The sequence below is a fragment of the Streptomyces sp. NPDC045431 genome, assembly GCF_040646655.1.
Classification (GTDB): Bacteria; Actinomycetota; Actinomycetes; order Streptomycetales; family Streptomycetaceae; genus Streptomyces.
Window position 1 is genome coordinate 56,023 of the sequence record NZ_JBEZAQ010000010.1, and the last position, 57,671, is coordinate 113,693.

Consider the following 57,671-nt stretch of genomic DNA (forward strand, 5'->3'; position numbering starts at 1 on the left):
CCTCGGCTCGGCGTCCTCCGTGGTCACCTTCTTCCGTTCGCTCGGCGGTGCCGTCGGCGTCTCCGCGCTGGGCGCGGTCATGGCCAACCGGGTCACCCACTACGTCAAGGACGGCCTCGCCGACCTCGGCCCCCAGGGCGCGGCCCTCGGCCACGGCGGCACGGGCGGCGGCGGCATCCCCGACCTGGACGCGCTGCCCGCCCCCATCCGGACCGTCATGGAGAGCGCGTACGGGCACGGCGTCGCCGACGTCTTCCTCTACGCGGCGCCCTTCGCGCTCATCGCGTTCCTCGTCACCCTGTTCATCAAGGAGGTCGCCCTGAAGAGCAACGCGACGCCCACGCCCGAGCCCGCTGGCGAGCCCGCTGCCGCGACCGCTCCGGCCGCTCCGACCGCTGCGACCACTGCGACCGCTGCGGCCCCCGAGGCGGCCTCCCCGGTCGCCGCTCCGGCGGGCGGAACCCCCGGCAGCGGAACCCCCGTCACCGGCACCGTCCGCACCGCCGACGGCACGGCCGTCGCCCGCGCCGCGGTCACCCTCATCTCCCTCGGGGGCCGGCAGCTGGGCCGCTCGGTCGCCCACGCCGACGGCACGTACGCGCTCGAAGCGCCCGGCTCCGGCTCGTACGTCCTGATCGCCTCCGCCGACGGCTACCAGCCGCAGGCGTCCACGGTCGTCGTCGGCGCGGAGCCGCTGGGCCACGACATCCTGCTCTCCGGTACGAGCGGCCTCGCCGGCGCGGTCCGGGCCGCCGAGGGCGGGGAGCCCGTCGAGGGCGCGATGGTCATCGTCACCGACGTACGCGGCGACGTCCTCGCCTCCGGTACGTCGGCGCAGGACGGCACGTTCGCCTTCGGCGAGCTGGTACCCGGCGCCGTGACCGTCGCGGTGAACGCCGACGGCTACCGGCCGCTCGCCCTGCCGGCCGAGATCGGCGGCCAGGGCGTGACCCGGGTCGAGGCGCTGCTGGAGGCCGGAGCCCGGCTCCAGGGCACCGTACGGGCCGGGGCGGACCACCGCCCGCTGGCCGACGCACGCGTGACGCTCGTCGACGCGGCCGGCAACGTCGTCGCCACGGCGACGACCGGCGAGGACGGCGCGTACGGCTTCGCCGACCTGAACGCGGGCGAGTACACGCTCATCGCGACCGGCTACCCGCCGGTGGCCGGCGCGCTCACCGTGACCGGACACGGCCTCGACGGCCACGACATAGAACTCGCCCACCCCGGCGAGTGACCCACAGCTCGGGTGGATCGAGCGGAGACACCCGATGAGGGGGCGGCAGGCAGGGGACGGCCTGCCGCCCCTGCTTTCTTTCGTACGAGGAGAGAACCCGCATGGCACTGCACGCACACGTACGCACCCGCGACGGCTGGCCGGTCCAGCACGCGGTGGTGACCGTGACCGACATGACGGGCGCCCAGGTGGCGCGGACCGACGCCGACCCGGACGGAGCCGTCGTCGCGGAGGCGCCGCTCGCGCCGGGCCCGTACACCGTGGTCGTCACGGCGCTCGGTTACGCCCCGGCCGCGCGCACCGCGCTGGTCACCGGGCACGGCCGGGCGGAGCTCGGCACGGTGGTCCTGGCCCGCGCGGGCGGCGTCGAGCTGCCACCGCCCGGCGCCTGGACCCTGGACCCGGCGCACTCGTCGGTCGGCGCGGTGGCACAGCACCTGGGCATCTCCAGCGTGCACGGCCGCTTCACCGACTTCGGCGGCCGCATCGAGATCACGCCGGACCTCGCGGCGTCGCGCGTGGACGCGGTGATCGCGGCGGCCTCCATCGACACGGGCAACGGCCTGCGCGACAAGCACCTGAAGTCGCCGGACTTCCTGGACGTGGAGACGTACCCGGAGATCACCTACCGCAGCCACGGCCTGACCCCGGCGGGCCCGGACCGCTGGACGGTCCACGGCTCCCTCACCCTGCGCGGCATCGCGCGCGAGGTGGACCTGTCGCTGACGTACCTGGGCACGGGCCCGGACCCGTGGGGCGGCACGCGCGCGGCGTTCCACGCGACGGCGGAGCTGCGGCGCGAGGACTTCGCGATGAACTACAACCAGGTGGTGCAGGCGGGCATCGCGGCGATCGGCACGACGGTACGGGTGGAGCTCGACATCCAGGCCGTACGCGGCGAGCGGCTGCCCTAGTCGCTTGAGGCGGTCATCGCCTCGATGCCGGCGATCAGGAGCTTGAGCGCGAAGTCGAAGTCGCGCTCGCGCATCTCGTCGACGGTGTCGCCGCCGCGGGCCTCCATCAGCTCGGTGGCCCGGCGGAAGTCCTCCTCGAAGCCGGGCCGTTCGTGGATCGCGGCCAGCGCCTCGCGGTAGTACGCGTCCTGGCTCATGCCCGCGCTCGCGCATCGCTGCATGAACTGGCCCTCGACCGTGCCGAATCCGTACACGAACTGGAAGACCGCCTGGGTCGCGCCCGTCTGGGCGTACGTGGGCAGACCGGTGTTGCCGATGACCCGCTGGACGCAGAGCGCGAACGCCAGCGAGTTGGGGCCGATGTTGAGGAACCGGCCTACCAGCGGCGCCACCCAGGGGTGGCGGACCAGCAGGGCGCGGTAGCCGACGGCCAGCGCGCGGAGCTCGATCCGCCAGTCCGGGTCGCCGGTCGTGGCGTCGGGCAGGTCGAGCTCGCCGAAGACCGCGTCGATGGCGAGCTCCAGCAGGTCGTCCTTGGTGTCGACGTACCAGTAGACCGACATCGCCGTGACGTCGAGCTCCGCGGCGAGCCGCCGCATGGAGAACTTCTCCAGCCCTTCGGCGTCCAGCAGCCGGACCGCCGCGGCGGTGATGCGGTCCCGGTCGAGCCCGGAGGGCTGGTCGGCGGTGCGCTCCGCCCCGCGTTCGGCCGTGCGCTCCGCCCCGCGTCCAGCCTTGCGGCCCGCCGATCGCGCGGCTCTGCCGCCCTCCAGCCACACGCTCGCACGGGCCGGGTGCTTCGCGCGGTCGGCTGCCGACACCATGGGCTGTCCTCCTCGAATCCTGGCCCTGATGCTATGCCCGCCGCCTGCTGTGCCCGGCCCCGCTATGCCGCCCCGCTACGCCCGATCGCGCTCGGCGGCGTCCGGGTCGGCCCGGTCCGGTTCGGCCGGGCCCGGCTGGGCGCTTCCGCGCTCCACACCGCCCCGCTCGGCGCGGTGCAGCAGCACCGCCGCCAGCAGGCCGCCCGCCAGCACCGCGACCGCGCCGACCAGCTGGCTGGTCTCCAGACCGGCGGCGAACGCGTCCGCGACCCGCGCCCGGTCGGCCGGCCCGTCGGCCGCGGCGAGCGCCGCAGGGAGGGAGACGGCCGCCACCCCCGCCCCGGCGACCGCCGCCGTGAACCGCGCGTTGAGGACGGCTCCGAGAACGGCGACGCCGAGCCCGTTGCCGAACTCCCCGAGCGTGCCGTTGATCCCCGCGCCCACGCCCGCCTTCTCCGGCGGTATCGCGCTCATGATGGCGTTGCCCATCGCGGGCATGGCCAGCGCGACACCCGCGCCCATGACCACGAGCCCAAGCAGCATGCCGCCGTACCCGTGCGCCCCGCCCAGGACGGCGATGGCGGCGAGCCCGGCGGCGACCAGGGCCATGCCGAGCGCGATGGTCCGCGGCGTACCGAGCTTCGGCAGCAGCCGGGCGCCGACGCCCGTCAGGTTGAGGACGACGATGGTCAGCGCGAGCGGCGCCGTTCGCAGGCCCGCGTCGAGCGGCCCGTACCCGAGCACGAACTGCAGGTGCTGCGTCAGCAGGAAGAGCGAGCCCGTCATGCCGAACGCGACGAGGATCGCGCCCGCGACGGCGCCGACGAAGCGCTGGTTGCGGAAGAAGTGCATGTCCAGCATGGGGTGCGGGGTGCGCAGCTCCCAGACCGCGAAGACACCGAGGACGGCGGCACCGAGGACGGCGGCGACCACGACCCGGCCGGAGGCCCAGCCGTGCTCGGGCCCGGCGATGATCGCGTACACGACGGCGGTCATGCCGATGGTGGACAGCACGGCGCCGAGCACGTCGGGCCGGTCGCCCTGCTTGTGCTTCGACTCCGGTACGAGCGCGGCGACGGCGGCCAGCCCGAGGACCGCGACCGGGATGTTGACGAGGAAGATCGCGCCCCACCAGAAGTGGTCGAGCATGAACCCGCCGAGCAGCGGCCCGGCGGCGAAGCCGAGCGAACTGACCGTGGCCCACAGGCCGATGGCCTTGACCCGCTCGGCCTCGTCGAAGACCTGGACGACGACGGCGAGGGTCGTGGTCATCAGCAGCGCGCCGCCGATCCCCATACCCGCGCGGGCGGCGATCAGCTGCGCGGACGACTGCGCGAGCCCCGCGGCGAGCGAGCCGACCCCGAAGAGGGCGAGACCGAGGAGCAGCATCTTCCTGCGGCCGTAGCGGTCGGCGGCGTTGCCGGCGGTGAGGAGGAGGCCGGACTGGACGAGGGAGTACGCGTTGATCATCCACTGCACGTCGGAGGTCGAGGCGTGGAGCTCGTCGGTGAGGGAGGGGATCGCGACGTTGAGGACGGTGTTGTCGAGCAGCACGGTCAGCTGGGCGAGGCAGATGACGCCGAGGATCAGCCAGCGCTGCGGGTGCCCGCCGCTGCCGGTGGGCGGCGCGGCGGGATGGGGATCGGCGCTTGTCGCCGTCATGACGGGAGCTCCTTGTACGGTGTACGAGACTCAGGCCCGTACACCGTACAAGTGCCCCTTCTACGCCGTACAACGACTTATGCGCCGGGCTTGATGAGGTACCCAGCACCACGCCGGGTGTGGATCATCGGCGGCCGTCCGGCGTCGAGCTTCTTGCGGAGGTAGGAGATGTAGAGCTCGACGACGTTGGCGTGTCCGCCGAAGTCGTAGCTCCAGACCCGGTCGAGGATCTGGGCCTTGCTCAGCGCCCGCCGCGGGTTGCGCATGAGGTAGCGCAGCAGCTCGAACTCCGTGCCGGTCAGGTGGACGGCCTGCCCGCCGCGCGACACCTCGCGGCTGTCCTCGTCCAGGACCAGGTCGCCGACGACGAGCCGCGAGCGCCGCGCGGCGCCGGACCGCCGGGTCAGCCCGCGCAGCCGCGCGACGACGTCCTCGATGCCGAAGGGCTTGGTGACCTGGTCGCCCGCGCCGGCCGCGAACCCCGCGACCCGCACCGCCGCCCCGCTCGCGTCCCTCGGCGTCAGGAACAGCACGGGCACCCCGGGCAGTTCGCGCCGTATGCCGCCGACCACGGCGGGCCCGTCCATGTCCGGCAGCGTCACGTCCAGGACGACGGCGTCGGGCCGGAACTCCCGGGCGGCCCGCACCGCCCCGGCGCCGTCCCCGGCGCAGCGCACCTCCCACCCCTCGTACCGCAGGGCCGTGGACAGCAGTTCGGCGAGCGATGCCTCGTCGTCGACGACGAGGACGCGGAGTCCGGTCTCGGTAGGCATGGACTCACGATGGCGAAGGAGCCTGAGAGAAGCCTTGGCCGTCCCTGTGATTTCCCTGAGAAAGGCCAGAAAGGCCGTCGGATCCGTCGGGTCCGTCGGGTCCGTCGGGTCCGTCGGGTCCGTCGGGTCCGTCGGGTCCGTCGGGTCCGTCGGACGCCCCTCAGAAGAGCCCGGGCTGCTCCCCGCGCGGCACGTGGACGACCGGCACGGTGACAGCGGCGTCGGCATCACCCGGAACGAGGTCCCACCCACTGATCAGCCGGGTGTCGAGGACGATCCGGCGCCCGTCCCCGGCGAGGAGGTGCACGTCGGGCCCCGCGACGGCGACGACCGTCCCGCGCACGCTCCCTCCGGCGACGAGCTCGCCGACGACACCGTCCACGGCGTCGACCCGCTCCAGGCCGAAGACCTCGGCGAGATCGACGACCCGCGGCTCGGCCGCCCGTTCCAGGGTCTCTCCCCAGCCGGGCACCCCGGCGGCCCGCCGGTACAGCGCCTCCACCTCCGCCGCCCGCTCGCCCGCGTCGGGCAGCCGTACGCGCGCGGCGCGCTTGGCGGCGTACGGGATGCGGTCCGGCACCCCCAGCGCCGTACCGAGCACCTCCTCGGTCCGCCGCGCCGCCATCAACGGCCCGCGCCCGAGCCAGGTGTACGCCACCGCCCCCTGCTCCAGCAGCCGCGCGTCACCCCGCTCCTCCGCGGTGATGCCGACCTTGACCATGCCGGGGCCGAACCACGCGAGGTACACCCGGTACGTCCTCGGGTCGTCCGCCGCGGCGTCCGCCGCCACGGAGTGCGCCCGGTCCAGACGGGCGCACTCGGCGCACCGGCTCCCGGTACTGCGCCCGCCCACCACGGCCCCCACGACGCACGGCCGCCCGCGCGCCCCGGCGCACCGCCGCTCCCCGACGGCCCGGAACCCGATCTCGCGCCCGTACGACAGCGGGCTGACCCGCCCCCGCTCCCACACGAGCACGGGCCGGCGCTCCTGCCACCGCAGCCCGACGGCCCTGGTCATCCCCGGTACCTCAGCCCCGGTACCGCAGGCGCGGCGCGGACCCGGTGTCGTGCAGGTCCCGCAGCACGGGCCGCGCCTCCCGCGCCGCGCGCAGCACGGCCGGGTCGAGGTCCGCCACGACGACCTCCCGCTTGTCGGGCCCGGCCTCGACCACGAGCCGCCCGTCGGGTCCCCACACCCCGCTGCCGCCGCAGGTGTGCCAGCCGCCGGTCACGCCCACGTGGTTGGCGAGCACGGTGTACACGGTGTTGTCGAACGCCCTGGCCGGGAACCACATGCGCGACTCGTGGTACCCGTTCCCGACTCCGAACAGCGCCCCCACGACGTACGCGTGACACCCGTCGAGCGCGGCGGCCCGGGCGTGCTCGGGGAACCCGGAGTCGTAACAGACCCCGATGCCGAGCCGCCACCCGTCCACCTCCACCGTGCAGCCGGCCTCCCCCTGCCGGTACACCTCGCGCTCACCGGCGAACAGCGTCTGCTTGTCGTACCGCCCGGCGAGCCGCCCTTCGTCGTCGACGACGAGCGCCGACACGTACAGCTCCCCCGCCTCGTGCACGGCGGCCCCCACCACCCCGACGACCTCACCGTCCCGGCACGCCTCCCGCACCGGATCCAGCCGCCCGTCGTCGACCTGCACGGCGCACCGCTCCGGCTCGGCGGCGATCAGCCCGGGCTCGTATCCGGTCAGGAACTTCTCGGGGAACACCACCACCCGCGCCCCACTCGCGGCGGCCTCCCGCACCATGTCCGCGACGACGGCGGCATTCGCCTCGACGTCCCCGCCGACGGGACACGCCTGCGCGGCGGCGACGCGCAGGACCTGTGAGGGCAGTTGATCACTTCGCATGCCGGCCAACCTAGTGCCCGAAGGCGTCTTCATCGATCAGTCGGGCGCGGTGGCAGAGGTCTGGTAGTCCAGGTCCGGATCGGGCGGCCCACACTGCAGGATCGCGTCCACCGCGGGCCACACGGCGAGAGGCACGTCGTAGCCGTACAGCATCCAAGGGTCGTCCGCGTCGGGCTGGATCACCTCACGCAACTGCACTATCTGCTCCGGGCTGATGGGGCGTTGCGTGCGCAGGAACTCGTCTTCCTTGCTGTATCCGTCCAGCCACCAGACGACATCCGGCTGTTCCGTGTCCATCTCCATCGGTGGATCGTACGAGGAGGCGCCGAACGCCGATCGAGCGGTCCCGGCCCTCTCAGCGCATATCGAGCAGCATCACGTCATGGAGGTCCGCACCCTCGCCCCCCGGACGCGCCTCGCCGATCTTGCGGTATCCCCACGCCCGGTAAACGGCCGACGCCACCTGGTTCGCCGGGTGGACGTTCAACAGGACCCGTTCTGCTCCGAGGCCGTCGAGCAGCGTGTGGTGCAGACGCCGCGCGACACCCCGTCCGCGCCACGGTCCGCGTACGGCGAGTTCCATGAGCCCGAAGGTGCGCTGCCCGTCCTCGCGCCGCATGTCGTCGGTCACGGGCTCGATCAGCTCGTCCCACCACACGGCGTCGGGCCTGAGGGGGTGGCCGTAGGCCATGCCGATCGGCTCACCGTCCTCGGCACGGGCCAAGGCGGCGCGGAAGGCGCGGTTGCGGGCCTGCGCGGGGAAGCGGCGGAAGGCGGCGGCGACGTCGTCCGCGGTCTCGTTGTACGGGGGCTCGGCGAAGGCTTCGGCGTAGATCAGCTTGAACGCTCCCTCGGCCCGCACAGCGGCCGCCCCGTCCATGCGCTCTATCGCGATGGCTCCGTGCTGCGTCATGTGGTCCCTCCTGGGCGGTCTCACTCGACTCGCTGCTCTTCTTCGGCCCCGGAGGGCCGGGCGGCCGCGTACGCCTCGTGGGCGGCCGCCGCCTCGGCCGGTCCGGAGGGTGGGCGGCTCAGCGGATCACGCGTCGGGGTTCATGCCCAGGGCGGTCTTCTTCAGCCGGTCGATCTGGAGCTTCGCGAGGTCGTTGTAGTTCGGCTTCTGCACGAAGGTGCCGTCGCCGTTCACCACGGCGACGACGCTGCCGATCCGCATCATGATCATGGTCTCGCCGTCGGCGTCCTCGAAGGCCTCGGTCTCCTCGGCACCCGCGTCGACCTTCACCATCTTCGCGTTCTTCCCGTCCTGCCCCGCCTTGCGGCGCTCCTCGGTGACCAGGGCCTTGTACGTGGCCCTGGCGTCGTCCGGGCTCTGGAAGGCGAGGAGGCCGAAGACGACCTCACCGTCGTAGTCGGAGCTGTCGCCCCGGCCGTCGGCATCCGTATCGAAGTCGGTGCTGCCCATGCTGAGCAGCCCGCCGCAGTTGGACTCGGTCGAGTCGCTGCAGGCCTCGACGGCCTCGTCGCCGACCTCGACCTCGATGTCGTCACCCGTAAAGCCCTGAGGAGCGCTCGCCTTGCTGGGGAGGGCGGTGCGGACCATGTCCGGCGTCAGCGTGACCGGGGGCTTGTCGTCGTCCCCGCGGAAGGCGTCCAGACCGTCGTCCGAACCACCACACCCCGTCAGTACGGCCATCAGCACCACTCCGGCCGCGATCCCCCGTGCTGCCTTACTCAACGTCAACCCCTCGTAGCTCTTGATGATTTGACGTGGACACTCAAGCGCATGACCGCTGAGCACGCCAAATGCGTCTCACCCGAGGCCGGCCGAGGGCGGTGGAGGGCGGTGGAGGGCGGTGGAGGGCGACGCCGGCATCCGCGATGCACGAGCGGAGCCGTCCGAGGCGATGGGCGGGGCCGGCTGACACCCGGTTGCCGTACTCCGCTGCCGCACTCCGCTGCTGTACGTCCGGCAACGCCAGAGGCCCCGGACTTTCGTCCGGGGCCTCTGGCGTGTTGTGCACTCGGCAGGATTCGAACCTGCAACCTTCTGATCCGTAGTCAGATGCTCTATCCGTTAAGCTACGAGTGCTTGTGCTTCCCGGGTTTTTCTTCCCGGTCGGCGTTGCGGGAACAACATTACATGACCTGCGCCGTGACGCGAAATCCATTGTCCAAACCGCCTCCGACCTGGGCAAATACCCCCGCACGAAGATCCACGGGGCAGCAGATCGGGGACCGGGGCGCCCCGGATCACGGGCGAAGAGGGCCGCACAGCACCCATCGGGCCGGCAGGCGATCGGGTGAAGCGCCCCGCGTCCGGTGATCATGGCCGCGCCCGGCGGTGAAAGCTCCGCCCGGCGATCAAAGCGCCGCTCGGCGGCCAAAGCGCCGCTCGGCGGCCAAAGCCCCGCTCGGCGATCAGGGCCCGGGGGCGGTCGCGCCGGGCGGAGGGCCCGGGAACGGCCGAAGCCCCGGCCGTGGGGCCGGGGCTTCGGGTGGGGCTGGCGGAGGCGGAGGGATTTGAACCCTCGATGGGCTTTAAGGCCCAAACCGCATTAGCAGTGCGGCGCCATAGACCGGACTAGGCGACGCCTCCAAGCCTGCACACCCACGCGAGCGCGAGTGGTGCGTGCGTGCAGATGATGACACAGCCCAGGGGGGTGTCACCAATCGCTCCCCACGGTACTAGGCGCGCAGGGCGCAGAGCAAAGGGTTACGGGTTGCGCAACGCGCGGGGTGGTGGAGCGTTAGTGAGGTGAGGGATGCCAGGGCTTCCGGACCCCACGTCCGGCAGCCGGGGTGTCCCGACGGTTTCGTGGTTCCGTACCCCTGGAGTTCGTATGCTGCGCCGTCTCGTCCTCACCACCGCCGCGTCCCTCGCCGCCCTCGGCGCCGCCGCGCCCGCCGCGCTGGCCGGTACGACCGGGCCCCTCATCCCCGAGCTGCCGACGGTCCCGCTGCTCGCGGCGGCGACCGACAAGCTCACCGTCACCGTGGCCGGCTCCGGGAACGCCGCGCTGGACGGCACCTTCGAGCTGGAGTGCGGGACGCGTACCGCCAGCGGCACCCACCCCAAGGTGCAGGGCGCCTGCAACCGGCTGGAGGAGCTGTCACAGGAGGGCAAGGACCCGTTCGCGCCCGTCGGCAAGGACCAGCTGTGCACCATGCAGCACGGCGGCGACGCGACCGCGCACATCACCGGAACCTGGCGCGGAGAGCAGGTGGACGCCCACTTCCAGCGGACCGACGGCTGCGAGATCCAGCGGTGGGACGCCCTCGAGCCCGTACTGCCGAAGCCCGGCGCATAAGGGCGTTATAGGGGCGACAATCGTGCCGGTCCTGGCCGGAACCCGCACAGAACCTCCGCCGCGCCCGTCGCGCCTGCCTTTAGACTCCCTCCAGTGACAGGCCCCGGCCCGGGGGGTGGCAGTAGGTCAGTGGGAGGAAGCGTCGTCGTGAGCAGCAGGCCATCCCGAGGCGCTGCTCGCCTCGCAGCCATACTCGACGCGCTGCCGGACGGGCTTGTGCTCGTCAACGCGAACGGCACGGTCGTCAACGCCAACACCATCGCCCTGGAGATGTTCGAGACCCCGGGGACCGCCCTGGTGGGGCGCGGGTTGCTGGACCTGCTGCCGGCCTTCGACTCCCGGCTCATCCCCGGCTCCATGCGCCGCCCCGAGGCCGCCGACGCGCGCGGACGGACCAAGCCCGCCCGCATGATCGCGCGGCGTACGGACGGGAGCGAGTTCCCGGTCGAGGTCACCAGCGCCAGCCTCGAGGACGGGCGCGAGGCGTACGACTCGTACGGCGCGAACCCGCGGCCGTACACCGGCGACGAGCTGCTCATGCTCGTCGTCCGCGACCTGTCCGGGACCGTCGACACCGAGGCCGAGCTGGCCCGTTCGCAGCGCCAGACCGAGATGATCCTGCGCGCCGCGTCCGAGGGCGTCGTCGGCACGGACACCGACGGGCGGATCGTGCTCGTCAACCCGGCCGCCGCGCAGATCCTCGGCTGGCGCGCCAGCGACCTGGGCGGCAAGGAGTTGCACCCGCTGATGCTGCACTCGCGTGCGGACGGCGAGCCCTTCCCGTACGACGAGTCGCCCCTCGCCGACACGCTCCGCTCCGGGCGCAAGCACCGGGTGCGCGGCCAGGTGGTGTGGGCGAAGGACGGGTCGCCGGTGCCGGTGGACCTGACGACGGCGCCGGTACGGGACGGGGACCAGCTCGTCGGCGCGGTGATGACCTTCACCGACCGGCGGCCGTACGAGGAGCTCGTCGAGAAGCACACCGCCGAGGTCACCGAGCTGACCGAGAAGCACGCCACCGAGATGGCCAACCTCAGCGAGCGCCTCTCCGTCGAGGTCGAGCGGCGCGAGGAGCGGTACGCCGCGCTCGCCGCCCGGCACGCCCAGCTGGCCGCCGTGCTCGGCGAGTCGCTGCGCGGGCCGCTGGAGGAACTGCGGACCGAACTGGGCACGCTCGCCGCCGACCCGGCCGGGCAGCTGTGGCCCGAGGCCAACCAGATCCTGCACCACCTGGCCGCCGGGTACGCCCGGATGACGACCCTGGTCGACAACGTCCTGGGGTACCAGCGGCTGGACGTCGGCGACGAGGAGCTGCGCAAGGACAAGACGCTCCTCGACGCGATCGTCGCGGCCGGTGTCGAGGGCGCGGTGGAGCTCATCGGCCCCGGGCGCGTGCAGTTCGCCGTGCACGCGCCGCCCATCGAGGCCGAGGTCGACGGCGTACGGATCTCGACGGCGCTCGCGCACCTGATCGCGGACGTGGCCGGGGTCGACTCCACCGGCAAGGCCCGGGTCGCCCCGGGCGCGAGCGGCGGGTACGTCGACTCGACGATCGTCGTCGCCGCCGCTCAGCGGGGTGATGTCGTCCGCATCGAGGTGCGCGGACCGTACGCCGGGGGCGACCCGGTGCACGAGCCGATCGTGCGCGGGATCGTACGGGCGCACGGCGGCGTGCTGCAGCCGCACGACGTGCCGGGCATGAGCGGGCACGCGTACGTACTGGAGGTGCCGCTGGGAGCCGGGGCCGGGGCCGTGAAGCCCACCTCGTCGGCACTGGCCATCGCGGGGCCCGAACCGGCTGCGGGCGAGGCCCCGGAGGGCGGGACCGCGGACACCGAGGCCACGCAGACCGCGCAGACCGGGCAGACCGGGCAGACCGCGCTGAAGGCGGCTGCCGCTCCTCCCGTCACTCCCGTCCTGCCTGCTCAGCAGTCGGGCGACACCTCCGGTGGCGGTACGTCCGGCGGCGGTACGTCCGGCGGCGGGCGGCGGCGGGCGCGGCGCGCTTCGACGGACGCGTTCCTGGAGAGCCCGGTGCGCGCCGAGGACCCGGTGGCCGTGCCGCCGACCGGGCGCCGGCGCGGGAAGCCGAGCCCGGCGGAGGCCGAGGCTCCGGCCGAGGGCGCGGTCATGACGGCCGCCGAGAGCGCCCAGGGGCGCGCGGCGCGCGGGCAGACCGTGCCGCCGCAGGGTGTGCCCGTGGACGCGGCGTCGCCAGTACCGGCCGCGGGGCTCGCGGCCCTGCCCGCGCCCGCGCAGCACCCGCAGTCCCCGCAGCCCGCTCCGACCGGGCGCCGTGCCCGGCGGGCGCTCGGCACCGCGCAGGAGCGTCCGGCGTCGCCGCCCGAGGGCGCGCGCACGGCGTTCGCGCTGCCGCCCGCCCAGGCGGACCGCCGCGCCGACGACGAGGGCCGCCACGACGCGGTCCGCGATGCCGCAGCCGGCGCCGAGGCCGTACGCCCGGAGCCGGAGGCCGATCACACGCCGCCGCAGCCGCACCCGGTGCAGCCCCCGGCGCCCGCGCCGTCGGGCAGGCGCCGCGCGGTGCAGGACCCAACCGCGGGAGCCGGGTCCGGGGCCGGGACCGGGACCGGGTCCGGGACCGGGACCGGGACCGGTTCCGTACCGCTGCCGCCGGAGACGCCGGCCGGTGCCGCACCGGACGACACGGGCAGTTCGACGCAGGGCCGCGCGTTCAGCGTGCGCACGCTCGGGCAGGGCGTGCCGTTCGCGCAGCAGATCCAGCCGCCGGTCCCGCCCCAGGCCCAGCCGCCCGCACAGCCCGCCGCGGCCGCTCCCTCCGGACGCCGCCGCAAGCTGGCCACGCCGCCCGCGGAGGGCGAGCGCCCCGTACCCCCGCAGCCGCAGCCCCAGGCCCCGCCGCAGCCGCAGCCGCTGCTGTCCCCGCCCGCCGAGGGCCGCGCCTACGAGATAGGAGCGCCCGACGCGAACGCGGCCGAGGGCCCCGAGCCGCTCGACGGTCCCGGTGGCGCGGTGGAGGTGGCCAACCAGCCCGCCCCGCAGCCCGTCGACGACGAGCTGCCGCCCGAGCCGCTGGACAACCCGCGCCGGCTGCTGGTCTGGCCCGCGCCGGACGTCTCCACGCAGGAGGCGCTGAGCGAGCGCGGCTACCGGCCGGTGATCGTGCACTCGCGCGAGGAGGTCGACGCGCAGATCGCCGCGTTCCCGGCGGCGCTGTTCGTGGACCCGCTGACGGGGCCGATCACGCGCACGGCCCTCCAGTCCCTGCGCCAGGCGGCGGTGGCGGCCGAGGTGCCGGTGCTGCTCGCCGCGGGCCTCGGGCAGGCGACCCGCGAGGCGGCGTACGGCGCCGATCCGGCCGTACTCCTCAAGGCCCTGGCTCCGCGCGACAGTGAGCAGCACCCGTCCCGCGTGCTGCTGATCGAGCAACACGAGGAGATCGCGCTCGCGCTGACGGCGGCGCTGGAGCGGCGCGGGATGCAGGTCGCGCGGGCCGACGCCGACACCGACGCGGTCACGCTCGCCGCGCAGATGCGGCCGAACCTCGTGGTGATGGACCTGATGCAGGTACGTCGCCGGCGCGCCGGGATCATCGACTGGCTGCGCGCGAACGGGCAGCTCAACCGCACCCCGCTCGTCGTCTACACCTCGGCCGGCCTGGACGAGGCGGAGCTGCCGAAGCTGGCGTCCGGCGAGACGGTGCTGTTCCTCGCGGAGCGGTCGACGAGCCCCGAGGTGCAGTCGCGGATCGTGGACCTGCTGGCGAAGATCGGCACGAACTAGGGCGGACCCTGGCGTCGGGGCGCCCCCGCCACGCGGGAGCGCCCCGATTCAGGTCCTCAGAGCCGGGTGACGTCCAGCTCCCCGTCCGCGTACTGGCGGCGGATGACCTTCTTGTCGAACTTCCCGACGCTCGTCTTCGGGACCGCCGGGACCACCGCCCACCGCTCCGGCAGCTGCCACTTGGCGATCGCCATCTCGTCGGCGAGGAAGGCGCGCAGCGCCGCGTAGTCCGCGCTCGCGCCCTCCTTCAGGACCACCGTCGCCAGCGGGCGCTCGCCCCACTTCTCGTCCGGGACGGCGACGACGGCCGCCTCCGCGACCTCCGGATGGGCCATGAGGGCGTTCTCCAGCGCGACGGACGAGATCCACTCGCCGCCCGACTTGATGACGTCCTTGGCGCGGTCGGTGAGCGTGAGGAAGCCGTCCGGGCTGATGACCCCGACGTCGCCGGTCTTCAGCCAGCCGTCCGCGCTGAACTTGTCCTCCGGGCGCAGCGGTTCGCCGTTCGCGCCGCCGTAGTACGCACCCGCGATCCAGGGGCCGCGTACCTCCAGTTCACCCGCCGACTCGCCGTCCCACGGCAGGTGGTCGCCGCCGGGGCCGACGAGCCGGGCCTCGACGCCGGCCGGGAAGCGGCCCTGGGTGATGCGGTACGGCCACTCCTCCTCGGCGGAGAGGCCGGCCGGCGGGTTCGCCATGGTGCCGAGGGGCGAGGTCTCGGTCATGCCCCAGGCGTGACAGAGGCGTACGCCCAGCTTGTCGTACGCCTCCATGAGCGCGGGCGGGCAGGCGGCGCCGCCGATGGTGACGCGGGCCATGGAGGAGAGGTCGCGGGGGCGGGCGGTGACCTCGGCGAGCAGGCCCTGCCAGATGGTGGGGACGGCAGCGGCGTGCGTGGGCCTCTCGCTCTCGATCATCTCGGCGAGCGGGGCGGGCTGCAGGAAGCGGTCGGGCATCAGCATGTTGACGCCGGTCATGAAGGTGGCATGCGGCAGGCCCCAGGCGTTCACATGGAACTGGGGCACGACGACCAAGGTCGTGTCCTTGTCGGTGAGCCCCATGGACTCGGCCATGTTGACCTGCATGGAGTGCAGGTAGATGGAGCGGTGGGAGTACACCACGCCCTTGGGGTCGCCGGTGGTGCCGGAGGTGTAGCACATGGCGGCGGCGGCCCGCTCGTCCAGCTCGGGCCAGTCGAAGGTGTCGGGGCGGTCCGCGATCAGCTCCTCGTAGTCGTGGACCCGGGGCGCGGCGCCGTCGAGGAGGGAGCGGTCGCCGGGGCCGGAGACGACGACGTGCTCGACGGTGGGGAGGTGCGGCAGCAGCGGGGCGAGGAGCGGGAGGAGGCTGCCGTTGACGATGACGACGCGGTCTTCGGCGTGGTTGACGATCCAGATCAGCTGCTCGGCGGGCAGGCGCAGGTTGAGGGTGTGGAGGACGGCACCCATGGACGGGATCGCCAGGTATGCCTCGATGTGCTCGGAGTTGTTCCACATGAGGGTGGCAACCCGCTCGTCGCCCGTGACGCCGAGCTCGTCCCGCAGGGCGCCCGCGAGCCGGGCGGCGCGCGCCCCGGCCTCCGCGAAGCTGCGGCGGTGCGGCGCGGTTGGGTCGCCGGTCCAGGTGGTGATCTGCGACGTCCCGTGGATCGTCATCCCGTGGTGCAGGATGCGGGTCACCGTCAGCGGTACGTCCTGCATGGTGCTCAGCACGGCGTCCTCCCGTTGGGCGCAACGTGGCGTTAAGGGTGTGCAGATTCTGCGCACATACCACGCGGTATGTCACTACCCGGGAGTAGACGGGCCGACGGAAGTCGCGGGGTCACCTTACGGGCGACAGCTCCGGGTCCTCGCGGAGCTTGCCCAGCGCCCGCGAGACGGCGCTCTTGACGGTGCCCACCGACACCCCGAGCACCTCCGCCGTCTGCGCCTCGCTGAGGTCCTCGTAGTACCGGAGCACCACCATCGCCCGCTGGCGGTCGGGCAGCTTCACCACCGCGCGCCACATCGCGTCGCGCAGCGCCTGCTGCTCGGCCGGGTCGGGCTCGGGCAGCCCGTGCGGCTCCGGCAGCTCGTCGCAGACGAACTCCTCGACGCGGCGCTTGCGCCACTGCGAGGTACGGGTGTTGATGAGGGCGCGGCGCACGTACCCGTCGAGGGCGCGGTGGTCCTCGATGCGCTCCCACGCGACGTACGTCTTGGTGAGCGCGGTCTGCAGCAGGTCCTCGGCGTCGTTCGGGTTGGCGGTCAGCGACCGCGCGGTGCGCAGCAGCACGGGGCCCCGGGCCCGTACGTACGAGGAGAACGACGGGTATCCGGTGGCGGCGGTGGAGGCTCCGGTACAGACGGTGCCGGCGGTCGCGGTCATGGGTCCACGCTAGGTTCGGCCACTACCCCACAGGATCGCCCGCAGGTCCCGACCCGGGCTCCGCCTCAAGTTGTAGGGCCGCGCCGGAACCCACCTCCTGTGGGTGGAGGCCGGCAGGCCGATGGTCAGGGTGTCTTCCCGGCCACCCTGGCGGAACGCGTCCGTCGTGGCTCTCCATCGGAGATCATCTCCGGAAGAGGTCGGCACCTATGTCGGAAGGCACCAGTTCGCGGACCGGAGCGCTACCGGGCCCCGGCAATCGCATGCCCGGGACGGGAATCCGCTGTACGCGGTGCAGCAGAACCACTCCGTCCCGGCGAAGGACTTCCCCGTAGCCGTGATTCAGCAGCAGGGCGACGCGTTGCCGCTGCTCCGAGATCGTGGCGAAGGGGAAGGTCCGGTCGTCCACGCGCAGCAGTACCCAGTCGGCGCCGCGCGGAGCCGCGTCGACGATGACGACCTCCGTGCGCGCGGTGAGGCGGGGGGCGACGGTGTTGTCCGCTTCCACGGTCACGCCGTCCGGGATGAGTTCGGCGGCCGCGGCGAGAGCGCGCTTGTCCGAGGTGGGGCGCCAGGATGCCGGGTCCAGGAGGAGGCGCAGCCCCAGAGTGAGGGCGGCCGTCGAGCTCAGGAGGACAGCCGCGACCGCCGACCACCGTAACGCGGGGCGTTGCGGGCCCTTCCGGTGCCGACGGGCGACGGTTTCCAGGGCGGCCGTAACGAGGATCGGCCACAGGAAGGCGTCATAGTGGTTGATCACCGGCCAGTGGTTCGGATTATCGGACAGCATCCGCTCCGCCAGCAGGGGCAGGGCGAGCAGGAACGTGGGCGAACCGAGCGGCAGCAGGGCCAGGGTTCCCAGGATCCAAGCCAGCATGGCGATCTTGATGGTGGGCGTGACGGCGACCTGGAGGAGCACCCACGGCTGGGTCAGGACATGGGCCAGAGCGGCGCCCGGATCCGGTCCGAGGCGGCCGTAGGACCAGTAATAGCCGGGCGGACCGCCCATGGCGGGCAGGAACCAGACGATGACGACGGCGGAGACCAAGGGCCCGGCCACCGCCAGCGCCGCCCCCACGGCCCGGCCCGTACGGTCGCCCGAGCGGTGGGCTCGTACCGCCAGGACAAGGCCGAACGCTCCGGCGACCAGCCCCATGTCCTCCTTCGTCGTACACAGCAGGACCGCCCAGAAGGCCGCGGCGCCGTACCTGCGGGCCACACCCCGCTCCAGCATCAGGAGGGTGAACGGCACCGCGAACGCCACCTCGTGGAACCCGGTGTACGAGGAGTTCAGCAGCGGCCATCCCAGCGCGTACACCAGCCCACCGAGATCGGCCGCCCTCCGCACCACCCGCGGTGCGGCCTCCGCGAAGCAGTGCCGGGCGATCCGGCGGACCACGGGCACACCGGCGGCGAAGAGCCCGGCCTGGGCGAGGATGAGCACACGCGGGTCGTCCCACACCCAGTACAGGGGCGCCAACAAGGCCAGGGCCGGGGTGAAGTGATCACCCAGGAGCGAGAAGTCGGGCGGGAACTCATGGTGCACGCTCTTGATCGGGGACCTGGGCATGTCGAAGTGCGCGTACGCGCGCACCGCCTGGTCGAAGATGCCGAGGTCGAACCCGGTCACCCGCAGCGCCGCCCAGGACTGCAGCCCCAGACCGCAGCACGCGAGGAAACACAGCAGCACCAGCAGGGCGCCTCGCGCCGAACCCGGCCGCCTCGGGGCAACGGAAACATCGCGGGCTTCTCGAGGTGCACCGACCGTGGGAGCCGCCGTCTCCAGCGCGCCTCGCGGGCGGGGCACTTGGACGTCCCTCTGTCCTTGTAACTGGAGCGACCGAGATCCCATACCGGAGACACTACGGCTCCGCGCGATCATGCCAAGGACGGATAAACGCCGGGGAACTGGCCGAACACGCGTGGTTGCGGCACCCGCGCAAGAGGCTCCATGCGACCGAAACATCACTTCCGGCCGGAGCGCGCGCCTTTTGTGGCCGACATGGTCGGCTCCCAGGGCTGGGGAAGTCCGGCCGCCGCGACGGCCGGAACGAGAAGCGGAACCGGCCGGATTCGAACCGGCGTCCTCGCGGTTTTGGAGACCGCGCGCGACGACCTCTGCGCTACGGCTCCGCCTCGACGGGCATCCTAGGCACGGGCGGCCTCCGGAAACACGGAGGGCGGACCCCTCACCGGGGTCCGCCCTCCAAAGGTTCTTCTCCGGACCGCTGCGGTGGGTGTGGGATTTGAACCCACGGTGACATCGCTGCCTCGATGGTTTTCAAGAGCGCCGTCTCTTCCGCTCCCGGAAGCCGTCGACCTGCACTGGAGCTGATCCGGGCCTCCCCTGCAACCATGCTGGCGCACGTATGGCCCACAGAGCCCCGGCAGCGCCGTTCTTCAGCGGTGACGAGGTCAGCCTCCCGCGCCCTGGACAACGTGCGGCTGGACATCAGCAACGCGTGGTATTCGCCACCCTTCGCTACCCATGAGGCGCAGCCACCTGCGATAACACGGAAAATCGCCACGGGGCGCCACGGTTAGCCACGGGGGCGCCACCGCTTCAGCCTCCGAGGAGGCGGGCCGCTGACCTGCACAAACGTGGTTTGAGCTGTTCCGGGTGGGTACAGTGTGCAGCGCCGCAGGGCGCCGTGTGGAGTACTTGAGACTGCCCGCGCGAAGCACGAAGCCTGGCCCGGGTGCATCCGGAGCCAGGCTCGCGCGCGGGTATGTGAGCCCGGCCGATCAAGTAGCGGTCGGGCTCACGCCCAACTCCGTCCGGCTCTCACACTGCGTCACAGGATTTTCTCGACGCATCCCGCGATGGCGGCTGCCGTACTGAGGCAGACTCCCGCAAGCTGAACCCAGTCACACCGGGTTCGACGCTTGCGGCGCCTGTCTCTCTTTCTCGGCTTAGCCACAGGTACCAGCTCCCTTCCTCCGATTTGGCCCAGTGCGCTGGACCCCCTGCCTCGGTCAGGCAGGCGCTCGCTGGAGAGAGGGAAGCTGAACTCTTCGCAACCTACCTGGTGTTGCGCGACGCACTTACCATTCGCCATGGTTCGCCAGGGGGCGCCAGATGTGGTGCCAATTTGCTTGGCGCAGCTGCGGTAGCAAGGTCAGGTGAGGTCGGCACTTTCAGCAACGACCCGGCTTGTGAAGCCCATCGCGCGAAGGCGCTCGTACGACGCCAGCACTTCAGCAGGAATCGGCTCCTTGATCACGAACCGCTGCTCCGGGTAGATGAGAAGCCGCCCCCGCTCTTCGAGCAGGGAGCGGGAGAACCGGACGTTCTCGCGAACAGCTCTTCCCGCATGTGGTCGATCTCGTATCCCGTGTCGTAGGGCACGCGGAAACCGCCACCGCGGCCGGCCGGGTCGGAGGGGGCAACAAGCCCCATGCCTTCGACATGCTCCGGTCGGGAGGCTCTTCAGGCGGAGGAGTAGGGGCGGATCCTCGCCCGCAGTTGGCCCACACGCACTGGTCAGGACCGGGATATGGGTGCGCCAGGGTGAGACAGGGTGAACGCAGAGGGCGGGCCCCCTCGGTGGGGGCCCGCCCTCTGACCTGCTACATCTCTGAGCTGGCGGTGGGTGTGGGATTTGAACCCACGGTGACATCGCTGCCACGACGGTTTTCAAGACCGTTCCCTTAGGCCGCTCGGGCAACCCACCATGCTCCGCCCCAGCCGCCCGGGAGCGGCTGTGGAGCGGGCTACAGACTACCGGCTGACGGGGGCTCGGTGGTGAGGTGCAAGGGGGTCAGCTGTCGCCCTCGCGTTCGCCGAGGGTGACCTGGACCGTGGTTTCCTTGCCGGCGCGCTGGTACGTCAGGGGGATCGTGTCGCCCGGCTTGTGGGTCCAGATCTCGCTGATCAGGGTGGGGCCGCTGTCGATCACGCGGGTGCCGAACTTGGTGATCACGTCGCCCGGCTTCAGGCCCGCCTTCGCCGCCGGGCCGCCCGGGGTGACCGCGGGGGTGCCGCCGGCGCCCTGGTCGGCGATGGTGGCGCCCTCGCCCTCTTCCGTCATGTTCACGGTCGCGCCGATGACCGGGTAGACCGGGCGGCCGGTCTTGATGAGCTGCTCCGCAACGTTCTTGGCCTGGTTGACGGGGATCGCGAAGCCGAGGCCGACCGAGCCCGCCTGGGAGGAGCCGAGGCCGCCGCTGCCCGGGGACTGGATCGCGGAGTTGATGCCGATCACCGCGCCCCGCGCGTCCAGGAGCGGGCCGCCGGAGTTGCCGGGGTTGATCGAGGCGTCGGTCTGCAGGGCGCTCATGTACGAGTTCTTGCCGCTGGAGCCGTCGCCGGAGGCGACCGGGCGGTTCTTGGCGCTGATGATGCCCGTGGTGACCGTGTTGGAGAGGCCGAAGGGCGCGCCGATCGCGATCGTCGAGTCGCCGACCGCGACCTGGTCGGAGTTGCCGAGGGGGAGCGGGGTCAGGCCGGAGGGGGCGTTCTTGAGCTTGATGACCGCCACGTCGTAGCCCTGGGCGCGGCCGACGACCTCGGCGTCGTACTTCTTGCCGTTCGAGAACGTCGCGGAGAGGGTGCCGCCCTCCGCAGCCGACGCCACCACGTGGTTGTTGGTGAGGATGTGGCCTTCCTTGTCGTACACGAAGCCGGTGCCCGTGCCGCCCTCGGCCTCCGAGCCGCCGGCCTTGGCCTCGATGGTCACGACGCTCGGCAGCGCCTTGTTCGCCACCGCCGCGACCGTACCCGGGTCCCGCTTGAAGGCGGGCGCGTCACCGGCGGCGACGGTGGTGGAGGAGATGGAGCTGTCGTTGCGCTCCGCCGCCCAGTAGCCGATGCCGCCGCCGACACCGCCCGCCACCAGGGCCGCCACCAGCACGGCCGCGACCAGGCCGCCCCGGCGGCCGCGGCCGTGGGTGTGGCCGGGGGCCGGGGCGGGCGGGACCGGGGAGCCCCAGCCGCCGGTGGCGGGCGTGACCGGAGGGGCGGGGGGCGGCGGGGGCAGGGGCGCACCCCCCGCGGGCGCGGCCGGAACGGCCGTGGTCTCCGCGGGTGCGGCGGGGGTGCCCGCGGGCGCCGTCGGCACCGCCGCGGTCTCCGTCGTGGGCGACGCGGACGGCGCGGACGGCGCGGGCGATGCGGGCGCCTGGTCGGAGGGCTTGGACGGGGAAGGCGGAGAGGGCGGGGAGGGCGGCACGGGAGGTGTGGACGCAGTGCCCTCGTTCTCGGTGCTCACAGCTCGGTCTCCTCGGTTTCCACGTCGTCTTGCGGCAGGGTTCCAGTCAGCTTTTCCCACAGGCCGTCAGGCCACTGTAAGCCGGAGCTGTGTGTTGCGCGCCCCTCCTTTACTTAGGGCGAATCGGGCACCCACCCGGTGTCTGGCACCATGACGCGGTGACCCACGCACGGCAGCAACCCCCGATCCAGGTCGTCGCTCACCGAGGCGCCTCCGAGGACGCGCCGGAGCACACGCTCGCCGCGTACATCAAGGCCATCGAGGACGGCGCCGACGCCCTCGAGTGCGATGTGCGGCTCACCGCCGACGGCCACCTCGTCTGCGTCCACGACCGCCGCGTCAACCGCGTCTCCAACGGCCGCGGCGCCGTCTCCGCCCTCGAGCTCGCCGACCTCGCGGCCCTCGACTTCGGTGCCTGGAAGGACATGGAGGAGAGCCCGGACTGGCGCGACCCCCAGTTCACCTCCGTCCTCACCCTCGAACGGCTCCTGGAACTGGTCGCCGACGCCGGCCGCCCCATCGAGCTCGCCATCGAGACCAAGCACCCCACCCGGTGGGCCGGCCAGGTCGAGGAGCGGCTGATCGAGCTGCTCCGCCGCTTCGGGCTGACCCAGCCCCGGCCGGGAGCGGCCTCCCCCGTACGGGTCATGAGCTTCTCCGCCCGCTCGCTGCACCGGATCGCGGCGGCCGCGCCCGCCCTCCCGACCGTGTACCTGATGCAGTTCCTGTCGCCCCGGGTCCGCGACGGGCGGCTGCCCGCCGGTTCGCGGATCGCCGGGCCGTCCATCCGGATCCTGCGCAACAACCCCGCGTACATCTCCCGTCTCCACCGCGCCGGCCACCGCGTCCACGTCTGGACGGTGGACGAGCCGCGGGACGTCGAGCTGTGCGTGGCCCTCGGCGTGGAGGCCATCATCACCAACCGCCCCCGGCAGGTTCTGTCCCAGCTCGGCCGCCTGTAACAGCGGCCACTTCCGTTACGGGGAGTGCTCCGGCGCGTTCGGACCGTAGGTGCGCGTGCCGAATGCGTCACCGTATGCGGACTGGCCGGTTTCCGGTCCAGGCCAATGGGGCATCCACACCGTGGCGTGGGGCGAAGGAGGTCTCGGGGGTGGCGTTGGTGGTGGCACAGGAGGTGCCCACGTCGTCGAGCATGGCCGTACCCCATGGCCCTGCGGGCGTGGGGGAAGCGCGACACCGGATGCGGCGGGAACTGCGTCGCGGCGGGGTGTCCGAATCGGTCGTCGACGACGCCGTACTCGTCCTATCGGAGCTGCTCAGCAACTCCTGCCGGCACGGCAGGCCGCTGGGCCGACGGGAGGTCGGGGACGGGGACGTCCTCGCCGCCTGGCGCGTCGACGCGAGCGGCGCGCTGACGGTCGAGGTGACGGACGGGGGTGGTCCCACCCGGCCGGTTCCGGCCACGCCCTCGGTCACCGCACGCGGCGGCCGCGGGCTGAACATCATCAGCTCCCTCGCCCAGGACTGGGGCGTACGCGACGGCGCGGCCGGCGAGGTCACCGTATGGGTCCTGCTGACGGAGGGGAACCGCCGCGACGATTTCGCTACGCGCGTCACCGGTCCGGCGACCGCGACGACCGGACCGGGTTTCGATTTCCTCGACGCGTACGACGCGTACGACCCCCTGTGAGCGCGGTGAGCGCGGTGAGCGCGGTGAGTACCGGAAGCGCTGCGGCCGGCGTGAGCTCTGGGGCCGGCGTCAGCGGTGCGCCCCGCGTGCGCCCTGCGCCCGGCGTGAGCCCAGCGGCCGGCATCCCCGCTGCGGCCCGCGTGAGCCCTGCGGCTGCGTCAGCCCAGCGCCCGGCGTCAGCGCTGCAGCCGGGCTGCGGCAGCGTCAGCCCTGCGCCCGGCGTCACCGCTGCAGCCGGCGTGACCGCCGCGGTGGGCCGACGGGTCCGTCGCTGAGCTTGCCGGCCGCCGCGTGCGGCTAGGCTCACGGCCGGCAACACACCACCGCACCGCCACCACGGGAGAAGCCACACCATGGGCAAGAAGCGACCCCAGACCAAGGCCGGGAAGCCGCAGGCTCAGCTGAAGGACGGGGCCCGCGCCGGAGGCGCTGATGAGCACGTTCCGGTCGTCGGGGCCCGCGAGCCCTGCCCGTGCGGTTCCGGCCGCCGCTACAAGGCCTGCCACGGCCGCGCCGCCGCCCACGCGGTGACCGAGCTCGTCCAGCGGCCCTTCGAGGGCCTGCCCGGCGAGTGCGACTGGGTCGCCCTGCGCGAGTTGGTCCCGGCCGCGACCGCCACGCTGCACCTCAAGGACGGGCTGCCGGAGGGCGTGCCGTCCGTGACGCTCGCGACCGTCCTGCCCATGGCCTGGCCGGCGCTGCGCCGCGACGACGGCTCGGTCCTCCTCGCGCTCCAGAACGACACCTCGTCCGGCGACCTGAGCCGGGACCTCGCCGACACCCTCCAGCGCGCCCTGGCCGCCCAGCCCGGCACGCCGGTCCCCGCGCAGAGGGTTTCGGCCGAAGGCCCGCGCCTCCAGGACCTGCTGGATCCGGACGCCTCCTTCGAGCCGGCCGTCCACACGGGCTTCGAGTTCTGGGTGCCGGACTCCGAGCAGAGCGCGTCGCCCGAGGTGGCCGCGTCCCTGGAGCGGGCCAACGCCGCCGCCATCCCCACGGTCCGGCTCTCCGGCGTGGACGCCGCCTACTGGTGCGAGACGCCCGAGAAGAACCACCTGCGCTGGGTCATGCCGCACCCCGAGGAGCAGCTCCTCGACGCGCTCGCCCGGCTGCACGCCGCCGGCACGTCCTCGCTGGGCGAAGGCACCCGCCTGGTCGGCTCGTTCCGCGCGCACGGCCTGGTGGTCCCGGTGTGGGACCTGCCGAGCGCGATGGGGGCGAAGGAGTGCGAGCATCCGGCCGCCGAGTTCGCCGAGCGACTGGCGGGGGCGCTCGCGGTGGACACGCCGCTGAGCCCCGAGGAGCGCCGGGCGCGCGGTGGCCTCACCAACCGCCAGGTGACGTTGAGCTGAACGCGGCGTGGCGGTCGCGACATGCCGATCGGTCGGTGACGTCCGCCACAATGCCCTCAATCGCAGGTAAATACCTGACCGAATAACAGAGATCGAATTTGCGAACAGCCGATCTCTTGTTACGGTGCTGGAAGCCCGGTCGCTGGTGCATCCCCCGTCGCCAGCGACCGGGCGCTTCACTTTTTGCGGAATGTCATCTTCCGCTTCTTCGCCGCCGGTCGCGTCAACGCCCGGACCGCGCGGGCGAGTTGGCCACCGCGCTCCCCGATCGCAGCAGCAGCGGACTCGTCTCCGCGTCACCGATCCCCGCGAACTCCGCCACCGCCGCGTATTCGCCCGGCTTTCCGCGCCGCGGCTCTCTCGGCGTCTCACACGCGCCCGGCTCATCGTCCGCCGCCACCGCGCAATGCGTGCGCACGGTACGGCCGCCCGGGCCCATCAGCGCCAGCACGGCGACCAGTTCGCCACCCGTCGCATTGCGGTAATACGTCCGCGCCCACGTCTCGGCCCCCTCGTCGAGGACGCACGTCTGCGCCTCGACGCCGTCCGGTGAGACGAGCTCGGGGCCGCACCGGGCGGTGGCGCCCCGTACGGCCGCACCGCCGTGCGCGGAGGAGTCGGGGCCGGGGTCCGGAGACCCGGCCGGGCCCGCGGACGCCGCCAGCGGCAGCGACGCGGCGAGAACCACGACGGCCCCGATCCCGATCGTGCGGAGATTCATGGCGGCCCCTTCTCGACGGTGCGCCGACGATATCGACGGACGGCGGGCGCCCGGCGAACCGCGCACCCGATTCCCGTACAACCGGGTCCCGCTCACACCCGTACGAGTGACACCGGGGTGCCTCAGTACGTCAGGACCTCAGTACCGCAGCCGGCTGCCGCCGTCCGGCGTGCTCGTGCTCGCCTCGACCAGCGCGTCCACGACCGCCTCCACGTCCGGCAGCCACGGCGACGCGGACCCGGCGAGCGGCGCCCGCTCCCAGCGCACCTGGTCCGTCCCGGCAGCGGACGGCGGCAGCAGCAGATAGCCGCCCTCCCCGTGGAAGCGCAGCGAGCTCGGCACCCGGTCCTTGGCGTAGAGCAGCTCGCCGAGCCGTTCGAGCGTGTACGGGGCGACCAGCAGCGACCACCGCGTCGGCGTGGCCACCACCGGGCCGAGCCGGACGCCCATCGCGTCCAGCGCCGCCACGGCGCGCGCGCCCGCGACCGCGGGCAGGCTCAGCGCGCACGGCGCGCGGCCCCCGGTGGCGAGGACGACCGGGGCGTCGGGGCGGTTGGTCCACCACCAGCGCACCATGCGCGGGTCCGTGGTGGCCGCGAAGAGCTCCGGGTCGAAGGGGTGTGCGCCGGGTACGACGCACTCGGGGTCCGGGCAGGCGCAGGCGCAGGCGCCGCCGCGCTGCCGCTCACCGCGACCGCCGGCCGCCGCGAGTCCCACGCCGGGGAGTACGGGCCAGCGCCATTCGGTGGCGTACAGCAGTGCCGCGTCCACGTGGGCAGGCCTCCTCTCGCGCCGGAACCGGAGCCTGCGTCGCCTTCCGAGGATCTCGCGCATGAGCGCTCGTTCCTTTCCGTTGAACGCCGAGGTCCACATCTTCACGCTGTGCGTGCGTCGTGCGTGCATGGCAGCACGTGCGTGTTTCTTCACCGTGCGTACGAGCCGTCGTGCCGCCACCCGGCCTGGTGCTCCTGCCGGTGGCATACGCCGGCCCCTCTTCGCCTGCGGCAAGCAACACCGCTGGGGGCCGAGCGGGGGCTGTCATCCCCCCGGGCCGTCGTCCCGTGGGCTGTCGTGCGTTTCACGCGTGGCGAGGGGTGGCACGCTCATGGCGCTCGCTGCCGCCCCGTTCGGCTCCGCCCCGCACTCGGGGGCGGGGTGAGGCCTTCGGTGGTAGGGACGCCGGGGCTTCCCTCGAAGGTTCCGAGCCCGCCCCAACTGCCCCTGGCCGTCACCGTCTACGTACCCGGTTACGTACCCAGCCCGCTCGGAATGACGCTCGGCCAGGACCGTCGTCCCCCGACTCGGGTCCCGGGCAGGGCCCCTTTCGAACGGGCTCAGTCGACCGCAAAAGCCGTCCACAGGGGGCATTTTTGAGCCAAGTTCGGCCCCTTGTAAATACGTCGGTGAACACCGCGCGTCCCGCCGGGACAATGCTGGACATCCCCTTACTTCTGCGTGTACATGTGGTTGCAGTGATAGCGGCGCAGAATGACATGGGGGTTTGCGATGCTATTGAGCGAAACGCACCAGCCGGAAAGCCGGCTGCCATGAGCGCCCCTCACGTGCCGAAAGTGGCTGGAATCGATCCCACGGTCCCCGCCCCCGCGCACACTGCGACGCCCTCCCTGCCGGGCATCCCGACCCCGCCGACCGCTCCCGGTACGGCCACGGGCCCCCCGCCCGGTCCCGCGCCCGCCGCGCTGATCCAGGACCGCCTGGCGGGCTGGGTCTCCGACCTCACCACGCTCCACGAACTCACCGAACGCCTCACCCGCACCGCCACCCTCGACGACGCCCTGCACGAACTGCTCCGCGCCGGTGCCGCCCTCGTCGGCGCCCGCCGCGGCATGGCCGTCCTCGAACCGGCCGACGGCCTCGGCCCCGCCACCACCGTCGGGCTGGGCCTCGCCCACGCCGACCTCGGCACCATCGAGACCGTGCCGCGCAGCGCCACCTCGTACGGCCGCATCCTGGAGGGCCTGCCCGACGGGCGGCCGCCGGATCCGGTCGCCGTCCCCGACCTGCTCGGCGAGGAGGACCTGGACCCCCGTCACCGCGAGGTCGCCGCCCGCCTCGGCTTCGCCGCCAGCTACGCCGTACCGCTCGCCACCGAGGCCGCCGGGAAGCTCGGCGCCGCCGTCTGGCTCTACGACGAGCCCGCCGAGCCGCCCGAGCGCGCCCGCCACCTCGTCGGCCTCTACGGCCGGCACGCCTCCGAGCACCTCGCCCGCCTCCTCGAACTCGAACGCGCCCGCGCCACCCTGGCCACCCTCACCGAGGAGCTGCTCCCGAGCCGGCTCCCCCGCGTCCCCGGTGTCCGGCTCGCCGCCCGCCGCCGCACCTCCGCCCGCGGCGGGGGCGACTGGTACGACGCGCTGCCGCTGCCCGAGGGCGCCCTGGGCCTCGCCGTCGGGTCCGTCGCCGGCAGTGGGCCGAGCGCCCTGGCCGCGACGGGACGGCTGCGCGCCTCGCTGCGGGCGTACGCCGTGATGGAGGGCGAGGACCCCGTCGCCGTCCTCTCCGACCTGGAGCTGCTGCTGCGGCTGACCGAGCCGGCCCGCTCCGCCACCGCACTCTTCGCGTACGCCGAGCCCGCTGGGGTCCCCCATGCCGGAGGCCGGGGGAGCAAGCTCGTCCTGGCCGGGGCCGGGCACACGCCGCCGCTGATCGTGGGCGAGCGGCGCACGGAGTTCATCGAGACCTCGCTCTCCGCGCCGCTGGGCATGCTCGCCTGCTGGGAGGCGCCCAGCGTGGAGATCACCGTCGAGCCCGGCGAGACCGTGCTCCTCTACACGGACGGCCTGCTGCGGCGCACCGGCGAGCCCGAGTCCATGGACCGGGCCTTCGCGCGGCTGCACGCCGCGGCCGCGAGCGTACCGAGGGCCGACCGGGCCGACCCGGGCGCGATCGCGGACCACGTGCTGCGGACGCTGTCGCCGGAGGACGGCGCGTACGACCGGGACGACGCGGGCGATGCGGAGGACGTGGTGCTGCTGGCGGCCCGTTTCGACTGATCCGCGCGGGTGACTTACGGCCCTGGGAGCGGCTGCCGCCCGACCGTACGATGGGGATTAGTTCAGCGTCGTACAACAGGAGGCGGACCCGTGGCCGAAGAGCTCACCCCGGAGACCCCGGACGAGGCCGAAGAGCCCATCAAGCAGCGCAAGAACGGCCTGTACCCGGGCGTGTCCGACGAGCTCGCCGAGAACATGCGGACCGGCTGGGCGGACACCGAGCTGCGCGACCTGCAGCCGATCCCGCAGGCCGACCGGACCGCCGCCCGGCGTGCCGCGCTGTCGCGGCGCTTCCCCGGCGAGCGGCTCGTCATCCCGTCCGGCAACCTGAAGACGCGGTCCAACGACACCGAGTACGCCTTCCGGCCGTCGACCGAGTACGCGTACCTCACCGGCGACGACACCCACGACAGCGTCCTGGTGCTGGAGCCCCGGCGCGGCGGCGAGGGCCACGACGCGACGCTCTACCTGCTGCCCCGCTCCAACCGCGAGAACGGCGAGTTCTGGCTGGACGGCCAGGGCGAGCTGTGGGTCGGCCGCCGGCACGCGCCGACCGAGGCCGAGCAGCTGTTCGGCATCCCCGCCAAGGACGTCCGCGAGCTGGCGGCCGCCCTCAAGGAGGCCACCGGCCCGGTGCGCGTCGTGCGCGGGCACGACGCGGGCATCGAGGCCGCCCTGACCGACAAGGTCACCGCCGAGCGCGACGAGGAGCTGCGCGGCTACCTCTCCGAGGCGCGCCTGGTGAAGGACGCCTTCGAGATCGGCGAGCTGGAGCGCGCCTGCGCGTCCACCGCGCGCGGCTTCGAGGACGTCGTACGCGTCCTGGACAAGGCCCGGGCCACCAGCGAGCGGTACATCGAGGGCACCTTCTTCCTCCGCGCCCGGGTCGAGGGCAACGACGTCGGCTACGGCTCCATCTGCGCGTCCGGCCCGCACGCCACCACGCTCCACTGGGTGCGCAACGACGGCCCCGTGCGCGAGGGCGACCTGCTGCTGCTCGACGCCGGTGTGGAGACCACCACCTTCTACACCGCGGACGTCACGCGCACGCTGCCCGTCAACGGCCGCTTCACCGAGCTGCAGCGCAAGATCTACGACGCCGTGTACGACGCCCAGGAGGCCGGCATCGCGGCGGTCAAGCCGGGCGCCAAGTACCGCGACTTCCACGACGCGGCGCAGCGCGTGCTCGCCGAGAGGCTCGTCGAGTGGGGCCTGGTCGAGGGCCCGGTCGAACGCGTCCTGGAGCTGGGCCTCCAGCGCCGCTGGACGCTGCACGGCACCGGCCACATGCTCGGCATGGACGTCCACGACTGCGCGGTCGCGCGGACGGAGACGTACGTGGACGGCGTCCTGGAGCCGGGCATGTGCCTGACCGTCGAGCCGGGCCTGTACTTCCAGGCGGACGACCTGACGGTGCCGGAGGAGTACCGCGGCATCGGCGTCCGCATCGAGGACGACATCCTCGTCACGGAGGACGGCAACCGGAACCTCTCCGCCGCGCTGCCGCGCCGGTCGGACGAGGTCGAGGCGTGGATGGCGGAGCTCCAGGCCTGACGCGTCACCCTGGCCGGCCGGGTGCGGTGCCCCGGCCGGTCAGGTCGCCACCGGCTGTCCCTGCCGGTCAGGTCGCCACCAGCGGTGCGTCCGGCTTCCACTTGACGATCTTGTCGAAGCTCACCACCGCGCCGCCGCGCCCCGACCTGTTCCCGATGTGGACATGGTCCGCCAGCTCCTCGATGAGGCTCAGGCCCCGGCCGTGCTCGGCCTCCGGCGTCGCCCTGCGGGGCGGGCGCGGGGGGCCCACGGGGAAGCCCGGGCCCGAGTCGGCCACCTCGATGCGGCACTTCTCGCCGTCCAGGTACGCGGTCACCCGGTACTCGGCGGAGCCGTCCCCGCATCCGTGCTCGACCGCGTTCGCGCAGGCTTCGCTGAGCGCGAGCGACAGGTCGTACGAGATCTCCGGGTCGACGCCGGCGGTTTCCATGGTGCCCAGGAGGAGGCGGCGGGCGAGCGGCACACTCGCAGCCTCGCGCCGCAAGTGGAGAGACCACCAGATGCTCATGCTCCAGCCTCCTGGCTGCGGCTCGACATATCGATTCGTATTGCCCCCACTTGTCGGTCGTAAGCGCGACGTTGACGCCGAAACCCTCATTCGGCGGATGTGCGTAGCCCGTACGCCGTTGTATGTCGCAAAGGGAATCTTCCGGACCTGCCGTGTGGCGGCTCGGGGCGCGGTGCGATGATGGCCCGGCCATGTCTGCCCTTCTCGCCGCGCCACGGCTGCTGAGGGCCGCGGTGTTCGCCGCGGTCTGCGTCGTGCTGTCCGGAGTCGGGCACGCGCTGGCCGCCTGTGCGACCGTCCCGTGGTGGACGCTGGCCGTCGGGTTCGCCGGCGTCTTCACCGCCGTCGCGCCGTTCGCCGGCCGGCAGCGGACCCTCCCGGTGATCGCCGCCTCGCTGGCGGGCGGACAGCTGGCGCTCCACACGCTCTTCGGGCTCGGACAGGGCCGGCACCTGGCGCTCGGCGGCGCCCAGGCGGACGAGGCGCTCATCCGGACCGCCGCCAAGCTGGTGTGCGGGGCCGGAGCCTCCTCGCTCAGCCCCGCGGACGCCCGGCGGATCGTCACCCTGGCCGGCATCGACCCGGCCACCGCCGCCGCGGGGCACGCAGGGCACTCGGGGCACGTCGGCCATGCGGCCGAGTCCGCCGCCGGGCTGTGGCCCAGCCTGCCCATGGTCCTCGGCCACCTGCTGGCGGCCGCGGCGACCGGCTGGCTGCTGCGCCGCGGTGACCTCGCGCTGCTGAAGCTCGCCCGGCTCTCCGCGCACGGCGCCACCGAGGTCGCCGACGCCGCGCTCGTACGGAGCCTGCGCGCCGCCCTCGTCCTCGTACGCACCCTGGTCTCCGGGCTGCCCGCGCTGCCCGCGGGCGGGCCGCGTCCGCCGCGTACCGACGACGACCGTCCGGCGCCCGCCGCGGCGGAGGCACTTCTCCACACGGTGATCAGGCGCGGCCCCCCGGCCGTATCCACCTGCGTCCTCGCAGCCTGACACGGCCCACTCGACGGGAGCGGGCCGTGGTGCGCGCCCGCGCGCACGCCGCCTACCTCTCATCGCATGTGGAGTGTGTTCCCCCATGAACGTTTCGCGTACGAACGTGTCCCGCGTCGCCCTCGCCGCCGGCGTCGCCGTCTCCTCCGTCGTCCTGCTCTCCGGCACCGCCTTCGCGCACGTCAGCGTGCAGCCGCAGGGCGAGGCCGCCAAGGGCGGGTACGCCACCGTCAACTTCAAGGTGCCGAACGAGCGCGACAACGCCTCGACCGTGAAGCTGGAGGTCTCCCTCCCCGCCGAGCACCCGCTGGCCTCGGTCTCGACGCAGCCCGTCCCCGGCTGGAAGGCGGAGGTCACCAAGACCAAGCTGGCCACGCCGCTGGAGGTGCACGGCAAGAAGATCACCGAGGCGGCCACGAAGATCACCTGGACCGCGTCCGGCTCGAAGATCGCCCCCGGTGAGTTCCAGCAGTTCACGGTCTCGCTGGGCCGGCTCCCCGAGAACACCGACAAGCTCGTCTTCAAGGCCCTCCAGACGTACGACAACAACGAGGTCGTCCGCTGGATCGAGGAGCCGAAGGAAGGCGCCCCGGAGCCGGCGACGCCCGCCCCCGTCCTGAAGCTGTCCGCGGCGACGGACGACCACCACGGGGGCGGCGCGGCCACCGGCGCCTCCGACGACGACAAGGCGAAGGCCAAGGGCCACGGTGCGGAGACGAAGGCGTCCGACGCCGGCTCCGCGGGCTCTTCCGACACCACCGCCCGGGTCCTGGGCATCGTCGGCATCCTGGTCGGTGCCGCCGGTGTCGCCTTCGGCGTCCTGGCCGGGCGGCGCCGTACCGACGCGTCGGCCTGACGGCGCGGCCCGCAACGCCCGCACCCTCCGAGAGAGAACCTGATGCACCTCCAGAAGTCAGACGACGTGCAGGCCCGTCCCCGCCGGCGTACCCCGCTCATCGCGGCGGTCGCCGGCGTGGCGGCGCTCGCCCTCGCCGCCGGCGGCTTCGCCCTGGCGCAGGGCGACGACTCCGAACCGTCCGCGAACGGGCCCATCGTCCTCTCCGGCGAGCAGTCGCAGAAGGCCGCGACCGTGCTCGACCGGCCGATGACCAAGCCCGACCTCGTCCTCACGGACACCAAGGGGCAGCCGTTCGACCTGCGCGAGCGCACCAAGGGCAAGCCGACGCTGATCTACTTCGGCTACACGCACTGCCCCGACGTGTGCCCGATGACGTTGAGCAACATCGCCCTCGCCAAGTCGAAGCTCCCCAAGGCCGACCAGGACAAGCTCCAGGTCGTCTTCGTCACCACCGACCCCGAGCGGGACACCGCCGCCGAGCTCGCCAAGTGGCTGCCCGCCGCCGGCGACCCCTCCTTCACCGGACTCACCGGCGACTTCCCGACCATCCAGGCGGGAGCGCGCCAGCTCGGCATCGGCATCGACCCGCCGAAGAAGGAGAAGGACGGCTCGGTCGTCTCCATGCACGGCGCGCAGGTCTTCGCCTTCTCCCCCAAGACCGACCAGGGCTACGTCCTGTACGGCGAGGACACCACCTGGCAGGACTACGCCAAGGACCTGCCGAAGCTCATCAAGGGGGAGGCTCCGTGACCCCCGCGACCCCCGGGGCCCCCAGGACACGTCCCCGTACCGCCGTGGCCGCCGCCATAGCCCTGGCGGCCGCCCTCGCCCTGGGCGGCTGCTCGTCCCAGGAGGCGGACGGGAAGCCGGAGCTGAAGGTCAGCGGTGCCTTCATGCCGAAGCCGGTCGGCGACATGGCCGCCGGGTTCCTCACCATCGGCAACAGCGGAGGCGCCGCCGACAAGCTCACCTCCGTCACCAGCCCGCTCTCCGACGACGTCCAGATCCACGAGGTGAAGGACCAGAAGATGCGGCGGGCGACGTCCTTCGAGATCCCCGCCAACGGTGAGCTGCGGCTCGAACGCGGCGGCAGCCACATCATGTTCATGGACATCAAGCGGGAGCCGAAACAGGGCGACAAGGTCGCCGTCGAGCTGCACTTCGAGAGGTCCGGCCCGATCACGGTGGACCTCCCGGTGGAAGCGGCCGGCCACAATCCGGCGCACCGATAGGGATCCGGGGGACACACCACCATGACAGCCACCACCGCCCTGTCCCGGCCGCGCGGGTTGTCCCGGCTGCTGCTCGTCACGGCCGTGCTGCTCGGCGCGCTGTTCACCGGCGCGGCACCCGCCTTCGCGCACGCCGCACTGACCGGGAGCGACCCGAAGGACGGGGCGGTGGTCGCCACCGCGCCCAAGGGCGTCACGCTCACCTTCTCCGAGCAGGTCGCCATGGACGACGACTCGATCCGGGTCCTCGAACCGAGCGGCAAGCGCGCCGACACCAAGAAGCTGCGCGACCTGAGCACCAGAGCGGTCGTCCGCTACGGCGTCGACCTGCACGCCGGGCTGCCGAACGGCACGTACACCGTCGCCTGGCGCGCCGTCTCCGCCGACAGCCACCCGATCGCCGGCGCGTTCACCTTCTCCATCGGAGCGCCGTCGAAGACGAGCGTCGCGCTGCCGCGGCAGGAGGCGGGCGGCGGTGCCGTCGGCGTCCTGTACGACATCGCGCGCTATGTCTCGTACGCCGGTTACATCCTGCTGGCGGGTGGCGCCGCCTTCATCCTGGCCTGCTGGCCGCGCGGCGCCTCGCTGCGTCCGCTGCAGCGGCTCGTCGTACGCGGCTGGCTGGCGCTGACCGCCGCCACGCTCGCGCTGTTGCTGCTGCGCGCGCCGTACACGGCGTCGGGGTCCCTCGCCGACGCCTTCGACCTGGCCGCGCTCGGCGCCGTCCTGGAGACCAAGACGGGCGCCGCGCTCGTCTCGCGGCTGCTGCTGCTCGGCGCGGCGGCGCTCTTCGTGGCCGTGCTCTTCGGCGCGTACGCGCGGAACGACGACGAAGCGCAGACGAAGGACCTGACCTTCGGGCTCGCGATCGGCGGCACGGTGATCGCCGCCGGCATCGCGGGCACCTGGGCGCTCTCCGAGCACGCCTCCGCCGGGCTCCAGCCGGGCATCGCGATGCCCGTCGACGTCCTGCACCTGCTGGCGATGGCCGCCTGGCTGGGCGGGCTCGCCGCGCTGCTCGTCACGCTGTACCGCGACCCGTCGATCGAGCGGGCGGCGGTACGGCGGTTCTCGCGGCTCGCGTTCGGGTCCGTGGTGGTCCTCGCCGCGACCGGGATCTACCAGTCGTGGCGGCAGGTCGGCTCCTGGTCGGCGCTGACCGGCACCTCGTACGGGCGGCTGCTGCTGGTCAAGGTCGCGCTGGTCGCCGTGCTCGTCGGGGTCGCGTGGACCTCACGGCGCTGGACGGGGCGGCTGGCGGAGACGCCGGTCACCGCCACCGAGGAGGACGAGGGAGAAGAGGCGCGAGAGGAAGAGGAGCAGCCGGTCACCGTGCCGGAGGACGGCGAGCGGGCCGCCCAGCTCGCCCGCCAGCGGGCCGCCGTGGCGGCCGCCCGCGCCAAGCGGTCACGCGACGCCGACCCGGGGCGCGCCGGGCTGCGCCGCTCCGTCCTCGCCGAGGCGGCCATCGCCGTCGTCCTGCTCGCCGTCACGACCGTACTGACGACGACCGAGCCGGGCCGCACGGAGGAGGAGGCCGGAGCGGGGCGTACGCAGCCGACGGCGACCGCCCCCGTACCGAACCGGCCCGTCGACCTGCGACTGCTCTTCGACACGGGCGGCGTGAACGGAAAGGGCACCGTACGGATCAGCCTCACGCCCGCCCGTTCCGGCGCGAACGCCCTGCACGTCTTCGTCGACGGCGCGAACGGCCGGCCCCTCGACGTCCCCGAACTGAAGGTGTCCTTCACCCTGGACGCCCAGCAGATCGGCCCGCTGCCCGTCACACCGGACCGGGTCGCGGCAGGACACTGGAGCGCCGAGGGCGTACAGATCCCGATGCCCGGCGAGTGGCGGCTCCAGGTCACCGTGCGCACCTCCGACATCGACCAGACCACCATCGACAAGAACGTGAAGATCGGCTGACCGTGAACGACCACCTGGAACTCTCGAGGCGACGGCTGCTCGGCACCGTCGGGGCGGCCGGCGCGACCGGGCTGGTGCTCGGCGCGGCCGGCGGCGCCGCCACCTACGCCGCCACGTCCGGCGCCGAGCCGGGCACACCGCTGGCGGCGGTGGGCCGGGCCACCGTGCCGTTCCGGGGCGCGCACCAGGCGGGCATCGTCCAGCCGCTGCAGGCGCGCGGCCACCTGGTGGCGTTCGACCTGGCGCCGGGCGCGGGGCGCCGGGAGGCGGCCGCGCTGATGCGCCGCTGGTCGGCGGCGGCCGAGCTGCTGATGGCGGGCGAGCCGGTGGGCGACGGGGACAGCGGCGTGGCCCTGGACGCGGGACCCTGCTCCCTGACCGTCACCTTCGGCTTCGGCGCGTCCTTCTTCGACCGTACGGGGCTGGCGGCGCGGCGCCCGGCGCAGCTGGACCCGCTGCCCGCCTTCTCCTCCGACCAGCTGGACCCGAAGCGGTCGAACGGCGACCTGTGGGTGCAGATAGGCGCGGACGACGCGCTCGTCGCCTTCCACGCGCTGCGCGTGATCCAACGGGAGGCGGGCGCGGCCGCGAAGGTGCGCTGGCAGATGAACGGCTTCAACCGCTCCCCGGGCGCCACCGCCCACCCGATGACCGCCCGCAACCTGATGGGCCAGGTCGACGGCACCGGGAACCCGAAGCCGTCCGAACCGGACTTCGACGAGCGGGTCTTCGTCCCGGAGGGCGGCCCCCAGCCGTGGATGGCGGGCGGTTCGTACGCCGTCGTGCGCCGCATCCGGATGCTGCTGGACGACTGGGAGAAGCTGCCCCTGGCCCGGCAGGAGCGGGTCATCGGGCGCCGCAAGTCGGACGGTGCCCCGCTGACGGGCGGGAGCGAGACCACCGAGCTCGACCTCGACAAGACGGGTCCCGACGGCAAGCTGGTCATCCCCGACAACGCCCACGCCCGCATCTCCGCGCCGGAGCAGAACGGCGGCGCGGCGATGCTGCGGCGCCCGTTCTCCTTCCACGACGGCATCGGCGCGGACGGGACACCCGACGCCGGGCTGCTGTTCATCGCCTGGCAGGCCGACCCGATGACCGGCTTCGTACCGGTGCAGCGCAAGCTGGACCGGGGGGACGCGCTGTCGCCCTTCATCCGCCACGAGGCGAGCGGCCTGTACGCGGTCCCGGGCGGCCCGGCCGAGGGGGAGTACGTGGGCCAGCGGCTGCTGGAGGGCTAGCCGCCTCGGGCACCGGCCCTCACGGCGGACTGGGCCGAGCGGACTATGGTGACGGTATGTCGGCCACGCGCTATACGTATCTCGGTCCCGAGGGCACCTTCACCGAAGCGGCCCTGCGTACGCTCCCGGAAGCCGCCACCCGGGAGCTCGTGCCGATGGTCTCGGTGCCGGCGGCCCTGGACGCCGTACGCAACGGGGAGGCCGCCGCCGCCCTCGTACCCATCGAGAACTCGGTGGAGGGCGGGGTGACCGCGACCCTCGACGAGCTCGCGGCCGGCGAGCCGCTGATGATCTACCGCGAGGTGCTGCTGCCGATCGCGTTCGCGCTGCTGGTGCGGCCCGGCACGAAGCTGTCCGACGTCAAGACGGTGACCGGGCACCCGGTGGCCCAGCCGCAGGTGCGCAACTGGCTGCGGGCCCATCTGCCGGAGGCGGTGTGGGAGTCGGCCGCCTCCAACGCGGACGGGGCCCGGCTGGTGCAGGAGGGCCGGTACGACGCCGCCTTCGCGGGTGCGTTCGCGGCGGCGACGTACGGGCTGGAAGCCCTGGTGACCGAGATCCACGACGCCGAGAACGCGGAGACGCGGTTCGTGCTCGTGGGCCGGCCCGGCCGGCCCGCCGCGCCGACGGGCGCCGACAAGACGTCGGTCGTCATCTGGCTGGGCGACGACCACCCGGGCGCGCTGCTGGAGCTGCTCCAGGAGTTCGCGGTACGGGGGGTGAACCTGATGCTCATCCAGTCGCGCCCGACCGGCGCCGGCATCGGCAACTACTGCTTCGCCATCGACGCCGAGGGCCACATCGCGGACCGCCGGGTCGGCGAGGCGCTGATGGGCCTGAAGCGCATCTGCCCGAAGGTGCGGTTCCTGGGGTCGTACCCCCGCGCGGGCGTGGCCCCCGAGGAGGTGCGCGCCGCGCGGCCCGGGACGTCGGACCACGACTTCACGGCCGCCTCGGACTGGCTTGCGCGCTGCCTGGACGGCCGGGCCTGAGGCTCGGCCAGAGGCCTCGGCCTGAGCCGGGCCTGAGGCTCGGGGGACTCGGGCCTGGGGTTCCGGCCTGAGGCGGGCCTGAGGCCCGGGTGCCGCGCGCCGAAAGTTATCCACAGGGCCGCTTCTCGACCTGGGGACAAGTCGACACGGCAGGGCCGACACATACCGCCAACGTCGACAAATCGCCCTAGTCACCGTAGGTGCCCCCAGGTGCCCCCACGGGGTGCCATGTCGCCCCTCGTCAGCCTCATCCCCTTGATCACCCCCTTAGGGGGTGGAATTCCCACTCGAATGAGCGCCAGAACGGGGTTTGACCAAGGAATCCCGTGGTTCGATTGCCGCATTCGCCGTGATCTTTTCCGGAGTCCACAGAACTTCCGCACAGTCTGTGGATAACTCAGCATTCGGACAGCCCCCTGTGGACAACACCCCCGCACACACGGCCGCGTGACCCGCTTCGCCCTCCGCGCACCCGCCCACGGAATCGCTCCTTCCGGAGAAGGAAATCCCCCTTTATCACCCGCCACTCGGCGCACATGTTTCCCAGATGAGGCCACAACGGAGTGTCCGGCGATATCGGGTGGGGTGGCGCGAGCACGCGACGGTAGCCTGGTGGGGTGATTGACCTTCGCCTGCTCCGTGAGGACCCCGACCGTGTTCGCGCCTCCCAGCGCGCCCGTGGAGAGGACGTCGGCCTCGTCGACGCCCTGCTCTCCGCCGATGAGCGGCGCAGGTCGTCCGGCGTCCGCTTCGACGAACTCCGCTCCGAGCAGAGGGCGCTCGGCAAGCTGATCCCCAAGGCCTCCCCCGAGGAGCGCGCCGAGCTCCTGTCGAAGGCCGAGCGGCTCAAGGCGGACGTCAAGGCCGCCGAAGCCGAGCAGAACGAAGCCGACGAGGAGACCCGCCGCCTCCTGCTCAAGCTCGGCAACCTCGTCCACCCCGACGTGCCCGTCGGCGGCGAGGAGGACTTCGTCGTCCTGGAGACGCACGGCACCATCCGCGACTTCGGCGCCGAGGGCTTCGAGCCCAAGGACCACCTGGAGCTCGGCGAGGCGCTCGGCGCCATCGACGTCGAGCGCGGCGCGAAGGTCTCCGGTTCGCGCTTCTACTACCTGACGGGTGTCGGCGCGCTGCTGGAGCTCGCCCTGGTCAACGCCGCGATCGCCCAGGCGACGGCGGCCGGCTTCACCCCGATGCTGACGCCGGCGCTGGTGCGCCCGCGCGCCATGGAGGGCACCGGCTTCCTCGGCCAGGCCGCCGAGAACGTGTACCACCTGGAGAAGGACGACTACTACCTCGTCGGTACGTCCGAGGTGCCCCTCGCCGCGTACCACATGGACGAGATCATCGACGCCGACAAGCTGCCGCTGCGCTACGCCGGCTTCTCGCCGTGCTTCCGCCGCGAGGCCGGCACGTACGGCAAGGACACGCGCGGCATCTTCCGCGTGCACCAGTTCGACAAGGTCGAGATGTTCTCGTACGTCGCCCCCGACGAGGCCGAGGCCGAGCACAAGCGGCTCCTGGACTGGGAGAAGCAGTGGCTGACCTCGCTGGAGCTGCCCTTCCAGGTGATCGACGTCGCCACCGGTGACCTCGGCGCGTCCGCCTCGCGCAAGTACGACTGCGAGGCGTGGATCCCGACGCAGGGCAAGTACCGCGAGCTGACGTCCGCCTCCAACTGCGACGGCTTCCAGGCGCGCCGCCTGTCCGTCCGCATGCGCGACGGCAAGAAGATCCAGCCGCTGGCGACCCTGAACGGCACGCTGTGCGCGGTCCCGCGCACCATCGTCGCCCTCCTGGAGAACCACCAGCTCGCGGACGGCTCCGTGCGCGTGCCGGAGGTCCTCCGCCCGTACCTCGGCGGCCGCGAGATCCTGGAGCCGGTCTCCAAGTGACCTCCCGCCCGTACGGCTTCCCGTACAAACTCGTCGCGACCGACCTCGACGGGACGCTGCTGCGCTCCGACGAGTCGATCTCGGCTCGTACGCGTGACGCGCTCGCCGCCGTGACGGCGGCGGGCGCCGCGCACATCGTCGTCACCGGGCGGGCGGTCCCGTGGACCCGCCACATACTGGACGACCTCGGTTACGACGGTCTGGCGGTGTGCGGCCAGGGCGCGCAGGTCTACCACGCCGGCGAGGACCGCCTGCTGACCTCCGTGACCCTCGACCGCCAGCTCGCGGGCCTCGCCCTCTCCAAGCTGGAGGCGGAGGTCGGCCCGCTGGCGCTCGCCGCGAGCCGCGACGGCCTCGACGGCGAGGTCCTCGTCGGCCCCGGCTACCGCGTCCAGGAGGGGCCGCTGCCGTACGTCGCGTACGACGACCCCACCGAGGTCTGGGCCGCCCCGCTGACCAAGGTCTACATCCAGCACCCGGATCTGGACGACGACGCCCTCGCCCTCGCCGCCCGCGAGACCGTCGGCGGCCTCGTCGACGTCGTCATGGCGGGCCCCGGCGTGGTGGAGATCCTCCCCCTGGGCCTCAGCAAGGCGACCGGCCTCTCCCTGGCGGCCCGCCGCCTGGGCCTGAAGGCCGCGGACACGATCGCGTTCGGCGACATGCCGAACGACATCCCGATGTTCGCCTGGGCCGCGCACGGCGTCGCCATGGCCAACGCCCACGACGACCTGAAGGCCGTGGCCCACGAGGTCACCGCCTCGAACGAGGCGGACGGCATCGCGGTGACGCTGGAAGCGCTACTGGCCGGCGCCTGAGCGCCGGAGCGCCAGAGCGCCAGAGCTCCTCCGCTCCTCGGCTCCTCGGCTCCTCGGCTCCTGAGCAGGGCCCCCGGGTGGGGGCGGCCCGCACGGCCCGCATCGCGGGACGCGCGCTCGAAGCGGCCGCCCCCGGTTCGGTGGGGCCCGCCCCACCAATGTCCCGCGCGCACGCGCCGCGGCGCCACCGGATTAACCACCGGTGGCGCCGCGGGACCGCATGCGGGGAGGCCTCAGAAGTTGATCATGTGGCCCGCGAGGCCGTGCACGGCCTCCTTGACCGCCTCGCCCAGCGTCGGGTGCGCGTGGACGTTGCGCGCCACCTCGTGGACGGTCAGGTCCCACTGCTGCGCCAGCGTCAGCTCGGGCAGCAGCTCCGTGACGTCCGGCCCGATCAGGTGCGCGCCGATGATCTCGCCGTACTTCGCGTCGCTGATCAGCTTAACGAAACCGGTGGTGTCACCGAGCCCGTGGGCCTTGCCGTTCGCCATGAAGGGGAACTTCGCGACCTTGACGTCGAAGCCCTTCTCCCGCGCCTGCTCCTCCGTCCAGCCGAAGCTGGCGATCTGCGGCTGGCAGTAGGTGGCGCGCGGGATCATCGGGTAGTCGAGCTCCATCGTCTCCGCGCCCGCGATGGTCTCGGCCGCCACGACACCCATCGCCTCGGCGGTGTGCGCGAGCATCAGCTTCGCGGTCACGTCACCGATGGCGTAGATGTGCGGCACCGAGGTGCGCGAGCGGCCGTCGACGTCGATCGCGCCGCGCTCGGTGAGCTTCACGCCGGTGTTCTCCAGGCCGTAGCCCTCGACGTTCGGCGCGAAGCCGATCGCCTGCAGCACCTTGTCGGCCTCCAGCACCTGCTGCTTGCCGTCCTTGCCGGTCACGGTGACCCGCACCTGCGGACCCGACTCGTCGATCGTCTCGACGCGCGTGGAGGTCAGCACGTCGATGCCGAGCTTGCGGTACTGCTTCGCCAGCTCCGCCGAGACGTCCTTGTCCTCCAGCGGCGCGATCCGGTCCAGGAACTCGACGATGGTGACCTTCACGCCGTAGTTGTGGAGCACGTACGCGAACTCGATGCCGATCGCGCCCGCGCCCGCGATCACGATCGAGCGCGGCAGCTCATCGGCGAGGATCTGCTCCTCGTACGTCACCACGCGCTCGCTGCGGCGCGTCCCCGGCAGCAGGCGCGGGGTGGCGCCGGTCGCGATGATGCAGTGGTCGAACGAGATGGTCGTCTCGCCGCCGTCGGTCAGCGCCACCCGCATCGAGTTCGCGTCCAGGAAGGTGCCCCGGCCCGTGAACTCGGTGATCTTGTTCTTCTTCATCAGGAAGTGGACGCCCTTGACCCGGCCGTCCGCCACCGTGCGGCTGCGCCGGAAGGCCTCGCCGTAGTCGAAGGACACCTCGCCGTCGACCTTGATGCCGTACGTCTTCGCCTCGTGCGTGAAGAGGTGCGCCAGCTCGGCGTTGCGCAGCAGCGCCTTGGTGGGGATGCAGCCGACGTTCAGGCAGACACCGCCCCAGTACTTCTCCTCGACCACCGCGACGCGCTTGCCCAGCTGGGCGGCGCGGATCGCGGCGACGTATCCGCCGGGGCCTGCTCCGAGTACGACGACGTCGAAGCGGTCTGACATGGCTTGCTCCCCAGGTTGTGAGTGCGTGCGAGTCGTTCGGCCCCACAGTAATCCCGGGGAGCAACGGCCACCCGCCGTTGAGACGTACGCCCTACTCGCCCCCTGGCGCTACTCGTCTCCGGCCAGGGTCAGCGTCCGCAGCTTCTGCCCGGCGTACCAGGTCGCCGCGACCGTCACCCCCGCCAGCAGCACCGTCGCCACCGGCAGGGCGACGTCCGAGGCGATGAGCCCCTCGCCGCTGACCTTCTCGGCCACCGCCAGCGCCCACTGCTGGACGCTCAGCGTGCGCGCCCCGGCGATCAGGGAGCCGAACAGGGCCTCCCACAGCAGCGCGTACACGAGCCCGATGACCACCGCGTGGCGGCTGACGGTGCCGAGGAGCAGGAAGAGCGCGCTGTACGCGATCGAGGCGACGAGCGCGGCGACGGTGTACGCGACCGCCACCTGCCGGCCGTTGCCGTTGAGGATCAGCCCGGCGAGGAACGTCGGCACGGCCGAGAAGACCATGGTCACGGCGATGGCCACGATGAGCTTGGTGAAGATGATGGTGGGCCGCTTCACCGGCTTGGCGAGCAGGTAGACGATCGAGCCGTCGTCGATCTCCGGCCCGATCGCGCCGGTCCCGGCGATGACGCCGATCAGCGGCACCATCGTGGCGAGCGCGAACCCGCCCAGGACGTCGGCGGCGATCTGGTCGTCGGCGCCGTTGAACGTGCGGACGGCGGCCGCGATGAGCAGCAGGAGCGCGGGCAGGACGAAGAGGATCGCGGCCCGGCGGCGGCCGAGCAGGGCCCGGTAGGTGAGCCGGGCGACAGTGGGGTTGTACATGGTCGTGAGGCTCCCTTCAGGCCGTGACGAGGTACGAGAAGACCGATTCGAGGGACTCGTCCGAGGGCGAGACCGTCAGCAGCCGGATGGAGTGCGCGCGGGCGACCCGCGGCAGCAGCTCCGTGAAGCGGCCGAAGTCCACCGCCTGGATGCGCAGGGCGCCTTCCGTCATGTCCACCTCGATACCGGCGGTCGACGGGTCGGCGATCAGCGCGGCCGCCAGCGCCCGGTCGTCGCTGGAGCGGACCAGGTAGCGGTGCGGGCGGTCCGTCATCAGGCGCCGGATGCGGCGGAAGTCGCCGCTGGCCGCGTGCCGTCCGGCGACGACGACCTCGATGTGGGAGGCGAGCTGCTCGACCTCCTCCAGGATGTGCGACGAGAACAGCACCGTGCGCCCCTCGGCACCCATCCGCCGCAGCAGCTCCATGAGTTGCATGCGCTGGCGCGGGTCCATGCCGTTGAACGGCTCGTCCAGCAGCAGCACCGACGGCTCGTGGACGAGGGCCGAGGCCATCTTCACGCGCTGCCGCATGCCCTTGCTGTACGTCGCGATCTTGCGGTCCTGCGCGTACTCCATCTCCACCGTGGCCAGGGCCTTCTGGGCCTCGGCCGCGCCCAGGCCGTGCAACTCGGCGTTGGCGACGACGAATTCGCGGCCGGTGAGGAAGTCGTACATCGCCTCCCGCTCCGGAACGACGCCGATGCGGCGGTAGACGGACTCGTTGCGCCAGATCTGCTCGCCGTCGAGGGTGACCGAGCCGGTGGAGGGGGCGAGGAAGCCGCCCATCATGTTGATCAGGGTGGACTTGCCGGCGCCGTTCGGGCCGAGCAGTCCGGTGACGCCCGGCCCGATGGTCATGCTGATGTCGTTGACGGCCACGACGTTGCCGAACCACCGCGAGACGTGGTCGATGTTGAGCGTTGTCACAGCCCGACCTTTCGGTAACGGCGCATCAGGACGCCGTACGAACCGGCGATGAGCGCGAGGACGACCAGCAGGTACACCACTCCGGCCCCGGCGCCCGGCCCCGCCTCGGCGGGGAAGGACGAGGTGGCGCCGAGGAAGGCGGTCTGTACGCCGTCGATGAGGGTGATCGGCGAGAACAGGCCGAGCCACGGGACGGCGTCCAGGGAGTCCGTGCCCCAGGCGATGGCCTGGAGCGTGGAGACGGCGCCGTACGAGATGGTGAGCGCCGCGATGACGGCGGCGACGCCGAAGCCGCGGCGGGGCGTCAGCGCGGCCAGGACGAGCCCGATGCCGCCGAAGAGCAGGGACAGCAGCGCCACGGAGACCAACCCCTGTGCGAAGCCCTTGGTCTGGTCGGCGAAGTCCATCTTCGCCAGCAGAGACCCGACGTAGAGGATGAGCAGCGGCGAGGCGGTCAGGATGAACAGTGCCGACGCCATCGCCCCGTACTTGGCGAGCACGTAGTCGACGCGCTCGATGGGACGGGAGAAGTACAGCGGAACGGTCTTGAACCGCAGGTCGCGCGAGACGGACTGGGGCGCCTGGGCGGCCAGGTAGAGCCCGATGAGCGCCTGCGTGAAGATCGCGTACCGGGTGTACTCCATGGGGAGTTGCGACATCTTGGTGGTGACGGCCACGGCGACGACGACCAGCGCGGGGATGCACATCACCGCGAAGAGGATCATCGGCAGGACCTTGGACTTGGCGCTGCGGCCCAGTCCGTACGCACCGCGCAGCGACTGCGAGAAGAGCGAGCGGCGCGCGTACGCGCGGCCGAGGCGCGGTCCGTCGTAGCTGCGGTAGCCGATGTTGTGGATCTGGGTCTGGGACGGGGGCTGGGTCTGGGACGGGGGCTGGGTCTGGGACGGGGGCTGGGTCTGGCTCTGGGTCTCGGCACTCATCGGGCCTGCGCCTCCAGGGGTTCGGCAGCGGTGGCTTCCGGCCGGAAGACCTCGGCGATGTGGTGCCGGCGCTGTTCCATCCGTACGAGCCCGAGGCCGAGCTCGGCGACGGTGTCGCGCACGGTGTCGTACGTCTCCTCGCCGGTCGCCTCCAGGAGCAGGATGTGCCCGGCGCCCGGCAGACCGTCCTCCACGCGCGCGTGCAGGCTGATTCCGGCGGCCGTGAGCGCCTCGCGCAGCGCCGCCGTGCCGTCGGGGTGGGTGTCGGAGTCGGTGACCTCGACCGCGAGGGTCGTGGTGACCTGGGTGAAGTCGCTGGTGGAGCTGGAGCGCAGCAGCCGGCCGCCGTCGATGACGACGACGTGGTCACACGTGCGTTCCAGCTCGCCGAGGAGGTGGGAGGTGACCAGGACCGAGATGCCGAAGTCGGTGTACACGCGGCGGATCAGGCCGAGCATCTCGTCGCGGCCGACCGGGTCCAGGCCGTTGGTCGGCTCGTCGAGCAGCACCAGCTGCGGGTCGTGGACCAGGGCCTGGGCGAGCTTCACCCGCTGCTTCATGCCGGTCGAGTAGCCGCCGATGGGGCGGTAGCGCTCCTCGTACAGACCGACGTGGCGCAGGGTGTCGGCGGTGCGCTCGCGCGCCGCGGCGGGCGGCAGGCCGGACATGCGCGCCATGTGGACGACGAACTCGGTGGCCGAGACGTCGGGCGGCAGGCAGTCGTGCTCGGGCATGTAGCCGACCCGCTCGCGGATGGCGGCGCCACTGGTGGCGACGTCGAGGCCGAGGACCTCGGCGCGGCCCTCGGTCGCCGGGGACAGCCCGAGCAGGATCTTGATCATGGTGGACTTGCCGGCTCCGTTGGCACCCACCAGTCCGGTCACACCGGGCCCGATGTCCAGGGAGAGCCGGTCGAGAGCGGTCACCCGGGGGAACCGCTTGCTGAGGCTTTCGGTCGCGATCACAGTCACGCTTCGACGGTAGTGGCGCAGACCACATCGGACGTCAGACCTGGCGGCTGGATCGGTGTCCGACTCAAGGCGTACGGGCCCGTAGGGGCCTGGCACCGGAGTCGGGCCCCGGCTCCGGGGTGCGCGGTTTTCCACAGGCGGTGCACGACCCTTGACGCAGCCGCCGGGCATTGTCACATTCATCGGTGTCAGGTTACGGACGCGTAGCGCGCATCTCGCACCGCACACGGGACGGACTGGTGGCATGGGCTCTGTTGGGACGGCCGGGACGGCTGGGACGGCTGGAACAGCCGCACGCACGACGCACGAACTGCGGGGCTTCAGGGAAGTGCAGCGCCTGGCGTACGAGTGCGCCGAGGCGGTCGCCGCGCGACTCGAACCGGGCGTGACCGAGCGCGAGGCGGCGCGGATGCAGCGCGCATGGCTGCGCGAGCGGGGCGTACGGGACTGGTTCCACCTCCCCTTCGCCTGGTTCGGCGACCGCACGGCGTTCGTGAACTTCCGGGTACCGCTGCAGTTCTTCCCCACGAACCGGCGGCTGGAGGCGGGGATGCCGTTCATCCTCGACATGGCGCCGGTGTACAAGGGCTTCACCGCCGACATCGGGTACTCGGGCTGCCTCGGCCTCAACCCGGTCCACGACAAGCTCCTGGCCGACCTGCGCGAGCACCGTGAGCTGATCCTGCGCGAGGTCCGCGAGCGGCGCCCGCTGCGGGAGATCTACGAGGACGTCGACCGGCTCATGGTGCGGCAGGGGTACGCCAACCGGCACCGCGCCTACCCCTTCGGCGTGATCGCCCACAAGGTCGACCGGGTCAAGGAGCGCCGCTGGTCACCGACGCTCTTCGGCTTCGGTACGCAGTCGCTGAAGGGGCTGGCGAGCGACGCGCTGCACGGCCACCGGGACGGCTGGTCGCCGCTGTGGTCCCCGTACCGGTTCTCCGACCACCCGCCGCGGCCGGGGCTGTGGGCGGTCGAACCGCACCTCGGCTTCCGGGGGACGGGCGCGAAGTTCGAGGAGCTGCTGGTGGTCACGGACTCGCGGGACCCCGAGGAGAGCGCGTTCTGGCTGGACGACGATCTGCCGCACGTGCGGCGCTGGGCGGAGGGTGAGTGATGACGTCGCTGAACGCGCGGGAGCGCTGGGTCCGTACGGGCGGGATCGAGCTGTGCGTCGCCGAGCTGGGGGATCCGTCCCGGCCGACGGTGGTGCTGGTCCACGGCTACCCGGACTCCAAGGAGGTGTGGTCGGAGGTCGCGTCCCGGCTCGCCGACGACTTCCACGTCGTGCTGTACGACGTACGCGGCCACGGCCGGTCGAGCGCGCCGAAGCCACTGCGCGGCGGGTTCACGCTGGAGAAGCTCACCGACGACTTCCTGGCGGTCGTGGACGCGGTCAGCCCGGACCGGCCGGTGCACCTGGTCGGGCACGACTGGGGCTCGGTCCAGTCCTGGGAGTTCGTCACGGTGAAGCGCACCGAGGGCCGGATCGCCTCCTTCACCTCGATGTCCGGCCCGTCCCTGGACCACTTCGGCCACTGGATCAAGCAGCGCATGACCCGGCCCACCCCGCGCAGGGTCGGCCAACTCCTCGGCCAGGGCGCCAAGTCCTGGTACGTGTACCTCCTGCACACGCCGAAGCTGCCGGAGCTGGCCTGGCGCGGGCCGCTCGGCAAGCGGTGGCCGGCGCTCCTGCGCCGCGTCGAGAAGCTGCCGGACACCGGCTATCCGACCGCGTCCCTGCCCTCGGACGCGGCGCACGGCGCCTGGCTGTACCGGGACAACGTCCGGGCCCGGCTGCGGCGCCCGCGCTCCGACGCGTACGCCCACGCACCCGTGCAGCTGATCGTGCCGACCGGTGACGTCTTCCTGTCGGAGCGGCTCTACGACGGCCTCGCCGCCTGGGCCCCGAGGCTGGTGCGGCGCACCCTGCCCGCCAAGCACTGGGTGCCGCGGACCCGGCCGGACCAGCTGGCCGCGTGGATCACCGAGTTCGTGACGGCCCACGAGGAGCGGGACCAGGGCGCCGAGCTGCCGGACCCGGTGGCCTCCGGGCGGCCGTACGCCGACCGGTTCGGCGGGCAGCTGGTCCTGGTCACCGGGGCGGCGGGCGGCATCGGGCGGGCCACCGCCTTCGCGTTCGCCGAGGCGGGCGCACGGGTGGTGGCGGTCGACCGGGACGCGGAGGGCGCGGCCCGCACGGCCGAGCTGGCGCGGCTGATCGGGGCGCCGCGGGCCTGGGCCGAGGTGGTGGATGTCAGCGACGAGCAGGCCATGGAGAAGCTCGCCGAGAAGGTCGCCGCCGAGTACGGCGTCGTGGACGTGCTGGTGAACAACGCCGGGATCGGGATGGCCGGCTCCTTCTTCGACACGACGAGCGAGGACTGGAAGAAGGTCCTCGACGTCAATCTGTGGGGCGTCATCCATGGCTGCCGGCTGTTCGGCCGGCGCATGGCCGAGCGCGGCCAGGGCGGCCACATCGTCAACATCGCCTCGGCGGCCGCCTTCCAGCCCTCCCGCGAACTGCCCGCGTACAGCGCGTCCAAGGCGGCGGTGCTGATGCTCAGCGAGTGCCTGCGCGCCGAGCTGGCCGGGCAGGGCATCGGGGTCACGGCGATCTGCCCGGGCATCGTGAACACCAACATCACCGCCACCGCGCGCTTCGCCGGGGTGTCGGAGGACGAGGAGAAGCGCCGGCAGAAGCGGACGGCCAGGCTGTACGGGCTGCGCAACTACCCGCCGGAGAAGGTCGCCGACGCGATCCTGCGCGCCGTCGCCGCGAACCGGGCGGTGGTGCCGGTCACCCCGGAGGCCCGGGGCGCCCACCTGCTCTCCCGCCTCGCGCCCCGCGGCCTGCGGGTGCTGGCCCGGGTGAAGCCTCCGGTGTAGTCCGGGGCCGGTCGTACCATCCCTCGCGAGAGGGTCCGGGCAGTGAGGGAGCGGATGTGGACGAGCGGGCCGAGTACCGGATCGAGGACCTGGCGCATCGCAGCGGCGCCACGGTCCGCACCATCCGCGCCTACCAGGACCGGGGACTGCTGCCGAAGCCGGAGCGGCGCGGGCGGTCCAACGTCTACGGCGAAGCCCACCTGAACCGGCTCCGGCAGATCGCCGACCTGCTGGACCGCGGCTACACACTCGCCTCCATCAAGGAGCTGCTGGAGGCGTGGGACGCGGGCCGGGGCCTCGGCGGCGTGCTGGGGCTGGTCGCCGAGGTGAACGGTCCGTGGACCGACGAGAAGGCGGACCGCATCACCCGGGCCGAGCTGGACGCCGCCTTCGGCGGCACGCCGGACGAGCGCGCCGTGGAGGAGGCGATCGAGCTCGGCGTGCTCGAGCGCGTCCCCGGGCGCGACGACGAGTTCGTCGTACCGAGCCCCCAGGAGCTGGCCGTGGCCGCTGAGTTGTACGCCGCCGGGGTCCCGCTGCTGGCAATCGCCGGACACCTGCGTGAACTTCGCGGGCAGGTGGAGCACATAGCCCACCGCTTCCTGGAGTTCACCACCGAGCACGTCTTCGCGCGCTATCTGGAGCACCGGCCGCCGACGGACGCGGACGCCGCGGAGGCGGCGACCCTGGTGCGGCGACTGCGTCCGCTCGCCCAGCAGACGGTCGACGCCGAACTGGCCCGCGCCATGCGGACGTTCGCGACCCGCCACCTTCAGCAGCACCTCGCGCCCGACACCGCGCCTCCGCCGGTCGAGGAGCCCCGGGCGGTACCCCTGCCCGCCGCCACAATTCGCGCCGTACACAAGCTGGTCGGCCCCGAGAACGCTGCCGCGTTCATCGCGGCGGCCGCCGAACGTGAGGTCGCCGAACGGACATTGGATGCTATTGCGACAAATCACCGCAAAGGTAATGAAGTTAATCAATCCACCTGAGGAACAAGGTGAGTTGTCCACAGATTCGTCAATTCCTCTGTGGAAAAGCGGTGTTGGCTGTGGATCAAACCTACCGACCGTAATTTCTATGGCAAGAGGTGCGTGATCCCTGACACGCTGCGAGCATGAATGGCGTGGACGGCACAGGAGACACAGGAGACCCGGGCGGTCTGTACGACGCGGGCAGTGGGCACGGCGCGGGCAGTGGGCACGGCATGGACGACGGACGCACCGTGAAGGTGTCGAAGTACCTCTCGAAGCACCTGCGCCACCAGCCCGAGCGCATCGGCCTCACCCTCGACCCGCACGGCTGGGTGGGGATCGACGACCTGCTGCGAGCGGCCGCCGACCACGGCGTACGGATCAGCCGGGCCGAGCTGGAGCATGTCGTCGCCGTCAACGACAAGCAGCGCTTCACGATCGACCACGAGGGCGACCGGATCCGCGCCAACCAGGGCCACACGGTCGGCGTCGACCTCGGCCTGCCCCCGGCGACGCCGCCCGCGTACCTCTTCCACGGCACCGTCGCCCGCGCGCTGCCCGCGATCCGCGCCGAGGGCCTGCGCCCCATGGCGCGGCACCACGTGCACCTGTCGCCGGACCGGGAGACCGCGACGCGCGTGGGCGCCCGGCGCGGCCGGCCCGTCGTCCTCACCGTGGACGCCGGGGCCATGGCGCGCGACGGCCACGTCTTCCACGTGACCGCCAACGGCGTCTGGCTCACCGACGCCGTGCCCCCGGCGTACCTGCGCTTCCCCGACTGAGCCGCCGGGTGGTCAGGCGAGCTGCGCGGGCGCCTCGGTCGCGATGCGCTCGAAGACCGCCGAGTCGGCGGCGAACCGGGTCTCCGGGATCGGCGTGTGGACGACGATCTCGGTGAAGCCCAGCTCCCGATGGCGCCCCGCGAAGTCCACGAAGGCGTCGACCGACTCCAGCACCGTGCCGCCCTCCGGCGTGAACCCGGTCAGCAGGACCTTGTCCAGCTCCGCCACATCCCGCCCGACGTCCGCACACGCCTTGGCGAGCCGCTCCAGCTGCCCGCGTATCGCCTCCCGCGACTCCTCGGGCGTGCCCGTCTCCGCCAGCTTGGGGTCACCGGTCGTCACCCACGCCTGGCCGTGCCGCGCCGCGAGCTTCAGGCCCCGCGGTCCGGTCGCCGCCACCGCGAACGGCAGCCGGGGCCGCTGCACGCAGCCGGGGATGTTCTGCGCCTCGTGCGCGGAGTAGAAGCGGCCCCCGTGCGTGACCGTGCCCTCGGTCAGCAGCCGGTCGAGCAGCGGCACGAACTCCCCGAAGCGGTCGGCACGCTCGCGCGGCGACCACGGCTCCCGGGCCAGCGCCGTCGCGTCGAAGCCGATGCCGCCCGCGCCGATGCCGAGCGTCACCCGCCCGCCGGAGACGTCGTCGAGCGTGATCAGTTCCTTGGCGAGCGGGACCGGGTGCCGGAAGTTCGGCGAGGTGACCATCGTGCCGAGCCGCATCCGCCCGGTCGCTGCGGCCGCCGCGGTCAGCGTCGGTATCGCGCCGAACCAGGGGCCGTCGCGGAACGGCACCCGCCACGACAGGTGGTCGTAGGTGTACGCCGCGTGGAAGCCGAGCTGCTCGGCCCGCAGCCACGCGTCGCGGCCGCCTTCGTGCCAGCGGCGGTACGGAAGGATCACGGTACTCAGACGCATATGACGACCCTACGTGGCGCCACTGACATTCCCTCCGGCCCCGGGCGACCACCCGCGCCCCCGGGCCTTTCCCTTCGTCTCATGGGCCACGCCCTTCCCCCCGCCTCATGGGCCACGCCCCTTCCCCGCGCCTCATGGACAACTTCCGTCGCCGTCCGGTCACTCTCGGCCAATCCCAGTGGCTCACATGTGCATATGCCTGCACTACCGTGCATCCGGTACGGGACAATGGATCGGTGACCTTCTCAGCGACCTCTCCCCGACCGCGGCCGACGGATCACAGACGCCGTCCCCGCCTGATCGCCACCGACCTGGACGGCACGCTTCTGCGCGACGACAAGTCGGTTTCCGACCGTACGGTCGCCGCGCTCGCCGCCGCCGAGGAGGCAGGGATCGAGGTCTTCTTCGTCACCGGCCGCCAGGCCCGCTGGATGGACGTCGTCGCCGGCCACGTCCACGGCCACGGCCTGGCGATCTGCGCCAACGGCGCGGCCGTCGTCGACCTGCACGCCGGCGGCAGGCTGGTGGAGGTCCGCCCGCTGGAGCGGGACGCCGCCCTCCACGTCGTACGGGCCCTGCGCAGGGAGGCGCCCGGCACGGCGTTCGCGGTCGAGCTCACCACCGGCTTCCACCACGAGCCGCAGTACACCCCCCTCTTCATCGACGCCGGCGCCACCGTCGCCGAGGTGGAGAAGCTGCTGCACGAGGACGAGCCCGGCACCGGCGCGCCCATACTCAAGATGCTCGCGCACCACAGCGAGCTCACCCCGGACGGCTTCCTCGCCCTCGCCCGCGCCGCCGCCGGCGACCGCGCCGCCATCACGCGCTCCAGCACCACCGCCCTGCTGGAGATCAGCGGCCTCGGCGTCTCCAAGGCCAGCACCCTCGCCCTGTGCTGCGCCGAACGCGGCATCTCCGCCGACGAGGTCGTCGCGTTCGGCGACATGCCCAACGACATCGAGATGCTGACGTGGGCCGGCCGCTCGTACGCGATGGGCAACGCCCACCCGGACGTCGTCGCCGCCGCCTCCGGCCGTACAGCCGCCAACAACGAGGACGGCGTCGCCGTCGTCATCGAGTCCATCCTCGCGGGCGTCTGAACCCCCGAACCCGCGAGGTCACTCGCGCAGCCGCACCCCGTGCTCGAGCAGCCAGCGCACCGGGTCGACGGCGGAGCCGTAATGCGGAGTGAGCCGCACCTCGAAGTGCAGGTGCGGCCCCGTCGAGTTGCCCGTGGTCCCCGCCTGCCCGATCCACTGCCCCGCCCACACCCGCTCGCCCTTGCCCACGCCGGGCGCGGCCAGGTGCGCGTACTGCGAGTACCAGCCGTTCTCGTGCCGTACGACCACCTCGATGCCGAAGGACCCCCCGCACGACACCGACTGCACCCGCCCCGCGCCGATCGACCGCACCGGCTCACCGAGCTCCACCGCGAAGTCCTGACCCGTGTGGCGGTGGGACCAGCGCCCGCCCGCGCTGTCGAACCGGGCCGACAGCCGGTAGTCCGCCACCGGCGCCACCCAGGCGGGGCCCCTCCCGCGCGCGCCACGGCCTCCGGCCGCCGCGGCCTTCCCGTCGCGCCGGTCGATCCGTACCGCACCCCGGCACCGGCCCGCCGCCACGCTGCGCTGCGCCTCGGCGTGGAGCCGCTGCTGCGCCCGCTCCAGCCGGGCCTCGATCTCCCGCTTGATCGCCGCGAGCCGGGAGGTGCGCAGGTCCAGCGCGTGCCATGCCGCACGCGCGTTCTGCTCCGCGATCGTGAGGCGGCGCTCGGCCGCGCCGGCCTGCTCCATGAGCCGGTTGACCGACCGGGCCGCCTGTCCGGCGAGCCGCTGCGCGGTCATCACCTCGTTCGGGTCGTCGGCCAGCAGCAGCCGCGCGGTCAGGGCGAGGGAGCCACCCGTGCGGTACTGCAGCCGGGCGACCTCGCCCACCCGGTCGTGCAGGACGGCCACCTCACGCCGCTTCTCGCCGAGCTCCTCCTGGAGCCGGGCGGCCGTGGCCCGCTGCGCGGCGGCCGCGCGCCGGCCCTGCTCGTACGCGTCGGTGGCCCGCCCCGCCTCCTCGTACAGCCGCGCCACCTCGGCCCCCGCCGCGACGGGACCGTCGTGCCGCTCGTGCCGCTCGTGCCCGGCGGCCTGCGGGGGCGGCGGCAGCAGCAGGACCAGCACGGCCACCACCAGCACGAGCAACGGGCGGCCGAGGGCCGTGCGGGGACGGAGAACCATGCTGGGATGGTGACGCCGTGGCCCCCGGTTCCCGTGGACCCGGAGGGCCCCGTACCGCCGACCGGCTTACGCCCGTACGCCCACCCGGCCTACCGCGCCGCCCCACCGGCGTACAGCGCCGGTTTACGGCGGTGCGCGACAGGGGTGCGCCGCAAGGGTGCACAACAGGGGTGCGCGACAGCGGCTTGCTTCAGCGGCTCGCCTTCAGCGGCTTCCTACAGCGGCGCCTCCCACACCACCGTCGTCCCGCCGCCGCCCGCCCCCAGCCCCGGTGCCAGGCGGCTGGAGCCGCCCAGTGACTCCGCCCGCCGGGCCAGGTTCCGCAGGCCGCTGCGCCGCCCGCCCTCCGGGACGCCCACCCCGTCGTCGGCGACGGTCAGCCGTACGCCCTCGGTGCCGTCCGCCAGCCTCGCCGTCGCGTCCACCACCACCTCGATCCGCCGCGCCCGCGCGTGCCGGAAGGCGTTGGACAGCGCCTCGCGCAGCGCGGCGATGAGGTTCTTGCCGGTCAGCTCGCCGACCGCCGCGTCCACCGGGCCGACGAAGCGGTACGAGGGCTTGAAGCCCAGCGGTACGGCCGCCGTGTTGATCTCCCGCAGCACGCGTGTGCACAGCCCGGACGGCGCCTCGCCCGGTCCCTGCTGGAGCGCGAAAACGGCGCTGCGGACCTCCTGGATGGTGGTGTCCAGCTCCTCCACCGCCTTCGCCACGCCGTCGCGGACGGCGGGTACCGCCGAGCCGCGCTGGACGCTCTCCAGCGTCATCCCCGTCGCGAACAGCCGCTGGACGACCAGGTCGTGCAGGTCACGGGCGATCCTGTCCCGGTCCTCGTACACCGCGAGCCGCTCCCGGTCCCGCTGGGCCTCCGCCACCATCAGCGCCAGTGCGGCCTGGGAGGCGAACCGCGCCGCCAGCGCGCGCTCCGCGCCGGTGAACGGGCGGGCGCCGGGCGCGCGCGGGGTGGCGAGCGCGCCGAGCACCCGGCCGCCGCTCCACAGCGGCAGCAGCATGCCCGGCCCGTACGGCCGGGCCAGCGCGGCGTTGACCTCCCGCATGCGCGGGTCGCCCGCCGCGTCCCCGACGTACACGGCCTCCCCGGTCAGGAGCCGCTCGACGACCGGGCTCGTGCGCGGGATGACCACGCCCAGCGCCTTGCCGGCCTCGGGCTCGTCGGAGTCGACCGCGACGACCTCCAGGCCCTCGTCCGCCGGCAGCAGCACGACTCCGGCGGCCGCTTCGGCGAGCCGCCGGGCCTGCTCCGCGACGACGGCGAGCGCGTCGTCGGTGTCCCCGCCCGACAGCAGGGCCGTGGTGACGGCGACCGATCCGTCGATCCACCGCTCACGCCGGCGGGCGGCCTCGTAGAGCCGGGCGTTGCCGATCGCGATCCCCGCCTCGGCGGCCAGAACGCGCACCATGCGCAGCTCGGACGGGGTGAACTCGCCACCGCCCCGCTTTCCCGTCAGGTAGAGGGTGCCGAAGTCCTCGCCCTGGACACGGACCGGCACCCGGAGGAAGGTCCGCTTCGGCGGGTGCGACGCGGGCGGCGAGCCGCCCGGCACGCCGTACTCGACGAGGGCGGCCAGACCGCCCCCGCCCTCCTCGTCGAGGACCCGGAGGGCGGCGTACCGCGCGTCGGCGAGCTCGGCGGCGGTCCGGCAGATCCGCTCCAGGGTGGCGTCCAGTTCCAGCCCGGTGCCGACCGACCGCATGGCCTCCAGCAGCCGCGGCACGCGAGGATCCGTCATGGACCCGAGCGTAATAAGTCCCTTTTAGGGGCGAAAGTCAGGCACGTACCGCCGCATGGAGCGCATCGGCCGCCTGCTCCCGCTCCCCCATGCGCCGCAGCGGCCCCTCCGTGGCGGCCAGTTCGGCGTACGGGCCCCGCTGCACGATCCGGCCGTCCTCCAGGACGACGACCTCGTCCACCGCCTCCAGGCCGTGCAACCGGTGCGTGATCAGTACGGTCGTACGGCCCTCGGTGGCGCGCAGCAGATCGTCGGTGAGCGCGTCGGCGGTGGCCAGGTCGAGGTGCTCGGCGGGCTCGTCCAGTACGAGGACGGGGAAGTCGGCCAGCAGCGCGCGGGCGAGCGCGAGCCGCTGGCGCTGACCGCCCGAGAGCCGGGCGCCGTGCTCGCCGACCAGCGTGTCCAGGCCGTCCGGCAGCGCGTCGGCCCACTCCAGCAGCCGGGCCCGGTCCAGCGCACCGCGCAGCTCGTCGTCGTCCGCGCCCGGACGGGCCAGGCGCAGGTTCTCCCGGATGGTGCTGTCGAAGATGTGGGCGTCCTGGGCGCACAGCCCGACGAGACGGCGTACGTCGTCGCCGTCGAGCGCGCCCGCGTCCACGCCCCCGATCCGGTACGTGCCCGCGCGGGCGTCCAGGAACCGCAGCAGGACCTGGGCGACGGTGGTCTTGCCCGCCCCGGAGGCGCCGACGACGGCGACCCGCCGGCCGGCCTCCAGCCGCAGGTCGAAGCCGGCGAGGGCGTCCCGCTCCTGCCCGGCGTACCGCGCGGAGAGTCCCCGCACCTCGACCGGGAAGGGCCCCTTGGGCGCTGCCGCCGGCTGTTCCGGCTCTTGTACGGGGACGGGCGCGTCGAGCACCTCGTACACCCGCTCGGCGGCGCGCCGGACGCGCTGGCGGTACTGGACGGCCAGCGGAAGCCCGATGACGGCCTCGAACGCGGCGAGCGGGATGAGGACGACGACGGCGAGCGACACGCCGTCGAGCCGGCCGTCCCGAACCGCCTGCACGCCCACGAACGCGGCCGCCGCCACCGTCAGCCCGGTGACCAGCGCGGAGAGCCCGCCGCCCAGCGCGGTGGCGGACGCCTGCCGGGAGGCGATGCGCGTCAGCGCGGCATCGGCCTCGCGCACCCGCTCCGCACGCCCCTTGAGGGCTCCGGCCACCGTGAGCTCGGCACACCCGCGCAGCAGGTCGACGGCGCTCACGGCCAGAGCCCCTCGCGCGGGCGCGAGCCGCTGCTCGGCCCGCCGAGCGGTCGCACCGCTGACCAGCGGCACGCCCACCCCCGCGAGCAGGAGCCCGGCCGCCAGGACGGCTCCCGCCTCGGGCAGCAGCCACGCCGTGAACCCGACCGCCCCGGCGCCGACGACGACGGCGGTCCCCGCGGGCAGCAGCCACCGGAGCCAGTAGTCCTGGAGGGAGTCCACGTCGGAGACGAGCCGCGACAGCAGATCACCCCGGCGAGCCGTCCGCAGCCCGGCGGGCGCGATCCGCTCCAGCCTTCGGTACACGGCGACCCTCACGTCGGCGAGCACCCGCAGCACGGTGTCGTGCGCCACGAGCCGCTCGGCGTACCGGAACACGGCCCGCCCAATCCCGAACGCCCGCGTCGCCGTCACGGCAACCATCAGGTACAGCACGGGCGGCTGCTCCGAGGCCCGCGAGATGAGCCACCCGGACACCCCCATGAGCCCGACGGCCGATCCCAGTGCCAGACTCCCCAACCCCAACGCCATCCACAGCCGCGTCCGCCACTGTGCGGCCAGGCCCCGCACCCACCGCAACGCGACACCCATCGCCCCGGCACCCAAGGCCACGTCCGCGCCTGCCCCGGAAGCTCCCGACTCCAACCGTCCGACAACGCCCGCACCCGGGAGCGCCCCCGCATCCCTGCGGGGCCCCACGAAGAACCTCTCCTCCGGGGTCCGGGGCGGAGCCCCGGTTTCAGGAAGTGGGGGCGCCCCCACGCCGCCAGGCGTAGGGGGAGGGGTAGGGGAACAACCCCCCAGCGCCACCACCCGGTCCGCGACCTCCAGCAGCGCCGGCCGGTGCACCACCAACAGCACCGTCCGCCCCGCCGCCAGCCTCCGCACCGCGGCCACCACCCCCGCCTCGGTCTCCCCGTCCAGCGCCGCCGTCGGCTCGTCGAGCAACAGCACGGGCCGGTCCGCCAGGAACGCCCGTGCCAGCGCC

47 protein-coding genes, 4 tRNA genes and 1 pseudogene (2 of these 52 only partly in view) are annotated in these 57,671 nt (G+C 73.0%); 23 read left to right on the forward strand and 29 right to left on the reverse strand.

Annotated elements, in window-relative coordinates:
- Positions 1 to 1,237: the end of an MFS transporter gene (locus AB0A69_RS21150; protein ID WP_361423941.1), read on the forward strand. Its footprint begins 1,244 nt before the window's first position; only the last 1,237 of its 2,481 coding nucleotides appear in the window; the start codon falls outside the window, past its left edge; it ends in the stop codon at positions 1,235 to 1,237.
- 101 nt (positions 1,238 to 1,338) lie between these two features.
- Complete coding sequence (locus AB0A69_RS21155; protein WP_361423944.1) at positions 1,339 to 2,151, forward strand: YceI family protein; 813 nt, start codon at positions 1,339 to 1,341, stop codon at positions 2,149 to 2,151.
- On the opposite strand, the gene AB0A69_RS21160 is transcribed toward AB0A69_RS21155, so the two are convergent.
- From AB0A69_RS21160 to AB0A69_RS21205, 10 genes are all read right to left on the reverse strand, one after another.
- A complete protein-coding gene (locus AB0A69_RS21160; protein ID WP_361423947.1) occupies positions 2,148 to 2,975 on the reverse strand; it encodes a TetR/AcrR family transcriptional regulator in 828 nt (275 codons plus the stop codon). The genes AB0A69_RS21155 and AB0A69_RS21160 overlap by 4 nt on opposite strands.
- Positions 2,976 to 3,050: 75 nt before the next feature.
- Positions 3,051 to 4,637, reverse strand: coding sequence for an MFS transporter (locus tag AB0A69_RS21165; protein WP_361423950.1), 1,587 nt, complete (start codon positions 4,635 to 4,637; stop codon positions 3,051 to 3,053).
- A gap of 77 nt (positions 4,638 to 4,714) precedes the next feature.
- Complete coding sequence (locus AB0A69_RS21170) at positions 4,715 to 5,410, reverse strand: response regulator transcription factor (RefSeq protein WP_361423953.1); 696 nt, start codon at positions 5,408 to 5,410, stop codon at positions 4,715 to 4,717.
- Between the two features lie 160 nt (positions 5,411 to 5,570).
- A complete protein-coding gene (locus AB0A69_RS21175) occupies positions 5,571 to 6,428 on the reverse strand; it encodes a DUF2797 domain-containing protein (RefSeq protein ID WP_361423956.1) in 858 nt (285 codons plus the stop codon).
- Between the two features lie 10 nt (positions 6,429 to 6,438).
- Positions 6,439 to 7,278 carry a carbon-nitrogen hydrolase family protein gene (locus tag AB0A69_RS21180; protein WP_361423959.1) on the reverse strand — a complete coding sequence of 280 codons (840 nt, stop codon included), beginning with the start codon at positions 7,276 to 7,278 and terminating at the stop codon, positions 6,439 to 6,441.
- A gap of 36 nt (positions 7,279 to 7,314) precedes the next feature.
- Complete coding sequence (locus AB0A69_RS21185; protein WP_361423962.1) at positions 7,315 to 7,581, reverse strand: hypothetical protein; 267 nt, start codon at positions 7,579 to 7,581, stop codon at positions 7,315 to 7,317.
- Between the two features lie 52 nt (positions 7,582 to 7,633).
- On the reverse strand, positions 7,634 to 8,191 hold the full coding sequence (locus AB0A69_RS21190) for a GNAT family N-acetyltransferase (protein WP_361423965.1): 558 nt from the start codon (positions 8,189 to 8,191) through the stop codon (positions 7,634 to 7,636).
- Positions 8,192 to 8,317: 126 nt separating this feature from the next.
- Positions 8,318 to 8,974: a hypothetical protein gene (locus AB0A69_RS21195; RefSeq protein ID WP_361423968.1), complete on the reverse strand. Its 657-nt coding sequence runs from the start codon at positions 8,972 to 8,974 to the stop codon at positions 8,318 to 8,320.
- A gap of 281 nt (positions 8,975 to 9,255) precedes the next feature.
- Positions 9,256 to 9,328: transfer RNA gene (locus AB0A69_RS21200), tRNA-Arg, on the reverse strand.
- Between the two features lie 413 nt (positions 9,329 to 9,741).
- Positions 9,742 to 9,835, reverse strand: a tRNA-Ser gene (locus AB0A69_RS21205).
- Between the two features lie 244 nt (positions 9,836 to 10,079).
- Here AB0A69_RS21205 and AB0A69_RS21210 point away from each other — a divergent pair.
- Positions 10,080 to 10,547 carry an SSI family serine proteinase inhibitor gene (locus AB0A69_RS21210; protein ID WP_361423971.1) on the forward strand — a complete coding sequence of 156 codons (468 nt, stop codon included), beginning with the start codon at positions 10,080 to 10,082 and terminating at the stop codon, positions 10,545 to 10,547.
- A gap of 147 nt (positions 10,548 to 10,694) precedes the next feature.
- The gene (locus tag AB0A69_RS21215; protein WP_361423973.1) at positions 10,695 to 14,312 is read left to right on the forward strand and encodes a PAS domain-containing protein; all 3,618 of its coding nucleotides are present in this window, start codon (positions 10,695 to 10,697) and stop codon (positions 14,310 to 14,312) included.
- Positions 14,313 to 14,368: 56 nt separating this feature from the next.
- Here AB0A69_RS21215 and AB0A69_RS21220 read toward each other — a convergent pair whose 3' ends face one another.
- The 7 genes and pseudogenes from AB0A69_RS21220 to AB0A69_RS21250 all read right to left on the reverse strand — a co-directional run bounded on the left by AB0A69_RS21220 (position 14,369) and on the right by AB0A69_RS21250 (position 21,889).
- The gene (locus AB0A69_RS21220; protein ID WP_361423976.1) at positions 14,369 to 16,024 is read right to left on the reverse strand and encodes a long-chain fatty acid--CoA ligase; all 1,656 of its coding nucleotides are present in this window, start codon (positions 16,022 to 16,024) and stop codon (positions 14,369 to 14,371) included.
- A gap of 109 nt (positions 16,025 to 16,133) precedes the next feature.
- Positions 16,134 to 16,679, reverse strand: a complete 546-nt coding sequence (locus AB0A69_RS21225) for a SigE family RNA polymerase sigma factor (protein WP_361423979.1) — start codon at positions 16,677 to 16,679, stop codon at positions 16,134 to 16,136.
- A 184-nt stretch (positions 16,680 to 16,863) separates the two neighbouring features.
- On the reverse strand, positions 16,864 to 18,369 hold the full coding sequence (locus AB0A69_RS21230) for a DUF2079 domain-containing protein (RefSeq protein WP_361423982.1): 1,506 nt from the start codon (positions 18,367 to 18,369) through the stop codon (positions 16,864 to 16,866).
- 368 nt (positions 18,370 to 18,737) lie between these two features.
- Positions 18,738 to 18,812, reverse strand: a tRNA-Trp gene (locus tag AB0A69_RS21235).
- Positions 18,813 to 19,971: 1,159 nt separating this feature from the next.
- Positions 19,972 to 20,100: pseudogene (locus AB0A69_RS21240) on the reverse strand (GntR family transcriptional regulator); the annotation flags it as partial.
- A 163-nt stretch (positions 20,101 to 20,263) separates the two neighbouring features.
- Positions 20,264 to 20,353 (reverse strand) — tRNA-Ser (locus tag AB0A69_RS21245).
- Between the two features lie 87 nt (positions 20,354 to 20,440).
- Positions 20,441 to 21,889, reverse strand: coding sequence for a trypsin-like peptidase domain-containing protein (locus AB0A69_RS21250; protein WP_361423985.1), 1,449 nt, complete (start codon positions 21,887 to 21,889; stop codon positions 20,441 to 20,443).
- A gap of 158 nt (positions 21,890 to 22,047) precedes the next feature.
- On the opposite strand from AB0A69_RS21250, the gene AB0A69_RS21255 reads away from it, so the two are divergent.
- From AB0A69_RS21255 to AB0A69_RS21265, 3 genes are all read left to right on the forward strand, one after another.
- Complete coding sequence (locus AB0A69_RS21255) at positions 22,048 to 22,851, forward strand: glycerophosphodiester phosphodiesterase (protein ID WP_361423988.1); 804 nt, start codon at positions 22,048 to 22,050, stop codon at positions 22,849 to 22,851.
- Between the two features lie 62 nt (positions 22,852 to 22,913).
- Positions 22,914 to 23,540, forward strand: a complete 627-nt coding sequence (locus AB0A69_RS21260; protein WP_361423991.1) for an ATP-binding protein — start codon at positions 22,914 to 22,916, stop codon at positions 23,538 to 23,540.
- Positions 23,541 to 23,893: 353 nt separating this feature from the next.
- The gene (locus AB0A69_RS21265) at positions 23,894 to 24,892 is read left to right on the forward strand and encodes a DUF5926 family protein (protein ID WP_361423994.1); all 999 of its coding nucleotides are present in this window, start codon (positions 23,894 to 23,896) and stop codon (positions 24,890 to 24,892) included.
- 223 nt (positions 24,893 to 25,115) lie between these two features.
- Here AB0A69_RS21265 and AB0A69_RS21270 read toward each other — a convergent pair whose 3' ends face one another.
- On the reverse strand, positions 25,116 to 25,613 hold the full coding sequence (locus AB0A69_RS21270; protein WP_361423997.1) for a hypothetical protein: 498 nt from the start codon (positions 25,611 to 25,613) through the stop codon (positions 25,116 to 25,118).
- A gap of 138 nt (positions 25,614 to 25,751) precedes the next feature.
- Complete coding sequence (locus tag AB0A69_RS21275; RefSeq protein WP_361424000.1) at positions 25,752 to 26,447, reverse strand: bifunctional DNA primase/polymerase; 696 nt, start codon at positions 26,445 to 26,447, stop codon at positions 25,752 to 25,754.
- 596 nt (positions 26,448 to 27,043) lie between these two features.
- Here AB0A69_RS21275 and AB0A69_RS21280 point away from each other — a divergent pair.
- On the forward strand, positions 27,044 to 28,627 hold the full coding sequence (locus AB0A69_RS21280; RefSeq protein ID WP_361424329.1) for a PP2C family protein-serine/threonine phosphatase: 1,584 nt from the start codon (positions 27,044 to 27,046) through the stop codon (positions 28,625 to 28,627).
- Between the two features lie 90 nt (positions 28,628 to 28,717).
- Positions 28,718 to 30,181, forward strand: coding sequence for an aminopeptidase P family protein (locus AB0A69_RS21285; protein ID WP_361424003.1), 1,464 nt, complete (start codon positions 28,718 to 28,720; stop codon positions 30,179 to 30,181).
- A gap of 67 nt (positions 30,182 to 30,248) precedes the next feature.
- On the opposite strand, the gene AB0A69_RS21290 is transcribed toward AB0A69_RS21285, so the two are convergent.
- Positions 30,249 to 30,689, reverse strand: a complete 441-nt coding sequence (locus AB0A69_RS21290; protein ID WP_361424006.1) for an ATP-binding protein — start codon at positions 30,687 to 30,689, stop codon at positions 30,249 to 30,251.
- Positions 30,690 to 30,880: 191 nt separating this feature from the next.
- Between AB0A69_RS21290 and AB0A69_RS21295 the strand changes: the two genes are divergently transcribed.
- The 9 genes from AB0A69_RS21295 to AB0A69_RS21335 all read left to right on the forward strand — a co-directional run bounded on the left by AB0A69_RS21295 (position 30,881) and on the right by AB0A69_RS21335 (position 40,641).
- Entirely contained in the window at positions 30,881 to 31,678 is a 798-nt protein-coding gene (locus AB0A69_RS21295; protein ID WP_361424009.1) for a hypothetical protein, read from the forward strand.
- Positions 31,679 to 31,763: 85 nt separating this feature from the next.
- Complete coding sequence (locus AB0A69_RS21300) at positions 31,764 to 32,534, forward strand: YcnI family protein (protein ID WP_361424012.1); 771 nt, start codon at positions 31,764 to 31,766, stop codon at positions 32,532 to 32,534.
- A gap of 42 nt (positions 32,535 to 32,576) precedes the next feature.
- Positions 32,577 to 33,287: an SCO family protein gene (locus AB0A69_RS21305; RefSeq protein WP_361424015.1), complete on the forward strand. Its 711-nt coding sequence runs from the start codon at positions 32,577 to 32,579 to the stop codon at positions 33,285 to 33,287.
- The gene (locus AB0A69_RS21310; protein ID WP_361424018.1) at positions 33,284 to 33,769 is read left to right on the forward strand and encodes a copper chaperone PCu(A)C; all 486 of its coding nucleotides are present in this window, start codon (positions 33,284 to 33,286) and stop codon (positions 33,767 to 33,769) included. Before AB0A69_RS21305 ends, AB0A69_RS21310 begins: the two co-directional genes overlap by 4 nt.
- Positions 33,770 to 33,790: 21 nt before the next feature.
- Entirely contained in the window at positions 33,791 to 35,695 is a 1,905-nt protein-coding gene (locus AB0A69_RS21315) for a copper resistance protein CopC (protein ID WP_361424021.1), read from the forward strand.
- Complete coding sequence (efeB, locus tag AB0A69_RS21320; RefSeq protein ID WP_361424332.1) at positions 35,692 to 36,936, forward strand: iron uptake transporter deferrochelatase/peroxidase subunit; 1,245 nt, start codon at positions 35,692 to 35,694, stop codon at positions 36,934 to 36,936. Before AB0A69_RS21315 ends, efeB begins: the two co-directional genes overlap by 4 nt.
- A 56-nt stretch (positions 36,937 to 36,992) precedes the next feature.
- Positions 36,993 to 37,928, forward strand: a complete 936-nt coding sequence (pheA, locus tag AB0A69_RS21325) for a prephenate dehydratase (protein WP_361424024.1) — start codon at positions 36,993 to 36,995, stop codon at positions 37,926 to 37,928.
- A gap of 617 nt (positions 37,929 to 38,545) precedes the next feature.
- Positions 38,546 to 39,823 (forward strand): serine--tRNA ligase, encoded by a 1,278-nt coding sequence (serS, locus tag AB0A69_RS21330; RefSeq protein ID WP_361424027.1) that lies wholly within the window; start codon positions 38,546 to 38,548, stop codon positions 39,821 to 39,823.
- Positions 39,820 to 40,641, forward strand: a complete 822-nt coding sequence (locus tag AB0A69_RS21335; protein WP_361424030.1) for an HAD family hydrolase — start codon at positions 39,820 to 39,822, stop codon at positions 40,639 to 40,641. Before serS ends, AB0A69_RS21335 begins: the two co-directional genes overlap by 4 nt.
- Positions 40,642 to 40,874: 233 nt before the next feature.
- On the opposite strand, the gene lpdA is transcribed toward AB0A69_RS21335, so the two are convergent.
- From lpdA to AB0A69_RS21360, 5 genes are all read right to left on the reverse strand, one after another.
- On the reverse strand, positions 40,875 to 42,278 hold the full coding sequence (gene lpdA / locus AB0A69_RS21340) for a dihydrolipoyl dehydrogenase (protein WP_361424033.1): 1,404 nt from the start codon (positions 42,276 to 42,278) through the stop codon (positions 40,875 to 40,877).
- Between the two features lie 108 nt (positions 42,279 to 42,386).
- Positions 42,387 to 43,106 carry an ABC transporter permease gene (locus AB0A69_RS21345; protein ID WP_361424036.1) on the reverse strand — a complete coding sequence of 240 codons (720 nt, stop codon included), beginning with the start codon at positions 43,104 to 43,106 and terminating at the stop codon, positions 42,387 to 42,389.
- 16 nt (positions 43,107 to 43,122) lie between these two features.
- Positions 43,123 to 44,034: an ABC transporter ATP-binding protein gene (locus tag AB0A69_RS21350; RefSeq protein WP_361424039.1), complete on the reverse strand. Its 912-nt coding sequence runs from the start codon at positions 44,032 to 44,034 to the stop codon at positions 43,123 to 43,125.
- On the reverse strand, positions 44,031 to 44,975 hold the full coding sequence (locus tag AB0A69_RS21355; protein ID WP_361424042.1) for an ABC transporter permease: 945 nt from the start codon (positions 44,973 to 44,975) through the stop codon (positions 44,031 to 44,033). Before AB0A69_RS21355 ends, AB0A69_RS21350 begins: the two co-directional genes overlap by 4 nt.
- Positions 44,972 to 45,940: an ABC transporter ATP-binding protein gene (locus tag AB0A69_RS21360; RefSeq protein ID WP_361424335.1), complete on the reverse strand. Its 969-nt coding sequence runs from the start codon at positions 45,938 to 45,940 to the stop codon at positions 44,972 to 44,974. Before AB0A69_RS21360 ends, AB0A69_RS21355 begins: the two co-directional genes overlap by 4 nt.
- A gap of 334 nt (positions 45,941 to 46,274) precedes the next feature.
- Here AB0A69_RS21360 and AB0A69_RS21365 point away from each other — a divergent pair, with 334 nt between their 5' ends.
- The 4 genes from AB0A69_RS21365 (at position 46,275) to AB0A69_RS21380 (ending at position 50,591) form a co-directional block, all read left to right on the forward strand.
- A complete protein-coding gene (locus AB0A69_RS21365) occupies positions 46,275 to 47,063 on the forward strand; it encodes a M24 family metallopeptidase (protein ID WP_361424045.1) in 789 nt (262 codons plus the stop codon).
- Positions 47,063 to 48,835, forward strand: coding sequence for an SDR family oxidoreductase (locus AB0A69_RS21370; protein ID WP_361424048.1), 1,773 nt, complete (start codon positions 47,063 to 47,065; stop codon positions 48,833 to 48,835). Before AB0A69_RS21365 ends, AB0A69_RS21370 begins: the two co-directional genes overlap by 1 nt.
- 56 nt (positions 48,836 to 48,891) lie before the next feature.
- On the forward strand, positions 48,892 to 49,827 hold the full coding sequence (locus AB0A69_RS21375; protein WP_361424051.1) for a MerR family transcriptional regulator: 936 nt from the start codon (positions 48,892 to 48,894) through the stop codon (positions 49,825 to 49,827).
- Positions 49,828 to 50,042: 215 nt separating this feature from the next.
- Complete coding sequence (locus AB0A69_RS21380) at positions 50,043 to 50,591, forward strand: RNA 2'-phosphotransferase (protein ID WP_361424336.1); 549 nt, start codon at positions 50,043 to 50,045, stop codon at positions 50,589 to 50,591.
- Between the two features lie 12 nt (positions 50,592 to 50,603).
- Here AB0A69_RS21380 and AB0A69_RS21385 read toward each other — a convergent pair whose 3' ends face one another.
- Positions 50,604 to 51,503: an LLM class flavin-dependent oxidoreductase gene (locus AB0A69_RS21385; protein WP_361424054.1), complete on the reverse strand. Its 900-nt coding sequence runs from the start codon at positions 51,501 to 51,503 to the stop codon at positions 50,604 to 50,606.
- 236 nt (positions 51,504 to 51,739) lie between these two features.
- Here AB0A69_RS21385 and AB0A69_RS21390 point away from each other — a divergent pair, with 236 nt between their 5' ends.
- A complete protein-coding gene (locus AB0A69_RS21390) occupies positions 51,740 to 52,603 on the forward strand; it encodes an HAD family hydrolase (protein ID WP_361424057.1) in 864 nt (287 codons plus the stop codon).
- Positions 52,604 to 52,621: 18 nt separating this feature from the next.
- Here AB0A69_RS21390 and AB0A69_RS21395 read toward each other — a convergent pair whose 3' ends face one another.
- From AB0A69_RS21395 to cydD, 3 genes are all read right to left on the reverse strand, one after another.
- On the reverse strand, positions 52,622 to 53,731 hold the full coding sequence (locus tag AB0A69_RS21395; protein ID WP_361424060.1) for a peptidoglycan DD-metalloendopeptidase family protein: 1,110 nt from the start codon (positions 53,729 to 53,731) through the stop codon (positions 52,622 to 52,624).
- 215 nt (positions 53,732 to 53,946) lie between these two features.
- Positions 53,947 to 55,443: a GAF domain-containing protein gene (locus tag AB0A69_RS21400; protein WP_361424338.1), complete on the reverse strand. Its 1,497-nt coding sequence runs from the start codon at positions 55,441 to 55,443 to the stop codon at positions 53,947 to 53,949.
- Positions 55,444 to 55,516: 73 nt separating this feature from the next.
- Positions 55,517 to 57,671, reverse strand: the 3' portion of a protein-coding gene (cydD, locus tag AB0A69_RS21405) for a thiol reductant ABC exporter subunit CydD (protein ID WP_361424063.1). The gene runs 1,445 nt beyond the window's last position; 2,155 of the gene's 3,600 nt are visible here — the last part of the coding sequence; its start codon lies off the right edge, out of view; the stop codon is at positions 55,517 to 55,519.

Bases quoted from the DNA above. Each gene is read 5' to 3' on its own strand.
- AB0A69_RS21295 (WP_361424009.1), top strand. From the start codon at position 30,881: ATGTCTGCCCTTCTCGCCGCGCCACGGCTGCTGAGGGCCGCGGTGTTC.
- AB0A69_RS21160 (WP_361423947.1), bottom strand. From the start codon at position 2,975: ATGGTGTCGGCAGCCGACCGCGCGAAGCACCCGGCCCGTGCGAGCGTG.
- AB0A69_RS21155 (WP_361423944.1), top strand. From the start codon at position 1,339: ATGGCACTGCACGCACACGTACGCACCCGCGACGGCTGGCCGGTCCAG.
- AB0A69_RS21265 (WP_361423994.1), top strand. From the start codon at position 23,894: ATGGGCAAGAAGCGACCCCAGACCAAGGCCGGGAAGCCGCAGGCTCAG.
- AB0A69_RS21165 (WP_361423950.1), bottom strand. From the start codon at position 4,637: ATGACGGCGACAAGCGCCGATCCCCATCCCGCCGCGCCGCCCACCGGC.
- AB0A69_RS21175 (WP_361423956.1), bottom strand. From the start codon at position 6,428: ATGACCAGGGCCGTCGGGCTGCGGTGGCAGGAGCGCCGGCCCGTGCTC.
- AB0A69_RS21260 (WP_361423991.1), top strand. From the start codon at position 22,914: ATGCGTCACCGTATGCGGACTGGCCGGTTTCCGGTCCAGGCCAATGGG.
- AB0A69_RS21380 (WP_361424336.1), top strand. From the start codon at position 50,043: ATGGACGACGGACGCACCGTGAAGGTGTCGAAGTACCTCTCGAAGCAC.
- AB0A69_RS21345 (WP_361424036.1), bottom strand. From the start codon at position 43,106: ATGTACAACCCCACTGTCGCCCGGCTCACCTACCGGGCCCTGCTCGGC.
- AB0A69_RS21305 (WP_361424015.1), top strand. From the start codon at position 32,577: ATGCACCTCCAGAAGTCAGACGACGTGCAGGCCCGTCCCCGCCGGCGT.
- AB0A69_RS21300 (WP_361424012.1), top strand. From the start codon at position 31,764: ATGAACGTTTCGCGTACGAACGTGTCCCGCGTCGCCCTCGCCGCCGGC.
- AB0A69_RS21225 (WP_361423979.1), bottom strand. From the start codon at position 16,679: ATGACCGCGACCGCCGGCACCGTCTGTACCGGAGCCTCCACCGCCGCC.
- AB0A69_RS21280 (WP_361424329.1), top strand. From the start codon at position 27,044: ATGCTGGACATCCCCTTACTTCTGCGTGTACATGTGGTTGCAGTGATA.
- AB0A69_RS21355 (WP_361424042.1), bottom strand. From the start codon at position 44,975: ATGAGTGCCGAGACCCAGAGCCAGACCCAGCCCCCGTCCCAGACCCAG.
- AB0A69_RS21385 (WP_361424054.1), bottom strand. From the start codon at position 51,503: ATGCGTCTGAGTACCGTGATCCTTCCGTACCGCCGCTGGCACGAAGGC.
- AB0A69_RS21315 (WP_361424021.1), top strand. From the start codon at position 33,791: ATGACAGCCACCACCGCCCTGTCCCGGCCGCGCGGGTTGTCCCGGCTG.
- AB0A69_RS21275 (WP_361424000.1), bottom strand. From the start codon at position 26,447: ATGCGCGAGATCCTCGGAAGGCGACGCAGGCTCCGGTTCCGGCGCGAG.
- AB0A69_RS21185 (WP_361423962.1), bottom strand. From the start codon at position 7,581: ATGGAGATGGACACGGAACAGCCGGATGTCGTCTGGTGGCTGGACGGA.
- AB0A69_RS21170 (WP_361423953.1), bottom strand. From the start codon at position 5,410: ATGCCTACCGAGACCGGACTCCGCGTCCTCGTCGTCGACGACGAGGCA.
- AB0A69_RS21290 (WP_361424006.1), bottom strand. From the start codon at position 30,689: ATGAGCATCTGGTGGTCTCTCCACTTGCGGCGCGAGGCTGCGAGTGTG.
- AB0A69_RS21270 (WP_361423997.1), bottom strand. From the start codon at position 25,613: ATGAATCTCCGCACGATCGGGATCGGGGCCGTCGTGGTTCTCGCCGCG.
- AB0A69_RS21190 (WP_361423965.1), bottom strand. From the start codon at position 8,191: ATGACGCAGCACGGAGCCATCGCGATAGAGCGCATGGACGGGGCGGCC.
- AB0A69_RS21180 (WP_361423959.1), bottom strand. From the start codon at position 7,278: ATGCGAAGTGATCAACTGCCCTCACAGGTCCTGCGCGTCGCCGCCGCG.
- AB0A69_RS21400 (WP_361424338.1), bottom strand. From the start codon at position 55,443: ATGCGGTCGGTCGGCACCGGGCTGGAACTGGACGCCACCCTGGAGCGG.
- AB0A69_RS21210 (WP_361423971.1), top strand. From the start codon at position 10,080: ATGCTGCGCCGTCTCGTCCTCACCACCGCCGCGTCCCTCGCCGCCCTC.
- AB0A69_RS21370 (WP_361424048.1), top strand. From the start codon at position 47,063: ATGACGTCGCTGAACGCGCGGGAGCGCTGGGTCCGTACGGGCGGGATC.
- AB0A69_RS21395 (WP_361424060.1), bottom strand. From the start codon at position 53,731: ATGGTTCTCCGTCCCCGCACGGCCCTCGGCCGCCCGTTGCTCGTGCTG.
- lpdA (WP_361424033.1), bottom strand. From the start codon at position 42,278: ATGTCAGACCGCTTCGACGTCGTCGTACTCGGAGCAGGCCCCGGCGGA.
- pheA (WP_361424024.1), top strand. From the start codon at position 36,993: ATGTCGGCCACGCGCTATACGTATCTCGGTCCCGAGGGCACCTTCACC.